The organism is Roseovarius sp. MBR-154, from assembly GCF_053628595.1.
Genome location: NZ_JBRJGR010000026.1, coordinates 1 through 44,724, shown reverse-complemented (window position 1 = coordinate 44,724; position 44,724 = coordinate 1). Strand labels below are relative to the sequence as shown.

Below are 44,724 nucleotides of genomic sequence, written 5' to 3'. Positions count from 1 at the left end.
AAATAATGCGCAGCAAAGGCCGCGCGGACATCCAGAAACCAAGGAAAACAAAGATGAACCTCGGATACCTTCGCATTATCGCGTCCTCGCGATTACGCACGTTATGCGCAGCTGCGCATAACGTCCGAAACGCACCCGCGTATGCGTCGTAGATCTCGATCTGGGCAGGGGTGAGCGCGTGTTCGAGCACGTCATATTCCACGCCATCAAAGCTGAGGGCACGGGCCGTGTAGAGGCCGAGCGTCTTGAGATCACGCGCGACCACCTCCATGGCAGCCACGCCGCCGGCTTCCATCGCAGAAACGAAACTCTCGCGGCTTGGGAAGGGGTATTCGGGGCCCTGCCCCCAGAGCCCCAGCCGCGCGGCATAGGCGAGGTTGTGCACGCTCGTGGCACCCGTGGCCGAGATGTAGAAGACGCGGGCGCGGGGTGCTGCCAGTTGCAGCCGCAGGCCAGCAAGGCCCTGCTGGGAGGGTTTGACCCCCCTGCCCTGCTCGGACCCGGCCGCGTTCTGCATGGCATGGGCTTCATCAAAAGCCAGCACGCCTTCAAAGTCTTCGCCCATCCAGTCGAGGATTTGGCTTAGTCGCGTGGTGCCGCATTTGCCCGCGGACCGCAGCGTGGCGTAGGTCGCGAAGAGGATACCATCGCCCATCGGGATGGGCTGGTCCGGTTTCCACTTGGAGAGCGGCTGGATGTCGGCGGGCGAGCCGCCAAGATCGGTCCAGTCGCGGATCGCGTCCTCGATGAGCGTGGCGGATTTGGAGACCCAGATCGCCTTTCTGCGTCCGGCCAGCCAGTTGACAAGGATGAGCCCCGCGCATTCGCGCCCCTTGCCGCACCCGGTGCCGTCGCCGAGGAAATAGCCGAGGCGATAGGCCCGTGCCTCCGGGTCATCATCGGCGCGCGTCAGCTTGGTCTGGTCGTCATCGATGGTGAATCGTCCTGGCAGGTCGCGCCCATGGGCGTCATGCGCCATGATGATGGTTTCCAGCTGCGCCTCGGAGAGATGTCCCTCCTCGATCAACCGTGCGGGCAGGCGCAAGTCATCACTGCCCGTGTTTGAGGGCATGGGCGGGGCAACCGAGGCCATGGCGATGCTCTCGACGAGCGGCGTGGGATGTTCTTGCGCACCCGCGATCTCGATCCGCTGCGGACGGTAGCGCGCATAGATGTCCGAGATGGGCGTGTTGTCGCGCGGGATATCGAGGCTCTTGAAAGTGAGCGGGACAACGGCATTGGCCCGAGATTTGGAGGCGGCGACAGGCGCAGCAGCGGTCTTGCGCGGGGCAGATGATGGAACGATCGGTCGCGCATGAGGGATCGCTTCAGCCCGTTGGACGGGGCGCATCTCGGGCCGGGTCGCGGCAACTGCGTCGACAAAAGGAAGGGCTTCATCCAAGTCCCGGACACTGGCGCGGATCATTTCGCCGTCCTCCTGCACCTTGTCGAAGACCATCAGCTGGGTTTCGACAGAGGTGCCGAGCTTCCGATAGACCTGTCCCGGCATCGTCAGCGCCAATCGCGGCGTCAGGAGACCGCAGGCGCGGGACCAATGCGCGGCATCGCGTTCGGGCGTGAATCCCGGCGGCATGATCGCCACCAGCCGCCCACCGGGCGCGAGACGCTTGGCAGCCGCGACGAGATGTTTGGCGGCGATGTGCTTGTCTCGGGAGCGGTCGACCGAGGAGGCGAAGGGCGGGTTCATCACCACGACGTCGGGTAGAAGCAGCGACTGCAGCAGATCGTCGATATGCTCGCCGTCATGGCCTGTGACCTCGCCGCCGAAAACCGCGCGCAGGAGGCTCTGGCGAAAGGGGTCGATTTCATTGAGCAGAAGCGTCGCACCGGCCCGGGCGGCGAAAGCAGCCAGGGCACCGGTGCCAGCCGAGGGCTCCAGCACGGTCTCGCCCTTGCGGATCGCTGCGGCCCGCACCGCCATGGTCGCGAATGCCAGCGGCGTGGAAAATTGCTGCAGCCGGATTTGCTGTTCCGACCGGCGGGTTTCCGTCAGGAGCCGCGAGGCAAGCAGCTTTGCAGCGGCGATGTCACCTGCCGCGCCGTCCCCACGCAGCAGCACCTGAACAGCCGCGGCCTGCATCAGGTCATATGCCATGCGCCAGTCCCAGGCACCGCCGGCATCGCTGCCATGGAACGTCTCGCGCATGATACGCGCGAGCGCTGAACTGCGCAGGGGCTGGTTGTCGACCTCCGCGCCGATCTGCGCGAGGGCAGAGGTGAGGTTAGCGTCGGAGATTGGGAAAGCCGGGTTTGCCGGTTTGGGCCTAGACATGGGGATTTTCCTTTGGATCAGGGTCTGAGTTCCAAAGGACAAAAAGCCCGCTTTCGCTTTTCAGGGTGGCGGGGTCAGACCGCGCTGCCCCCAAGGCTTGGTCAGGACTTGGGTTCGACCTGCCGCTTCGCATCAATCAATGCCTGTGCGGCCTGCATCACCTGAACTTGAGATGTTCCCGAGCGTGCATCCTCCAGCGCGGCCTGCACCTGCGCGCAAAACCAGGCGTCATAAGAATTCGCTTCAGCGGCCACGGAGATGCTCCTCGAGACCCATATCCAGCAGCTTGCCGAGGTCATCGGGCATGTCTGCAACGCGCACAACAATTGGGAATCGGTGCCCCGTCAGTTCAGGCGCGCCTTGTTCATCGGTGCCGAGGTGCGGCCCTTCCTTATCTGTTGGGTCCATTGCGATTTCTCCCACTGTAATATGGGTCGATGCTACATCACCCAGCGTGGTGACGTAATCGGCAATGCCATTGTGGTCACACCAAGTAGGGCCACTTAGGGATCGAATGCCGGAGGGGGCAGAATCCTACGTGAAGCTCAAAGCCGCCATTCATTGAAAAAGCCGGCGAAATCTTACTCAGAGCCCAAGCTACCTGTCCGGCTTTTTGCTGATCACGGTTGTCACGGTTCGGGTTGAGCGACTTTGGGTGAGAGCTATGGCCCCCAAAACCAGTGCGCAGGCAAGCGCCTGTGCACCTGTAATAGCTTCGCCGAACGCAAATGCACCGACGGCAAACATCGTGGGCAATTCAATACTTCCGACGACAGCGGTGCGCGTCGCCCCGATGATAGGTGAACAAATGGTGTAGATCAGTTGCGGGATGAGCGCCGTCACAAGGCCGATCCCGACGATTAGAACCCAGTCGTTCCCGCCTTTGGGCAGGATTTCACCGACGTCGGATGAAAGAATGAGTGGGGCAAGGCCGATGACCGACCCAAGCGACACTGACGCTATTCTGGCAAGAGGCGCAATGCGGGACAAGCGGTGCACAAGAACACATATGCCGAAGCCAAAACCAAAAGGTGCCGCTAATGAGATGAGGAGGGTTGGAATTTGGTCCACAGGCACAGATGCCGGAGACCCTGCAATTATCGCAGCGACAACGATCAACCCAGCCGCAACAAGACTGCGTTGCGTTGGTTGATCACCAAAAAGCACCCACGCGATGGCAATCGTAAACACTGGATACGTCATGTAGAGAACGCCAACCGTCGATGCGGGAACTGTCTCAAGAGCAGTGACATAGCCGACCCATCCAAGGCCCATCACCCCGCCTGCGACCATACCCCAGAGTATTTCCCGCCATTCTGAGCGATGCATCAGCAGTGCTGGCAACAGGACAATCGCTGCCAATATGTAACGGTAAAAAGCGACCGCGTAGGGCGCGAGACCTTGATCGGTCAACCCTCGGCTAAAATAGGGCACAAAGCCGAAACAGATGGACGCAAAAAGCACGCCAATGACAGCGATGGCAAAGGGGGTGCCGGTCCGCTTGGCTGATGTCGTTTGATTCATGTCTCACGATTATCACGCTACCCTGTGATTGCCATCATCAATAGAAATGAACGGCAGTTTTGTCCCGCACACCTGCCTCTCGATTGATTGATGATGAAGGTCCGCTCAGACCCGCCGGGGGCGAGATCCGTTTCATTCCCCCCTTCCCCGCCAGGAACTCCGCTAGCACTGGGCTGGCAGCACATTTCGCGCAGCTGAGCAGCTCCGAGCCCGCAAGCGAGGCCTTCGAGAGCTGCACGAGCCCGCCGGTTTCCTCGATGCGGTAGCAGCGGCGTTTTTGCCGCCCCCGCCTGTAGTGGGTCGCGGTGACGATCTGGCAGGTAATGCCATCGGTGAGCGTCACGGGCGCGGTGAGCCTGATCTTGTCGCCTTCCTCGTAATCCGGAATCGCAGCCCAATGCCGGCAGCGCTTGCGCCAGTCCTGGGCGTAGCTGCCTTCGTCTTTCAGGTCGGAGAGAAGCTCGATCAGCCCAAGGGGAGCACGAGACTCGTTCGGGCCAGCGCTTTCCTCCATGTCCTTGTAGCCCCAGCAGCCGTCATCGTATCGGGTGAGGAAGACAGCCCCGAAGGTGATGGAGCCATCCGCATCAGTCACATAGGTCGTGTCCTCGACCGGCGAGCCATCGATACTTGTGACCTTTGCCGCCGCGTACCAGGTGGAGCCGACTTTGCAGGCCTTGACCAGTTCGGTATTGTGCGTGTTGCCCTCGAAGGTGCAGAGCCGAAGCAACCACACCATTCGGTGGGGCAATTGACAACAATAGACATTTATGTCCACTCTTTTTGCATCTAACGTAGCCGCTTGATTGTCAACCGGCCTGCCAACAGGAGGATAGTAAGTGTTTTTCAGAAAAATCATGGTGTTGGGCGCGACAGCCGCAATGCTTGCCATGTCCCCGGCCTTGGCCCAGACCGAACTGAAGCTCGCCACTGATTCCGGCGCCAAGGGGTCTCCGTCTGGTGACGCGATGGATCGTTGGGCGACACTGATCGAGGAAGGCACCGATGGCGACGTGCAGGTCGATGTCTTCTACCAGAATGAACTGGGAAGCCAGGCCGAAGTCTTCGACCTGTTCGTTGCCGGTGACATCGACATGATGATCAACTGGCCGATCACCGCCTATGACGAACGCCTCGGCGTTCTGTTCACCCCCTACATGGTCACCAGCTGGGAAGAGGCCTTCGAGGCCTACAAACCCGGCGGCTGGGTCAACGACATGCTGGTGGGCATCTATGACGATCTCGGGCTCAAGTTCTTCGGCCCCTGGCCCGAAGGCTTCAACGGGGTCGCGTCCGCCAACAAATACGCCATGACCGAAGAAGAGGCCGCCGATCTCAAGATCCGCGTGCCTGCGATGTTCCCGATGGCCGAGTCGGTCCAGGCGCTCGGCTATCAGACGGCAACGATCGACTGGAGCGAAGTGTTCACGGCGATTCAGACTGGCGTGGTCGACGGCGACGGTGCGAATATCATCTACTGGGACTACGAGTATTTCCGCGATGTGCTGGATTACTACAACCATACGAAGATGCAGTTCGTAACCGGCGTGATCGCGATGAACAGCCAATCCTGGGACAGCCTGTCGGAAGAGCACCGCACTGTCGTTCAGGACGCGGCCATGACGGTCATGAGCGAAGCCTTCGATCAGGCGCAGGAGCGCGACCAATACTATATCGACAAGGCTCAGGAAGCGGGTATGGAATATGTCGTGCCCAGTGACGAACAGCTTGCCGAGATGGCCAAGAAGGTTCGTGCCGAGGTCTGGCCGCTGATGGAAGAACGCATCGGCAGCGAAATCATGGATACGATCCGTGAGAATGCTGGCGGGCAATAGAAGCTTGTCTCTCGTCAAGTCCATAGGAGAGGCCACCGCAAACGCCCTGAGCGCGATTGCGGTGGCCTCGTCCATCGTAGTGGCCGGGTTGATGTTTTTCCTGGTCATTGCCCGTTACGTGTTGGGCCTGTCGGTTGTCGGTCTGCACGAACTCATAACACTGGCGGCGGTCGCGCTTTACATGACCGGCGCCGTGATCGCCTCGCGCAAGCGCGAACACCTGACGGTGGACTGGATCGCCGGCAACATGACCGACCCGCAGAAAAAGGCCGCGCATGACCTGCTGATCGCGGTCCTGACGATAGTGGTCACGGGATTTTTCATCGTCTGGTCCTACTACATGTTCACTTGGGGCATGAAGCGACCGCAAAGCACACCGGCCTACCAGATTCCGCTCTGGATTCCCCAGTTTGCCATCGGCGTTGCCGCCGTCGGGTGCTTTTCCTATGCGCTGCGCGATGCGATCGATGCCCTTTTCCGCCTGAAACGGCGCTGAAACTCATGGAATTCCTCAGATGTATGCTCTGATCGCCCTTCCTTTGCTAATCATCCTGATGGGGTTGGGGCTTCCTGTCGCCTGGTCCTTCGCGGGTGTGCTTGCCTATCTGACCTGGGTGTATGACGCGAACCTGAACACGCTGATGCTGCAAGGGTTCCGCTCTCTCAATTCGGTGGTCCTGCTGGCATTGCCACTGTTCATCCTGACCGGCTACCTGATGCAGTCCGGCGGTATCGCTCAAAGGATCATCGCCTTCGTCAGCCGGCTTGCCACCGGGCGGGGCGGCATGGGCACCGCAATGGTGCTGTCCTCCAGCATTTTCGGCGCGATTTCCGGCACGGCAACGGCGGCGATCGCCTCGATCGGCTCCATAATGACCGATCCGCTGGTCGAACGCGGCTACCCTCGCGGGCGGATCGCCGCATTGCTCGGGATTTCGTCGCTGCTGGGCATCCTGATCCCCCCGTCGATCACCATGATCCTCTTCGCCGTGGTGACGCGTCAATCGGTGGCAGCGTGCTTTGCCGCCACGATTGGCCCGGCGATCATCCTCATTATCGGGCTGATCCTGTATAACCGGTTTCTGGTCGGGCGGGCCTTTGACGAGGTCGAGGCCCCGGAACCGGGCAGCGGCGAGAGTTTCGGCCGCGTGACGCTCAAGGCGCTGCCTGCCTTGTCGCTTCCCATCATCATCCTGGGCGGCATCTACGGCGGTATCTTCACCCCGACAGAAGCCGCCGCCGTCGCCGTCGTGGCCGCCCTTGTCGTGGGCGGGGTGATCTATCGCGAGTTCACTTGGCGCAGTCTCGGGCGCAGCGTGGTTCAGGCCGCCGAGACCACGGGTTCGATTATCCTGATCCTTCTGTTTTCCTTCATGATTTCGCGCATCCTGTCGTTCGAGCGGATTCCACAGGAAATGACCGAGGCAATTCAGTCTGTCATCACCAACCCCATCGGCGTGCTTCTCATGGTCAATCTCGTGTTGATCATCGCCGGGGCCTTGATGGACGATGTGTCGGTCACGGTCGTGATCGCCCCCTTGTTCCTGCCGCTGATGGTTGCCAACCAGATTGACCCGGTGCATTTCGCGGCGATCGTGGCCTGTTCGGTCGTGATCGGCGCGAACAGCCCGCCAGTGGCTCCCACGCTGTTCCTGTCATGCAAGATTTGCCGGGTTCCAATCCTGCAAGCTGTCGCTCCGGCATTCGGGCTGATCGGGTTCGTGGCCCTGCCGGTGATGCTGCTGACGACCTTCTGGCCGGATCTGTCGCTGACAATTCCGCGTCTGCTCGACCTTATGTAGAGCTCAGGTTGTCCGGGGTTACGCCCCGGACAACAGGCCGAGCCGCGTCCAGACTTCCGCGGCATCCGGGCCCGGCACCCAGACACGCACCGCGTCCCCGGAGCGCGCCACGAGACAGGCTTTCTCGGCAAACAGAGTCATGGCCGAGGGCGAGCCCGCCTGCGCAGACATGCAACTGCCCAGAAACGTGCCGTCCGCGTCCCCCGCGATGTCGATCATCACATACAGATCGTCCGCCGGGCTGAGGGCGTAACTGCCGTGCCAGCCTGCCTCGGCACCCAGCGGCTCGGGCGTGCAAAGCAGAGCCCGGTCCCGCGCGATGCGCAGGGCAAAACTCCCGGTTGCGGGAAGCTCCGCCAACAGCCCGATCATCGGGGCACCCTTTGCCAGCGCGGATATCGCCGCTTCCAGATCGCCGGAGACAAAGGCCGCGCCGCCGGGCGGCAAGCAGCTCAGGACAAGCCCCCCGGCCTCAATCCTGTTGCCGGGAGCCGGGGAGGGGTTGCTCCAGTCACGTTCACGCATTCAATCTCTCCCATTCCGGATCGAGCGCGCAGCTGCGGCAGACCCTGGCGCGGCCGGTTTCGCCCATGTGGAACGTGCCGACCTCGCCGCCGATCTGTGCGCGCCCGTTTTCCAGCAGCGCCAGCGCCACGGGGCGGTTCAGTGTCGGGCTGAAATAGCTCGATGTGACGAAGCCGAGCGAGCGCCGCTCTTCGCCGAGCGGGACGAGATGCGCCCCTGTCGGCAAGGGCGTATCGCCATCAATCTCAAGACCCACGAGCTGCCGCCGGTTATCGGCCGTCGCCTCGGGCGTGAACAGCGACCGGCGGCCGAGATACTCGTCCGTCCGTTTGTCACGCGGACCGCCCCATCCCAGATCGTGCGGCATGGTCAAACCGTCCGTGTCCTTGCCGACAAGGATGAACCCCTTTTCGGCCCGCAGGATCATCACGGCTTCCATGCCGATCCACCTGCCGTCGACCTCGGTGCGGGCCGCGTCGAGCGCCCGATGCAGCGCCGCGCCATGGCGGGCAGGCACGGTGAGTTCATAGGAGCGGTCACCGGTAAAGCTGACCCTTGCGACGCGCAGTGCATGATCGTTCCAGTCGGTTTCCATGACTGACATATGCGCCATGACATCATCGTCGAATATCTGCTCCGGCAACCCGGCCGCTTTCAGCAGATCGCGGGACCTGGGCCCGGTCACCGACAAGGTGACGAACCCGGCAGTGACATCATGAATAAAGCTGCGCGACGGATCGAAAACGTCCTGTCGCACTTCTTCAAGGATCATCCGCACGCTGGCCGCATGCGAGGATGACGCAGAAACGATGAACCGATCCTCGGCCAGGCGGAATACCACGCCGTCATCATGCACGATGCCGGATTCGCCGAGGATGAACCCGTAGCGCGCGCGCCCCGGTTTCAGGGTCGAAAGACGGACATAGCCGCAGTAATCCAACAGCTCCGCCGCGCCGGGGCCGATCACCTCGATCTTGCCCAGTGGCGAGGCGTCGTAGATCCCTGCGGTTTCGCGGGCGGCCCGCGCCTCGGCCTGCGCAAGGTCGGCCTCGTCTTCTGGCCCATAGGCCGATGGGCGCAGCCAGCCGCCATATTCCCGGAAACCGGCGGAGTGCCCCCGGTGTTCATCTTCCAGCGCCAGCCGCCTGGGCGCATTGAACAGCGCGCCGCGCCGCGGGCCTGCAATCACCCCGAGCGGCACGGGTGCGAAGGGCGGGCGGTATGTCGTGGTGCCGGTTTCGGGAATGCTGCGGCCAGTGAGTTCCGACATGGCCGCCAGCCCGGCAAAGTTGGAATTGCGTCCCTGATCGGTTGCCATGCCAAGCGTTGTGTAGCGCTTTAGGTGCTCGACCGAACGATAACCCTCCTGCTCGGCGAGCTTCACGTCTTTCAGAGTCACGTCATTCTGCGGGTCGATCCATTGCCGCCCGGGCAGGGCCGGATCAGGGCGCATCGCGGCGAGCTGCCAGTTTCCGGCCGGGGCCTGCGGAGCATTGCCCTCGCCGCCACCTGCAAGATGGCCTTGCGCCAGGGCTTCGGCCAGGCCGAACGCGCCATTGGCGGCCCCGGCAACGCGCAGTTTCGACGTGCCCGGGCGCGGCACGAGCGAGTCCGATCCGGCATCCCAATCCAGCTTGCCACCGGCCTGACAATGCAGATGCACAGACGGCGTATACCCGCCCGAAACCAGCACCGTATCAGCCTCGTGGCGCCAACCATTCACGACGACAGAGCGCACGGCGCGCTTGCCCTCGGCCCGCGTCAGCTTTGCGGAGGTCAGATGATGCACGCCGTCCGGCGGGGGCGGCGGTGTTTCGCGCGCATCGGCAAGCGTTACCGCACAGCCCGCACGCGCCAGGGCCTCGGCCACCGGATAGCTGGCGTCACTGCCTGTCGCCAGAACGATTTTCCGGCCCGCAACCGCGCCGTAAAGCGCCAAGTAATGCAGCGCGGCCTCTGCCGACATGACGCCCGGCAGATCGTTATTGGCAAACCATAGTGGGCGCTCGATCGCGCCAGCGGCCAGAACGATATCCCCGGCACGAATGCGCCAGTGCCGATCAGGCGCGCCGGTGCGACGCTCCCAGGCTGCGAAGAGGTTGTGATCGAACGCGCCCCAGAGGGTCGTTTCGGTCAGGATACGCCCCCCGGCGGTCTGAACCGCATCGGATGTTTCACGCAGGAAGTCGCGCCAGTCCTTTCCGTCGATCTCGCCACCCCGCCAGCGCAGGCTGCCGCCCGGTTCGGCGGCCTCATCCACAAGCCAGACCTTTCGTCCCGCCAGCGCAGCGGCCCGCGCCGCCGCCAGCCCCGCAGGCCCCGCGCCTATGACCAGCAGATCACAAGCGGCATTGACCTGTGGGCCATCGGCCGGGGGCCGGTGCCCGCTATCGAGCCGCCCAAGCCCGGCCATCCTGCGGATCATCGGCTCCCACCGCATCCAGCCGAAAGCCATGAAGGTCTTGTAATAGAACCCGCCGGGCAGGAACCGGTTTAGACGGTCGAGGATGGCACCCCGGTCGCGCAGGGCATCCGGCGCCGTATTCACCGAGCCGAGCGCCATGCCGTCGCGCAAGCTTTCCGTGGTTGCGCGGGTGTTCGGGGTGGTTCGGCCGTTCTCGGTGACATCGAAGATGGCGTTCGGCTCTTCGCCTCCCAACCCCCATAGCCCGCGCGGGCGGTGATACTTGAAGCTGCGCCCCAATACCTGCGTCCCCGAAGCCAGCAGGGCCGAGGCAAGGGTATCCCCGGCAAAGCCCGAGAGCGGTTTGCCATCGAAGCTGAAGGAACGCGGGGAATTTCGATCAATCGCATCCCCAGCTTTGTCGTGACGCCATCCGCTCATTCGTTTCGCCCCGGCAATGCTGTGCTGTCCAGAATGTCACGGCTCACCGTGTCCCGGGTCATCAGGAAGAACTCACCGCATGTCATGTGAACCCAGACCTCGGAGGATGGGCCGCGCGGCGCGTCGTTCATGTAAAGGTAATCCGCCCAGTCGGTATCCGAGGTCTCTTCTGCCGGTTCCGGGCGGTGCTTGCCCGCCTCGGCGGCAAAGTGAAACTCGGTCTCCTCTCGCGGACCACAGAAGGGACAGGTGAAAATCTGCATATCGGCTCTCCTGTCAGTGGGCGATGCCCGATCCCGCCGCTTCGTCGATGAGGCGGCCCCGGGCAAAACGATCAAGATCGAAGGGGCGGCTGATCTCGTGATGCTGCCCCTTTGCAAGAAGATGCGCGAGCAGCCACCCGCCTGCCGGGATGGCCTTGAACCCGCCGGTGCCCCAGCCGCAATTCAGGTAGAGCCCCTCGGGGCCGGCTGGGCCGATCACGGGGGAGCTGTCGGGCACCACATCGACGACGCCGGCCCATTGTCTGAGCAGCTTGAGCTGCGCAAAGGCCGGGAACATTTCTAAGAGCCCGGACAGCACGGTTTCCTGAGATGGCAGGTTGCCGCGCTGCCCGTGGGTCGGCACACGGTCGAGCCCGCCGCCGATCACCAGCTCGCCCTTGTCCGATTGCGATACATAGGTCCCCGTGCCCAGATAGAGCAGGACGATATCCAGCATCGGTTTGACCGGCTCGGAGACGAAAGCTTGCAAGGCGTAGTTATGTATCGGCAAACGCACCCCGGCCATGGCCGCGAGGCCGGGCGTTGCCCCCGCTGCCGCGAGGCCGACGCGATCGGCCCGGATCGTTCCCATGTCGGTTTCGACGCCGGTGATCCTGCCGCCCTCGATCAACAGGTCGGTGACGGTGCAGCCCTCGATGATATCCACGCCCATGTCGCTGGCACCACGGGCATACCCCCAGGCCACGGCATCATGGCGTGCCACACCGGCGCGTGACTGCCAGACACCGCCCATGCAGTTGTAGCGCGCATCGGCCGTTTGATTCAGCAGCGGGGCCCGGAGCAGGGCTTCCTCGGCACCCATCAGTTGGCCATCGACACCGTTGATCTGCATCGCATTGGCGATGCGTGTGCAGATTTCCATCTGCATCGGCGTATGCGCCGCAATCAGCATCCCCCGTTGGCTGAGCATGACGTTGAAGTTCAGCTCCTTTGACAGCCCTTCGTAGAGCTTCAGCGCGAGGTCATAGAGGGCCACGCTCTCCGGGTAGAAATAGTTCGAGCGCACCGCGGTCGTGTTCCGGCCCGTATTGCCGCCTCCGATCCAGCCCTTTTCCAGCACGGCGACCCGGCGCATACCGTGGTTCCTGGCCAGGTAATAGGCCGTGGCCAGACCGTGCCCGCCTCCACCGACGATGATCGCATCATAGGCCTCTCGCGGCTTGGCCTTGCGCCATGCCGGGCGCCATCCGCGGTGGGCGCGAAGCCCCTCGGTGGCCAGTGAAAAGGCGGAATAACGCTTCATGATTGCTCCACGGTTCGGGCAAATTCGATAAAGGAGTCGATCTCCTGTTGAGAGGGCTCGACCCCGGTGAAACATTTCAGGTAGCCCTCGACCCGCGATACACGTGTCGCGAGCGTCTCGGACAGTTCCAGTGCGTAATAGCCGATCTGCTGGTAATAGAGGACGCGGGCCCGGATATCGGCATCTTCGGGGCTGTAACCGAACCGTTCGAACATCCGCGTGAGCGCCTGATGGCGTATCTCGTCGCTGCGCGCGATGACCTGGCTCACCCTGGCATCGCGCCGCGCCCATTCCCGCACGGCGAAATCGAGACGGTAATCGAACCCGTCCGGCGCGATGATGCAGCGAAAGAAGTTGCACACGGCTTCGGTGATCGTTGCAGCGGACATCTCGGTGTAGCGCACCACAACATCCGTGTTCTTGCGCTTCCACTCTGCAAGCAACTGGTTCAGCAGGTCCTTGCGGCTCTGGAAATACCAGTAGAAGCTTGATCGAGAGACATTCAGCTTCTTTCCCAGCGTCAGGATTTTGACCTCGGACACACCGTGACGCACCAACAGCTCCATCGCCGCCTCCAGCCAGTCATCTCGCGTGACCTTCACGTTGCCGGCACTGGCCGTCTCTTCATTCGTCGAAAGTGTCTGGATCGGTCTTGTCATGGCATCCTCAGCTAACAGGGGCAGCACCGCCCATTGCGCTACGCTTTGCCACATATGCCCTCAGCCGGTCCAGCTTGCCGGGGTCGGCGGTTTTCGGGGCGCGATGATCCTCGACGATGTGTTTCCAGATGCCGACAGCCCGTTCCGACGCGCTCAGAGCGCCGCGCTCGCTCCATGTGCCATAGTTCGACAAATCCGCGACAAACGGTTGGTAGAACTCGGTCTGATATCGCTGCATGGTGTGCGCGGAACCGAAGAAATGTCCGCCCGGCGGCACTTCGTTTAGCGCATCGCGGGCAATGTCATCCTCTCCCGCAGTGGTCGGTGCGCAGAGTTCGGCCATCATCTGCACCGCTTCCAGATCGGTGATTAGCTTCTCGAACGACACCGTCAGCCCACCCTCCAGCCAGCCCGCCGAATGGACGACCATCGTGGCACCGGCCAACAGGCAGCCCCACAGACCAAACTGCGTTTCATGCGCGCCCTGTGCGTCGTTGACATTTGCCGCCGATCCGCTGGCACAGCGCCACGGCAGGCCAAGATGCCGGGCCAACTGTCCTGCCCCGAGCGAGGCCTTGAAATGTTCGGGCGTTCCAAAAGCGGGTGCGCCCGATTTCATGTCGACATTCGAGGTGAACGTGCCATAGCAAACCGGCGCCCCCGGCCCGGCAAGCTGGGCAAGCGTGATCGCCCCGAGGGCCTCGGCATGGCCGAGGGTCAGCGCACCGGCCACGGTGATCGGTGCCATCGCTCCCATCAGCGTAAAGGGCGTCACGACGGACATCTGCCCGTAGCGGGCGAAATCTATCAGCCCCTGCGCCATCGGTATGTCGATCTGGCGCGGGGAATTGGTGTTGATGATGGTGTAGCAATGTGGCTCCGCCGCCAATCCGTCATCCGACAGACCGCGGAAATCGCGCAGCATTTCAAAGCTTTCCGTCACCTGCGGCGTGCCCCGCGCAAAGACAAAGGGCAGTTTGTCCGTCAGTCCCAGTTGCCCTTGCATCGTGAAGTAGTGGCGCAATTCGGGCGCAACGTCCTGCGGCTCGACAAGGGGCGGGATCATGTGCAGCACATCGAAATGATCCGTCAGCTTGAGCAGATCGAGAAAATCCTGCCCCGTCGCCGTTCGCCGCCCGCGTTCATGATCGGTTGCATAGGGCGCTCCTGCACCCGGAAGAAAGGCCAGATTGCCCAATTCCAGCGTCACATCGCGCGCGGGCGCGCCGGCGCGGCAATGGATCGAGCGCGGGGCCTTCGCCAGTGCCGCCTCGACGATTTCGCGCCCGATATGAACCATTTCGGTCTCATCGTCGATACGCGCCCCGGCCGCGCGAAAAAGCGCACGCGCCTCGGGCAGCAGAACCTTGACCCCCAGCTCTTCCAGCACCGAAAGCGCCTCGGTATGGATCGCTTCGACCTCGTCCTGCGAGAACACGGTTTGCAGCGTGAACGGGTTGCGCAACTGGTTGTAGTTCACCACGCGCGCCGAACGGCCCCCGGCGGCGCTGCTGCGCCGCCGCCGCCCGCGCCGGTCCTTTTCGCCCGCCGTGCGTCTCATCCGCGCATCGCCTTGCCCTGCGGGTCATAAGGCGACGGGGCGATGACCCGCGCCGCGCGCTCCTGGCCAACGATATGGGTGGTCAGTTCGGTCCCCTCGGCGGCGCTGTCGCGGTCCAGCATCGCCATCGCCATCGACTTGCCAACGGTGTGGCCATAGCCTCCAGAGGTGATGAACCCGACGCGCCTGCCGTCTTTCCAGACCGGCTCGAACCCGCTGGCGTCGGCGTCATCGGCATCGACTTCGAGCGTGACGATCAACTCGCTCGGCTCCCCGCCGTCGCGCTCGGCCAAGGCGGCCGCGCGGCCAACGAAATCGCCTTTGTCCCAGTCGATCCAACGGTCCATGCCCGTCTGCGCCGGAGTATAGCCCTGGGTGAACTCCGCCGACCAGATACCGAAGGATTTTTCCAGTCGCAGCGACAGCAGCGCATTGAAGCCGACTTCGCGCAGCCCCAGTTCGGCCCCGGCTTCCAGGAGCATCTTGCGCAGCGTGATATGTTCCAGTGCCGAGCAGTGGATTTCAAAGCCCGCCTCACCGGAAACCGACAACCGCCCGACTTTGGCCCGGATCAACCCGAAATCAAACGTTCCGCAACCCATGAAGGGCAACTGGTCAAGTGGCCCGTCGGTCAATTGTTTCAACACCTCGAGGCTGTTGGGACCCGCAATGCCGAAGCCCACGGTCGCATCCGATATATCGCGGATGGCAACGCCATCCTTCATGTGGTCCTCGAACCAGCGCATGTGCCACTCACGCAGATAATACGACCCCATGATCCAATAGCTGCCGTCGCCCCAGTTCATGATCGTCAGGTCGCCCTTGAGCTTGCCAGTCTCGCTCAGCATCGGGGCAAGCCGTGCGCGCCCTGGATCGGGCAGCGTCGAGGCCATGATCCAGTTCAGCCAGCCTTCCGCCTCGGGGCCTGTCACCTCGAATCGCGAGAAGCCGGAAATATCCAGAAGCCCGGCCGCCTCGCGCACTGCCTTGCATTCCTGTGCAACGATCGGGAACGCGTTCGAGCGTTTCAGCGTGGGCGTTTCCTCGAACTCGGGTGTCGGAGCGAAGTAGAGCGGCAGTTCCAGGCCATAGCTCGCCCCCCAGCGGGCGCCGGCGGCGGACATGTCGGAATAGCTCGGTGAGACCTTCATCGGGCGTCCGGCGGGCAGCTGCTCGTTGGGGTAGGTCATCACGAAACGCCGGGTATAGAACTGGCCCGTGGTTTCCTTGATATACTGCTTGTTCTCGGCAAAATCGCCATAGCGGGCGACATCCATGCCGAACACATCCGCCTCCGGTTCGCCATGGATCATCCATTCCGCCAGGCTCTTTCCGACGCCCCCACCTTGCAGGAACCCTGCCATGACGGCGCAGGCGCACCAATAGCCCGGCTTGCCGCGCACCGGGCCGACAAGCGGATTGCCATCCGGTGAGAAAGTAAAGGCCCCGTTGACCCAGGTTTTCACGCCGACATGCTGCAAGGCAGGATAACGTTCGAACCCAAGGATCAGCTCTTTCTCGATCCGATCCGGGTCTTCCTGCTGCAATTCGAACCCGTATTCCCAGGGCGCGCCGTCCATCATCCAATGTTCGTGATCGACCTCGTAGATCCCCAGCAGGATCCCTTTCTGGTCCTGACGCATGTAGGTGAACCCCTCAAGATCCACGACCAGCGGCAATTCCTTGTCCAGTTCGGCGACCTCGGGGATCGTGTCAGAAATCAGATAATGGTGGTTGAGCGGGGATACCGGCAGTTCGATTCCGGCCATGCGGCCGACCTGCTTGGCCCACAAGCCCGCGGCATTGACCACATGCTCGGCCTGGATCGTTCCCTTCTCGGTGACGACTTCCCAGCCGTCTCTGGTCTGGTTCAACTCCAGCACACGATTGTGCTCGATAACCTCGGCCCCGTATTTCTTGGCTGCACCGGCATAGGCATGGACCGTGCCTGTCGTGTCGATATAACCCTCGCGCTCGGCCCACATGCCTCCCAGGATGCCGTGTGGCGACATGATCGGGCACAGGTCCGCAGCCTCTTCAGGGGTGATCAGATGCACATCTTCAATGCCGATGGACTGGAACGTGCGATAAGCCGATTGCAGCCATTCCCAACGGTCGGGCGTGCCAGCGAGCGTCATGCCGCCCGTCATGTGCATACCGACCGACTGTCCGCTTTCCTCTTCGATCTCGGAAAGCAGGTCTATCGTGTAGGCTTGCAGGGACGCAATGTTTGGGTCCGCATTCAGGGCATGGAAACCGCCAGCCGCATGCCAGCTCGACCCGGCGGTCAGAACCGACCGTTCAACGAGGCAGACATCCGTCCATCCCATTTTTGCAAGATGATAGAGGACGGATGCCCCAACGACACCGCCCCCGATAACCACAACGCGATAATGCGATTTCATAGTGCCCCCCTTACTTCGCTTATGGCACGATGGTAGAGCTATTGGACAGTTATGTCCACTGTCCGTTGTCAGAGTTTTTACGCCAAGTGGTGGCCTGGTCTAAGAAAGGGTAAGGCTCATCTGGTTGGTCCGATTACGCCGCGGATTTGCAGTCAGGCATCCTCGACAACCTTGCCACGCACCGCAACGTTGAGGTTGCAGAGGCGCTGCGGCAGGCCGGGTGCTGGTTCCTCTACCTGCCGCCATACTCCCCGGACCTGAACCCCTGTATGGTTGGCTCCTGCTTGGCAAGGGTTTTGTGAACTTTCGACGACTGGTCGGCTGCGGCCATGTATTCGGCGTCTTTTTGCAGCAGATATGCTGCGCGCCATGATGAATTTTCGCCGGACGTGTGGGTCCCACTCAATCGAACGCGCTTCAACGTCGCTTGGAGTTCATCGGGATGTCCCGTTTCGTCCTCTCCGTCAGTTCGCCATCACCTCACGTTGCGCCTCACCATTCCTTCAGACCGCTCTCAGGCGGGCATGACCCTGACCTGCGGTCTGTAGCTGGTTCCATCGCGCAGAAGCGCATAGATCATCCGCGCCATGCGGTTCGCCAATGCGATCGCGACGACCCTGGTCTCCTTGGTCGCCAGTTTCCGCGCCAGCCAGTCCGTTCCCGGGTGGCGGCTCCTGCGCCGGACCATGATTTGCTCCATGGCACCAAGACATAGCAATCTCCGGATGTAACGGTTGCCCATCTTTGAAATGCCGCCGCTTCGTGGCTTCCCGCCGGTCGAATGCTGCTTCGGCGTGAGGCCGAGCCAGGCGGCATAGTCCCGCGCCGAGGAGAAGTTGCCGACATCCGGTGTCGTCGCGGCACTTGCGGTTGCGGTCAGCACGCCCACTCCGGGGATCGATGCCAGTCGCCGGCTCACCTCACTTTGCCTATGGACCTCTTCGATCTCATCGGTCAGTCGGTCGATCCTGTCTTGCGTCTCGGCGAGTTGATAGAACAATACCTGTATCGGCAAACGGGCGGCCTCCGGCAGGGCATCTCAATTGATGCGGTGGATGCCCCCACCCGACGGCATCGAATGTGCCATAACCGTTTCATAGGAACCAACATGAGGGAGGCATCCATGTCAGAGATTAGCATATTGGCGATCGATCTTGCCAAGGGCAGTTTTCAGGTTTGCGGTGTCAAGGCTGATTGCGCAGCTTCTTTCAAGAGCGCGTCGAAATTGTCAGGTGGATTGCCATCTTCCAACATCCCTTTGAACGTCGCATAGGCATCCGTCTTGCTGCCGTAGGCGCGCAGGGTCTTGTCGTCGTTCACCCAGGCCACCACGATGACCTTCGCATCGCTGTTGAACCGATAGAACAGCCGATACTGCTGGAAGAATTTCGCCCGGAACCAGTGCTTGCGGTGATCGCCGAGTGTGCCGCCTTGCCGGAAAGCGGCGGCACCCGGATCTGCAGGTATGGCCTCGGTGACCAGCTTGAAGATGGCGGCCAGCCGTTTCGTCGGGTTTTTCTTGCGCCAGGTCTTTGGATCGCGTGCCTTACGCGCTTCAACTTCCTCGATCAGCCCTTCGAGCTGGTCCAGAAAGAGCGGATGCGCATAAATCGACCATCCGTTTACGACAAGGGGCGCCCCTGCGGGCACGCTATCGCCGCTCATTCATCCTCGAGCGATAGCGGCGCATCGAGATCGACGTCAACGTCTCCGACCAGTGCTGCAAGACGGTCATGCAAAGCCCCATCGAACGCCCGAATGCGGTCCGGATGCGCCTTGATATCGGCCTCGACAAAATCGAGAAAGGCGCCAAGCGCGGGATCATCCTCGTCGCTGCGCACGGGCTCGATATAGACCCTGCCACTCGGCTCGGTGCAGTAGCGAATCTGGTCGCCCTTGCCCAGCTTGAGCTGCTTGCGCACACCCGCCGGCACGGTCGTCTGATACCGATCCGTGAGTTTCGAGACATCTTGTGCGAGCGCTGTCATGGCAGTCTCCTGAAGAAAAGGGGCTTTGCTGCCCGCGATAGGTAATGCATTTGCATTGCCTTGTCAAGACAAGCCGCAGCATCTGCTGTCGCCGGGCAGGTCGATGAGCTGTCCGGCGCAGCACCTATTCTCGCCCCGCTAGGAACTCCGCCAGCACCGGGCTTGCCGCGCCCTTCGCGGAGCTGAGCAGCTCCGAGCCCGCAAGCGAGGCTTTCGAGAGGCGCACGAGCCCACCGGTTTCCTCGATGCGGTAGCACCGGCGTTTTTGCCGCCCGCGCCTGTAGTGGGTCGCGGTGACGATCTGCCAGGTGCTGCCGTCGGTGAGCGTCACCGGTTTTGCGAGCTTGATCTTGTCACCTTCGTCGTAATCCGGGATCGACGCCCAGTCCCGGCATCGCTGGCGCCAGTCCTGGGCATAGCTCTCTGGGTCCCTCAATTCCGAGAGCAGCGCCAGAAGGCTGAGCGGAGCGCGCGACTCGTTCGGGCCAGCGCTTTCCTCCATGTCCTTGTAGCCCCAGCAGCCCTCATCGTATCGGGTAAGGAATACGGCGGCGAAAGTGATCGAGCCGTCAGGATCGGTGACATAGGTCGTGTCTTCGACAGGGGTGCCGTCGAGATTGGTGACCTTTGCCGCCGCATACCAGGTGGAGCCGACCTTACAGGCCTTGACCAGTTCGGTTTTGCGCCTGTCGCCCTCGAAGGTGCAGAGCCGGGCAATTTCCGCTTTCTCATCCGCGTAGGTCTGGACGCGGCGGTCCGTGTAAAACAGCCATCCCATCTCAGAGTCCTTTCTTTCATAAGGGAAAATTCGTATCGCCAATGTCCCGGGAGCGCGCAGCGCGGCAGGGTATTGGCGACGCAATTGCGAGAAAGGGCGCGTTAAGCCGCCCTCCGATCATCGAGTTCCATCAGCGCATCGAGCGGCACGCGGTAGGGCTGCATGGCGTCGAAATCCTCGCAATTGCCGCAGTTCTGCACGATCGCGAAGGTGTCGCAGGCATCCTTGAGAATGACCCGGAAGGTGCCGCCGAGGCCCGAGGGCACCTCGTAGGTCCCGCCGATGAGATAGTCCGAGGCCCGGCGCACGAAGACGCGGATACTGTGGCCATCGGTGGCGAGCCGGATCGCCCCCCGCCCCCGGTCGATGAGCACCTGCACGTCATCCAGGATGTCGGTGTAGAATTGGCCGGTCAGATCGCGAAACGCCATGCGGCGCTGCGCCATCCAGTCGGTGTCCCGAAACGGGTTCATGCCGTCGGCGAAGGCGAAGGAGGGATCGGCCTGTTCGGTGGTGACGATACGGGTGGTCGTGCCATCGATGCCGTTCGAGCGCAGATGCACACCATTGCCGACGATGAGGATCAGGGCTGGCCTGTCCACGGGCCCGTTCCAGTTGGGCAGGAAGGTTTTGCAGGCGCGCGCATGTGCGATTTGCGCCGCAACAGCGGAGGCAGAGAACTTGAGAATAGCCATGGGGATGTCTTTCCGTTGGGTGTGGGAGGGTCGACCCGCGCAGGCGGAAGGGCTCGCGCGGGTCGCGTGAGAACTCAGGCCGCTTGTGCGACCGCGCTGTCTGGCTCTGGGGTTTCCGCAGTGATCTCAGCCTCATCACAGGCGACGCCGGCGGTCTGCATCATGGGCGGGCACCAGGCGGCCACGGCAGCGCGTTGTGCATCCGTGAGCGTGGCGAAAGGCTCGGTGAAGAGCTTGTCGCAGAAGGCCACAATCTCTTTCTTGCTCGACGAGGCCAGCGTCACCGCCTCCTGGGCCAGACCCAGATCCTCGCCGAGGATTTTCAGGAGCCAGGCCTTCTTGAAGCGGTTGAATAGCGCTGCGCTCGGCGTCCAGTGGGCGCGGATGTCGGGCATGATCTCGATCTCGAAGTCATGCATCAGGCTGTCGCGCCGCGGGTCCCGGGCAAAGCAGGACTGCGTGGTGCTGGCGGTGGCATAGGCCACGAGCTTGGCCTTCTCGCCGGCCTCCAGCGCGCGAAATGCCGCGAACTGATCGGCGGGCGAACGGCTGTCATCGAGCCACGACAGGTCGAGCACATCATGCGCCGCCGCCACCTGCTCAAGCGAGGTCTCGTCGATCTCGTCCATCTTGGCATGGCTGCGGTATTCCTTGCGGGCATCGATCTTGATCGCCTGCGTGACACTCATGCCGCTGGCCAGAACGTCACTGACCAGCTTGAAGAGCGTCAGATCGAGCGTGGCCTCCGGATGCAGCGCCATCGCGGCGCCAAGGGCCATGGCTCGCTCGGTCTTGAGGTCCTCGGCCAGCGAGGCCGGGTAGCTGATCTCGCCGGCGTCCGGGGTTTCTTCCCCGGTCGGGCTAGCCGAGGAGCCGCGCGCGCCCTCCTCTTTGATGGTGTCTTCCGGGCGGACGAGACCAACATGGAGCGTGATCTGCCCACCCTGCCACGACGCGATCACCCCAGACCGCGCGAGGTCCTCGGCGCTGTAGGCCTCCTGCAGGTCGCGGGCTTCCTCTTCCAGAGCGTCCACGCGCTCGTAAAGGGCATTGTAGGCACCGTCCTCGAGCTCCTCATCTTCCATCTCGAGCTGCAATTTCTCAAGCTCGGCGGCGATCTCATCGATGCGCTTCTGCGCAGCCTCATCCGGTTCGATCGGGCCGGGATAGACGCGGCCGTAGTCGGCCATGGTCGCGTAATCATAGCGGACCATCGCATCGGCCCAGGCAAAGCCCAGCCTCATACGCGCCTCTTCGGCAGCGGCACCGAGCTTCTCGAGCAAGATGGTCTCGACCAGAGCGGCATCCTCGAGCACGGAATGCTCTTCCAGAAGGTCAGCGGCGACAGCGCCGCCCCGCGCCTCGTAGTCCGCGCGCACGAAGGCCCCGATATCGTCACTGACCTGCACACCGCGGGATTTGAGCGCCTGACGGACGGTGTAGGCCTGCAGATAGCCGCCGTCTTTCGTGAGCGCCTCGAAGACCTCGCGCTGCGCCTCCTGGCTCGGGTGCTCGGCGAAGGCCTTCATCGTGTCGAGCGTGATCATCTTGCCCCGGGCCGCGGCGCGGATGTCGGGGTGGATCAGGCCATAGCGCAACCGGCCTTTCACGGCCGCCACCGTGGTGCCGAAGGTCTTTGCGATCGTCTCGGGCGTCTGGCCGTCGACCTCCATCATCCGGGCGAAGGCCTCGAATTCGTCGATGGCATTCATCGGTGCCTGGGTGATGTTCTCGGCGAGCGACAGTGCCGTGGTGACGTCGCAGTCTTCCGGCACAAGGCGGCAGTCCACCTTGGTCTTCGCAGTGAACCCCTTGGCGGCCTTGTCGGCAACCAGCTCCTTCAGCGCGGCATGGCGCCGGCCACCGGCGAGGACAGCGTATTTGCCGTCGAGCTTCTGAACCAGGAGAGGCTGGAGCAGGCCCAGAATAGCGATACTGGCCTTCAGATGGGCGATGTTCTCGGGGTCATAGGTTTCCGGCGCGTTGCTGCGCACATTGGCGGGATGCGGGACCAGGTCGCCGATGGCGATGGTGAGAGGGGCAAAGCTTGTGGTCATGGGATATCCTTCCAGGTGGGTGAGGTGTGGCCCGCGCGCGCGCGACCAATCCCCGGCTTCAGGGATCACCACGACAAAAGGCCCACTTTCCCTTTGAGGGGTCAGTGGGCCTTCATCGCGTGGGGTGTCAGGAGGGGAGTCCCCTGCCCTTCTACCAGTCGCGCGCCAGCATGATGGTCAGCACGCGCATGGTGGTGGCGAGATTGTCCGGGGTCTCAGCCCCGTAGCGGAAGTCAGAACCCGCCTCATAGAGATCGATCTTCCAGAACACGGTCTCGTCCCGGATCTCGACCGCCCCGAAATCGTGCCAGCCTTCCGGGTCATTCTCAGGCTCGAATGTGGCAAACTCACCGGTCGCCTTCACCGCCTCGGCCATGAAGCCGTCACCGGCCTCCATAAGCGAGCGGGTGACATGCATGCGGCCCTGGATGGGCTGCGCGGGTGGCACTCCAAGGCACGCGAGCTTGCGAAACGCGTCGTTCTGCGCCGCGATCACACTCGGATCCGGACGGTCTGGCTGGGGGTGTGCGGTGATGGTCATGGGGCATTCCTCTGTGAAGTTGAAACACCCAATCCAAAGCCTGCTTTTTCTTTTCCGCCTGGCGGCAGGACCGAAGCAGAAAGTGCCCTACCCGAACAGCCCCTTGGGTCTGTAATTCGGGTTGGGGATGGTTTCGATCCAGCCGCCTTGGTGCTTGATGGTCTCAAGTGCCGCCGAGAGCGGATAAGCGCCCTCGGACGGGCTCCACCAATAGGCGCCGTGCTTGAAGGTGATGATCTTGCGGCGGCCGTCGTTGAAGCAGGCCACCCGCAGCGTCTTGGGTTCCTTACGTGACATGGGCGTCTCCGTTCTCCCTGTGGTCAGGCGGCCTTGGCTCGGCCCCCTGCCCTGCCCGCCTCCGATCTGGCGATCAGGTAATCACAGGCGCGCTGCGCATCCGCGGCGTGCTTGAAGATCGCACCCTTGTCCGACCGAAGAACGCGCAACCAGTTATGGAGGTAGGCAGCATTCATCTCGAGCGTATGCGCCGTAAAGCCGAGCGTCTGACCCAGGAACACCGAGGTCAATTCCGCGACGATCTCCTCGCGCGCGTAAGAGGTGTTGCCAAACTTCGAGAACCCGAAATCACGGTTCAGTCGATGCCGGGCCTTCGTGGCATGGGCCAGCTCATGGGCCCAGACCCCGTAGAAATTGCGCGGGTCCTGGAACCGCGTGATGGATGGCATGTAGACCTTGTCCACGGGGGGCAAATAGTACGCCTCCGTGCCCGTGAAGACGGTCGTGATGTCGATGGCATCGAAAAACGCCTGCATGTGCGGGATGGGCTCGGACGGCGGATGCTCGGGCGCGGGCTCCGGGTCTGGGAAGAAGCTGTCGGGCAGGCCATCGATCTGGCAGGCATTGAACACGCGGTAGGATTTCTGGAAGCGGAAGATGCGGGCTTCCTCGGAGCGATCATCGCCATCGCTGCGGTCGTCCTCGCCGCCCGCGTCTTTCCGGCTTTGGCCGTAATAGACGACGACAGAGGATTTCTCGCCCTTGCGGACCTTTGCGTCCAACGCATTGGCCTGAGGCAGAGTCATCCAGAAGGGAGAGCTGTGGCCCGCCATCACGGTCCGCATCGTCAGCAGGAAGTTGTTCACCCCCTGGTAGGGTTCGCCGCCCACGCGCAGGGGGCGTGAGCTGCCGCCTGCGGTCCAGGGCTTGCGCCACGGCAGGACGCCGCGCTCGATGATGCGGATGATTTCGTTTGTGATGACCTCGGAGGCATCGAATTTGGTCGTGCGGGATCGGGCCATGGCTGGCCTCCTTTCGAGTTTTGGTGAGAGGGAATGGTGATCAGATTGACTGAAGGGGCCTCGGATCGTTGGCGATCCTGGCACCGAGGGCTTCGACCATGTCGATGTAGACGGTCAGCGAGACGGATCTGCCAGAACCGCAAGGATCAGGGTCGACCGATCCGTCCCGCGCCACCCGCGGCAGTCTCGCGAAGGCAATGACATCGGTGACGGGTCGGATATCGATGAAGGGCGTCCCTCGTGCGACCGCAAGAGTGGCCAAGGGAAAGCGCTCGATCGGCGCGAAGGTCGAAACGGTGGTCCAACCGAGATGGAGGAATGTCCCACCCTCCCCGCAGATCACGTGCGCGTTTGGCAATGACGCCGCCTGCTTCAGATAGCCGAGATCACGCAGGACGGTCTCACGCTCGAGCTGCAGTGCCTGGCCCGTCTGGCCGGTTCGGCGTAGTTCCTTGTGCCGCCACCACGAGGCGGCGGTCGCGCGTAACACGCACAAGACACCTGTTTGCATCGGAATGCCCTTCATCAATAACAGCAGACCGGAATCCGGCCCGGACCCATCTGAGGGACCCCAAAGGCCCTCATCCGTCAGTCACAAAACCCGAAGGACACTTTCTCTTTTTCCGGCCCCTTTGGGCACACAACAAAACCGAAAAGCCCGGCCCTTCTGCCGAAGCCATTGATTTCATGCAGCAATTCTAGGGCGGCAACCAAGATCGGCAACACATATCGGCAAAACCTTGCTTGAAAGTACGAAATGTGTATATTTTTCAATTACTTTGCAAACATAGAAGATCGGCAAAATGCTGGAAACACCCGCCAGGATCGAACCCTGCTTCTTCGAGGAGCATATTCCTACAGAACTGGCAGACCTTTCGGTCGACATCCAGAGGGAAGCTACTGGGCTGGGACAAGGGCTACATCCTGACAGCACAGCCGAGCTTGCCGATCTCGTCCGCGTGATGAACTGCTACTACTCCAACCTGATCGAAGGACACAACACGCGCCCCCGCGACATCGAAAGAGCGCTGGCTGGTGCCGAGCTTGAGGAAGAAACCCGCACTCTCGCCCTTGAAGCCCGGGCGCACGTCATCGTTCAACGGGCCATCGACGAGATGCATCGCAAGGGCACCCTGCCCCGCCCCACATCCGTCGAATTCCTGACTTGGGTCCATAAGAGCTTCTACGACGAGATGCCCGACGAGTTTCGGGTCATCGAACATCCCGACGGCACACAAGAGCCCATCGTTCCGGGGCGTATCCGCCAGGAAGGCGATCGGGAAGTTGCGGTCGGGCGCCACCTACCTCCATCATCGTCGCGCGTTGCGGCGTTCATGGATCACTTCGACAATCGGTTTCAAATTGCGGAGCGGTCTTCGAGCGGACGGATCATCGCGATCGCGTCTGCACATCACCGGGTGAACTACATCCACCCTTTCCCGGATGGTAACGGCCGTGTCAGCAGACTGATGTCTCATGCCATGGCCCTCACAGCGGGGATTGGTGGCCAAGGGCTCTGGTCCGTATCACGTGGGCTGGCCCGCGGGCTGACCGATCGGGGCGAGTACAAACGGATGATGGATCTGGCGGACAGTCCACGCCGCGGAGACCGCGACGGACGGGGGAACCTGTCAGAAGCGGCACTGAAGACGTTCAGTGAATGGTTCCTAAAGGTGACGCTCGATCAGATCATCTTCTCAGCAAGATTGTTCGATCTCGGCGGACTGGACCAACGGTATCGTCGTCTTGTTGCAGATACCATCGATGACAAACGCGCACCCGATTTGATTTCGGCCGTTCTTCGGCATGGAGCACTGGAACGTGGTGACGCGCAGATTGTGCTCAAGACGTCCGAGCGTACGGCACGCAATACGTTGAGCAAACTCACGGCCGCCGGATACCTGACCTCCGCATCTCCGAAGACTCCGGTGCGGTTGGCGTTTCCGTTAGATTATCGAGAGCGGCTCTTTCCAAACCTCTTTGGAGATGGTGACCTGCCGGTGGAGCGCTAGAATTACAACGAGAGAAAACTGATTGTATCCTGCAACGATTGGCGGCTGGAACCACTATGTCCGCTTGGTCTCCAATTTGTCCACCGCGGTGGACATCTTCTGTTCCGAGGTTAGCTGAACGATCGTACATCATCGCTTGGGCCGGTCTCGGGGTGACCTCTTTGTGGTGATCGGAGAGAAGGAGCTGTCATGAGCGTGGTTCCCGGTCAGACGTCCACCGCGGTGGACACTAGGCGAGACTCTTGTTCGTTTTGGACAGGCGCTTAATTAGAGAGACCGGATCAAATTGGGTTTGACGTTGGCCCAGAGTGATACTGTGAAAGTAGGCTCCAAAATCCCTGATGCGTTGTCCTAGCTGTAGCATGATGAAAATCGCGCATGATGCTTTCTGCGTTCCTACAGTCTTTTTTGCTTTCTCGAACGTTTCTGGGTGTATTCCCATCATTGGAGCAAGATTTCGAGCGTGAGCCTCGATGTCCATCCAATCTCGAAGCTTTTCTGTGGCAAATGCGGTCGCCTGGTCACAGACCGAAGTTAGTAATTCTGGTTTAAGTACTTCTTTGCCTACGTTGCTATCTAAATCTTTTTTTTCTTCGTCAGACTTAGATTGATGCCGGGCAGATTGTCCGTCATTGGCGGGCAGTTGCATTGTTTCTGGTGGATCATTCGGGGTGGATAAACTCTGGCATTCTGCGTCCGTGTCGGAGAGCAGTGCGCGGTATTCGGGGAGGCTTAGCTTCCTGCGTAGAGTTTTTCGTGCGTGGTTGATGAATGTGTTGTTGGGATCATGCTCTTCCAAATGGGCGAGCTTTGTGAGGATCTGTTTGCGGACAAATATCCGATCCCGCCGGTTATTCTCCATTTCTTGCGCGATGGTGATAAGCTCGCTCGCACGTTGGAGCAGGGGTGCAAGCGACAATCCATAACTGATGCACTCCCCGCCAGATGAGCGAACGCGGTAGCGCTTTCGGTTCGAGCTGTCATTGCGCTTGATGAATCCGAGTTCGACGAAGCGGTTGATGTGCCTGCGAAGTGTCCGTTCGTCGATGCCGCCAACTCGTTGGCAGATTGAATTGTTCGACGCAAAAACCGTTTCGCCGTGGCCAGGTTTCAAAAAGCTGAGCATTGCTTGAAGGGTCTGGATGTGGCCAGGGCGAAGCCCGAACACGCTGCGCGCGTCTCTCAGGGCCCGGAAGATGGTCCAGATATCGATTTCAGATGCGGGAGTTGAGCCGCATGATGCATCTGCACCAGCAGCCTCGATTGATAGTTTTGTAAATGCCATGATTTGATCACGATGACCGTTTGGCCCACAGCTTCCCTGTCTCCTCCCAAGATTTTATCTGGGAAAAGGCAATAAAAATCGGTTCACCGAATCGGTGACTCTTGACCGGTTTGCTGGAGGTTGCTACATCATGGGTGCAAATCGAATGATGAGGGCTCTCCAGGGGAAACTTTGGGGGGCTCTTTTCTTTCTGGTCTTCGCTTTTCTCCTTTGCTCGGGTTCCTCTATGTGGCTTGGGTTAAGACCCAGAGCCGCTCTCATTCCGCCAAGTATCGAAGAGTTGCAAAAGCGCGGCTTCTGCACGCTCCTCGAGCCACTGGCCGAATTCCGGGTTGTCCTTTTTGGCGATCTTGATGGCGATCGCTTTCTGATCGACAGTCAGCGTTCCGACAGTGTTGCCGCTCTCATTCTTGACGACGGACGTCACGCCGCGACTGGTCGGTTTTTTGTCTGCACGCGCCTTGTGCGAGCAAGCAGAATAGACCGCCTGAAATCTCTCGGGGCTTGGAGTGTCGTCGGGCAGGGCGGCGATCACCTCTTTGGCCGAATTCACCAAGTCTACCTTTCCCGATAGGGCCGCTAAATCACCCCACTGCCGTCTTCCGATGCCATGTGCCGGCCCGATAAGCTGAACAAGCCCATCAGGCAGTTGATCGATAACGACCCGGTGGTTGGACACGCCTTGCCGGGTTAACCCCAAAGCATCCTGAATGACGCCGGGTTTGTACCCAATTTCCTGCATCTCCCTGATAAACAAAGATTTTTCGATGAAAGACGGATCAAGTCGAAGGTTGTTCTCTTGACCCTGTGCGATAAGCGAGGCGTCGTCGTCCAATGTGCGAACGATTGCCTTGACCGTTCCTCCGATCTTGCGGATCGCTGCCAGTCTACGGCGGCCGTAGATGATGCGGTATCTGTCGGGTTGGCCCGATGGGCGGACCATGATCGGCACTTGTTGGCCATGCTTGCGAATGCTCTCGGCAAGCTCGTCGATACTCGTATCTTCCAGCACCAACCGATCGCGAAGGCCATCCATGTCAATCTGATCGGGTTCGATGTCCCGGATCGAATTGGCCGTGATTTCGCGCAAGGAGTCCCGCAAACCGCCAACAGAGCCGGGCAGCTTTGCAGTTTTTTGCAGGGTAGGGGAGGGAGCCGCGCTCTCTTTTTCGTCCTTCGGAGGTTGGTTGAAAATGTTTCTGGCCATCAGCGACGTCCCCATGCCATTTGGATCGTCTGCTCCAGTTCATCGGCAACGCCGTTCACGCTGGTCAGAGCGCGATCAATCGTTTTCCTGATGAACTGGCCGGGATCAACTTCATAGACGGTCTGCTGGGTCATTCCGGCGTCAGAGATTGCGGTAGACTTCAGCATGGGTTCAGTCATGACCTGGCCGGCGAGAATTGATCTCAGGTAGCCAGCCATTTGGGTCTGTGGCCCATCTGACGGCTCATATCTTGTGATCAGGAATTTGACGAAATCCCATGTCACACGGCGTCCAATCGCTTCTTCAACGGCCTTTACCGTTTCTGACGCAAGTTTCAGGAATTGGCTCATGGAAGCGATATCTAGCATGCCTGGCACGACCGTCACCAGGAGCCCTGTAGAGGCCGCCAATGCCGTGAGAGTCAGAAAGCCGAGTTGAGGAGGGCAGTCGATCAGTACGATGTCGTAATTTGCCTCTACCTCCTCGAGTGCCAAGGCGAGGCGCTCCGCAAAAATGGGCTGCATCCGACGGCCGAGCGCGTTTGCTGTCTCGGTTTCGTACTCCGAGAGCATCAAGCCGGCCGGAACCATGTCGAGCTTGTGAAAGTAGGTCTTTTGGATCACGTCAGAGAGCGGAACCTGATCCTCATATCTCAGAGCATCATAGATTGTTCCGCCTTCGGCGAACTCGAGTTCGGGCCGAAAGCCGAAAAATGTGGTCAAACTTGCTTGCGGATCGAGATCCAAGACCAAAACACGGTAGCCGCGCAAGGCGTACCGCTGTGCAAGATGTATCGTCGCTGTTGTTTTTGACGAACCACCTTTGAAATTGACGACAGATAGCACCTGAAGTCGGTCGCCATCGCGTCGACCTGGCCGATAAGATTCGGCATTCTTTCCCGTGCGCTCCAAGATATTGCGCAATTCGTCCACTTCTTGGGCTGTGTAGAACCGGTGCCCGCGGTTATCAGTATGCACTTCCGGGAAGCTACCGTCCTTGTGCCGGTTGCGCAGGTTAGACGTGCTTACGCGCAGGAGACCGGCGACTTCGGTCGAGCTGAAACGCCGCAAGGCTTTACGCTCTTCGGGTTCGAAGGCGATCTTCATCTGCCGATCCAAGGACTCGGCCAGATTGTCGGCAAACGTGCCGATGTCAGAAGAGCCTATGCCTTGCGCATATCCAACGTTACGATCATCCATATCCTGCCGCCCGCTCTTGGCCTCTGTTAAGGCTCTTGATCATTTTGACGACGCACAACGTGTCTGACGCAATTTGCCGTCAGAATGGGAATGCCACGATCCAGCGAGTCCGGCAAGAAGAATCTAGATGTAGTGCAAAAGTTATCCACAGCACCAATTTCAATCAAGCTGTCGGATCTTGGTTAAGATATTGAAATTGATAATGAAAAACTCGATCTAATGGAGTGCCTCTTCGAAAAAAGGGAACGTTACCCGCCGAGAAACAGACTAGGCATTATTGATTGATGGTACCGCTGAATCAGTACGAACCGAATGATTCTTCAATTTTTTTGGACGACAACAGGTTCCGTTGCGATGGCGCATCGGCGCATTTCCGTCGCCGCACCTGCAGGGCGATGGCTTTGCTTGTGGAGCGAGATGGATGTACACTGAACGTTGTTTTATCCATGCCTTGAGAGGACAAGATGCAAGTCGTTAAATGGGGGAGTTATCTAGCTGTCCGTTTGCCCGCCGAACTTGTGCTTGAACTCGGCTTGAAGGAAGGTGATGAGATCGACCTCGTCAAAGACGATGGTCCTGTGCGTGTTCGGCGTAAGCCTCGCGTGGATGAAATCCTCAAAGCACTGAAGCGGTTTCGGGGCAAGCTGCCCAAGGAGACGCGTATGTGTCGCGACGCGGTGCATGAACGCTGAGTTCGCAGATGCGAATGCCGTTTTCTACCTAATTGCAGACGATCCAAAGGCGGATCGGGCCGAGGAGATACAAGGGTAGGGGTCCCGGACCAGTGTCCAGGTGCTGAACGCAGGGGTAGTTAAGTGTCGGAAGAGTGCAGGGTTCAGCCGGGAGGACACCGCATCCTTTCTTCTGGCACGTCATGACATGGCTATTTTCCGAAAGACCAAGCCACTCGACGCTCTCGAGCTGCGATCTACACTTGCCTCAAGCATCTGGTCGGAACGCTGTCAGTTGGGCAATATCCAAGAGTGGCACAAATTGGGTTGCGCTAACCGCGGTTCGTGTGCCATTGACTTATACGTCAGCGAAGCATAAATGGTAACTTAGAATGACACGATTGCAGACGGTGGTGGAACTGCCTGAATTCCAAAGGCGCGCCAAAGCAATCATGTTGGAGCAAGAGCGCGAGGCTGCAATCAACTACATTGCCGGCAATCCTGATGATGGGGTTTCTCTCGGCGGTGGGCTTCGCAAGATTCGCATCCCAAGAGTTGGGGGCGGCAAGAGCGGCGGTTTCAGGACGTTGTATGTATTTGGCGGGAACCATATGCCGATCTTTTTGATCACGGTCTTTGCCAAGAACGAAAAGGCCAACCTGTCCAAGGCTGAACAAGCCGCGGCAGTCGAAATGAGCAAAGCGCTTGTCGCAAGGTATGGAGACGCAACATGACTGCATATGAATCGGTGTCGAAAGGCCTGGAAGAGGCCTTGGCATTCGCAGATGGAAACATGACGGCCGCCAAGGTCCATGAGGTACCCGTTGTCGATGTCGATGTGGCCGAAGTTCGCCAAAAAACTGGTCTCTCACAGGCTGAATTCGCCCGAAGCATAGGAGTAGCAAAGGGCACGCTCTTGAACTGGGAACATGGGCGTCGACACCCGACGGGCCCTGCTCAAGTCCTGCTGGCCTTGATCGCAAAGAAGCCTTCGGTCGTGCAGGATCTGCTGCGAGGCGCTTGATCTGTGGTGCAAGGTGATATCCCTTTGACGCTCCTTTCGAAGATACGGTCAATGAAGCCTGCAGATTGCTGAGCTCGCGAACGGGGTGAGCGATATCTCATTGGCTATGGGATAACGTTGCTCTCTAAACTACTCCAACAATCCTAGCTTTTCCGCACGTTCCAGCAGCATCCTCACGGAAGAAGGCTGCCAGCTGGTCCGTCCACGAGGCGTGCGCTCACGCATGGATTCCAGCCGCTCGCAGATCGCCTGCAGCGTTATGTCAGGATCGGCACCCTTGATCGCAGCTATAATCGCCGGCACGCGGTCGTCAGTATCCCGGCGTCTGGCGCGGGCCAGCACTTCAGCGGGCAGGAACCCGTCGCGGACATAGGCTTTCACAGCACGGAGTAGGCGGCTTTGGGTCCAGTGCCGGTCGTGGGGCAGGGGGCCATTGATAATCCGCAGCACGTCTTCCCAGGCCATATCTGGCCGCAGGCGGCGGACATGCGGCACCCAATCCTGCGCGGTTTCGTTGAGGCGCTCCATGTAGCCGTCCTGTCGTGCCAGCCGCACCTTGCGCAGCGCGGCGGGGTCTTTGGTGCGAAGCCCAGGATTGCCACCAACGCGCCCTTTGGCGCGCGCAGAGGCAAGCCCGGCCTTTGTGCGCTCGCGGATCAGAGCGCGTTCGAACTCGGCCGCGGCGCCCAGAACCTGCAGCGTGAACTTGCCCTGTGGTGAGGATGTGTCGATCGGGTCTTGGAGCGAGCGGAAGAAAGCCCCCTTGGCCTCCAGCCGTTCGATCACCTCCAACAAGTGCGACAGAGACCGCGCAAGCCGGTCGATCCGCACAACGACCAGCGTATCGCCGCTCTGGACGCGTTCGAGCAAACGCGCGAGTACAGGACGCGCGCGATTGCCGCCTGAGGCGTGCTCTTCAAAGATCTCGGCACAGCCCGCAGATTGCAACGCCTCAGACTGGGGCAGGGGGGTCTGATCCTCCGTGGAAACGCGGGCATAGCCTATCAGGGGCATGAAAACGGGGCCGATTGCAATTTCATATGCCGTTACTAAACGACCGGTTGTAAACGAATGCAATGGCGCTCTCCTTGGTGCGGCTCATCAAAAAGCCCTTGGTTTTCATTCGCTGAGCGTGATCCGAGAGTTCTCGCAGACCATCGCGCGCGCGTGCTATATAAGGTGTGCAGGTGCACTCTGACAAAACACTTGGGTAAAATGCAAAAGTGTCGTATTTTGCATATATGAAGCCTCAAGTATCTACGCAGTATGATATATTTGACGATCCTCTAGTGGAAGCGGAGGGACTTGAAGAGACGTCTGAGGGCGACCTGTGGTTCCTGCCCGGTCCAATGGAAGTGGAGCCGGATTATCTGCCGCCTGGACCGAGGGCAGAGCTGCGTGAAACCGCAGTCCTCGACTATTGGCGTAAAGCAGAGTCGGGCAATGCCGCCCGTCTCGCCCGTGTGGCTGGTCGGGTCGGTGCGCTGGACGATCGGCTGAAGCGCGGCCCGGAAGGATGGCAGCACAGACTGGCGCTGATTGAGGCGGCAGACCTCAGCTGGTTTGTGGGCGATCGAATCGGCTCGGATCGGCTAGCACTCTGGATATCCATGCGCTTGTCCGGGGTGCAGGACGACGCCGCCGCGCTCGCACGTATCGGATGGGCAGTGCGGCGTCTTACTGGCGGTCCCGGCCCAGAGGTGGATCTATCCGCTTTCCTCGATCGCCGCGACCCTGAAAACATGGCGGATGAAGCCGAGCCCTTTGCGGATCGCGCGGGCGGTTGGCTTGACCTGATAGCGCAAGCCGCCGACCTGCACCCGATCACACGCGCCTGCATGGGGTTCCACCTTTGGACGCTCGCGGGTCTTGGGCAGCACGGCGACCGGATGGAAGCGGCGGTTACGGCAGCGCGGATCGTAGCCAGCGAGGGGAGAGGAGCTGTCTTCGCGCCTTTGGCAATGGGCGGGGCAGGGGGACTGCGCGCTGCTGGCCCACCGGCGGACCGCCTGGCGCATTGGCTGGAAGGGATGGAGACGGCATGTCTGACCGCCGTGCGGCATCTCGATGATATCGAGACATGGTCGGCACGGGCAAAAACCGTGATGTCGCCGCTCTCGGGCAAGACGCCACCGGCCTTGCGCGCTGTGCTGACCGAATGGCCACTCGTCTCCGCCCCGATGGCCGAGGCTCTGACCGGCGCCAGTCGCGCAGCCGTCCAGCGCAACCTCGGCTGGATGGAAACGCGAGGCCTTATCCGCGAGGTGACCGGGCAGGGGCGGTATCGGATGTGGCGCGCCACCAACTGAAGACCTCAGGGAAACCCGCGGTCGATGAAGCGTATGAGCGCCGAGGTGATAAGGCGCCGATGTTGAGGTTTTTAACTGTGGCGGCGAGATTCTGTCGCGATGGCATAGGTAAGGGTAACATTAACGATGACTTCCGCGAGTTATGCCCGAAAGTTGGTGATGGGCTGAATTAGGCGGCATATCATGGCGGTGTTGAAGACGCCGTCAGTTCTCAGAGAGAAAAGGATATGCCACCATGGCCAAATCTACTGTTTTAGCATTCGAACTGCCATCGGAATTTTCGCACGATCCGCTGACCGAGATGATCCAGAAGGGGGCGCAAGAGCTGTTGCGCACCGCCGTTCTGGCCGAGGTGTCGGCGTTCATCGCCGAGCATGCGCATTTTCTGGACGAAGACGGGCGCCAGCGCCTTGTGCGCCACGGGTTTCTGCCCGAGCGCGAGGTGATGACCGGGATCGGGACGGTTCCTGTGCAAGTGCCGCGCGTGCGCGATCGGGGTGCCAATGCGGATGGCAGCAAGATCAGGTTCCGGTCGGCGCTGGTGCCGCCATATCTGCGCAAGGCGAAATCGGTCGAGGAACTGCTGCCCTGGCTTTACCTGAAGGGGATCTCCACGGGGGATTTCAGCGAGGCGCTGGCCGCCCTTCTGGGACCGGATGCCGAGGGCCTGTCGTCCTCGACGATCACGCGGCTGAAGGCAGCTTGGTGGAGCGAATACGAGGCCTGGCGCAAACGCGATCTGAAGGGCAAGCGCTATGTCTACATCTGGGCCGACGGGGTCTACTTCACGCCGCGCCTGGACGGCGATCGCCAATGCATGCTGGTGATTATCGGTGCTGATGAATATGGCGAGAAGGATGTGCTGGGGATCATGGACGGGTTCCGGGAGAACGCCGACAGCTGGCGCGACCTGCTGCGCGGGCTGAAAAAGCGCGGCCTCACGGTGCCGCCGAAGCTCGCCACCGGCGACGGTGCGCTCGGGTTCTGGACGGCCTTGCGGGATGTCTTCCCCGGGACGCGTGAGCAACGATGCTGGGTTCACAAGACCGCCAACGTGACCGGCGCGATGCCCAAGTCCCTGCGCGAGAAGGCCAAGGCCGATCTGCAGGACATCTGGATGGCCGAGACGAAGAAAGAGGCCAATGCGGCCTTCGATCTCTTCGTCGAAACCTACGGCGTGAAATACGAGCGCGCCGTCGCCAAGCTGGTCAAGGACCGCGACGAGCTGCTGGCTTTCTACGACTTCCCGGCCGAGCATTGGAAGCATATCAGGACCACGAACCCGATCGAGAGCGTCTTTGCCACGGTCCGGAACCGGACCCGGAAAACAAAGGGCTGCCTGAATCGCAAGACCGCGCTGGCTATGGTCTTCAGGCTGATGATGTCAGCCCAGAAAAAGTGGCGGAAGATCTCCGGGCCAAACCGTCTGCCCGAGGTCATTCAGGGGGTTGAGTTCAAGGACGGGATCAAGCAACTTCAAACCGCCGCCTGAAGATGCTCGTCACCAACTTTTGGGCATAGCTCACTTCCGCTTCTGTAAGCCACTCTTCCAGAAGCCGTTGCGGGCGGCCTTTCAACGTGATGGCCGAAACGCATTCTTTGAAGATCTTTGGGTCGTGGTGGTCACAGTATTTCATGCCGTTCGTCTCCTTGCAGTTTGTCGCAGTCACTATCGTGCCTCATCTGCTCAACCAGAAGGTAGTATGGCTTTTCCACAGTAGCAGCGCACCATCCGGACATGTGGCTGACCCTAGCGCTCGGTGCGTGCTGCTAACCGTTCCTTTCGCAGCTTTGCTTTTGCCAATGGGTAAAACAAGGGGCGTGGCGGGATCAGGTTAGGCCTTTTCAACGCCGAAACGTCGTCCAACAATGGCGAGGCGACGCCTAGCGCCAGCTCGCTGACCAGTCGGCCCATTATGGTGCCGCGCGAAACGCCTGACGCATTGTAGCCACCGCACAGAAATAGCCCCGGTGCAAATTCTTCAAACACGGGTTTGGAATTGCGGCTAAGGCAGATTGTGCCAGACCAGGAATACGCGATGTCGCTTTCGCTAAGAAACTGGAATCGTTTGCTCAGTCCATCTGCATGCAACTTGCGCCGTTCTGCAAGACAAGCCGACGAAATACCTGACGGTCGATACTCGCCAGTATTGCGGATCAGAACGCGCCGGTCTTTCGTCAGCCGCATTGTCGCGCCGAGACTGCGAGGTGACAGGGCGCCCCACGATGCTGCGTGGTTGATTTCGGCCTCCTCCCGTTCAGTAAGGGGGCGGGTCAGGCTGGCCGTCAACGCCAGCGGAAAGACTCGCATAGATTTAAAGCCAAGCCGCGGGAAAAACGCATTTACCGCGACAATCACCTGTTCTGCCTGAACCGAGCCGTTCGGTAGCGATAGTGTCCATCCCTTACCCGCCCGCTCAATGCGCAGGACGGGAGAGTTCTCATAGCATTCGACATTGGGCGGCAGGCTTTCCAATAGGCCTTTGACCAGCATGGCTGGTTGCAGCAATGCGCCGCCTCGCGATTCCACACCCAGCTTATAAAAGCATGTTCCAAGACGATCCCACAAAGCGTCCGCATCTAAAAGTTTCGCGTCTACACCCAGCTTTTGGAAACTTGCGAAGTGATGTTTTAGCATATCTAAATTCTTGGGGTCATGGGCCGCATGGATCGAGCCGGTATCCTCCCACTGGCAAGAGATATCGTGCGCGGCAATCAAACGGCGCAGTTCCGCAATGCCCGCGTGGTCCAACCTGTTCATTGTGCTGTAACTGGCAAAGCCCTGCTGCGTGTGCAGTTGCGAATGTCCGGGACTTTCATTGGCAACAGCGAATCCAGAATTGCGCGCGCTTGCCCCTTGCCCTGCTCGCTTTGCGTCGATCAGCAAAATACGCGCATCAGGCCTAAGCTCGCCATAGCGGCGCGCCGCTGCCAAGCCGGTGAGGCCAGCGCCGACAATGACAACATCAGCACCCTGACGGTCGCGTAATTCTGGAAACACTCGGGTTTCACCAGCAAGTGCCGACCAGCCACAACAATCCGCAGTCATGAATTCTTCCCCGTTCCATTTTCTTGCAGCTTTGCCGCCTTAAAAGGCGGTCAGAATAACCCAGATACGTATGCGCAGGGATGATTTCGGGTAAACGACAGCCAGATAGCTGGCAATGGCAAGGTGTCATTGACGGCGCAAGCATGTAGAATCAAGGCCATCAGCCGACGATGACCGCAAATATCTAGGCGCTCACCAGCTGAGCGGGGTAAATGAGTACCATTGAAGGATGCGCAATTCGCATGACCAATATCCTGCGAGGCGGCCGTATCGTGGCTTTTCAGCCAAAGCTCCCTTGCCTCTATGGCGGGCGAAATCTACTGCTGTGGAATAGATCCCCCAAATTGCAAGGTCGATTGCAGCGCAGATGCCTACCCATTCCCCCTCCAACGTCACGGGATACGCTGCTGCTTGGAGCGTTGTTTTCATTTGGTCATTTTGGCTGATAGTCAGCCGTGTTGCCCATGACAGCGGTCTGACGATCTATGATCTGGCCGCATTTCGGTATGGCCTGGCGTCACTGGTAGCCGTGCCGCTCTGCCTCTATTACAAGCCCTGGCGGGGCCTTCGGCTGTTCCAGATTGCTGCGCTTTCGTTCATTTTGGGTCCGGTCTACATTCTTATAGTATTCTCCGGCTTTCTCTATGCGCCTGCCGCCCATGGTGGGATTTTCATGAACGGGATGCTGCCTCTTATAGGCATCTTTCTGGCAATATTGCTGTTGCGCGCGCTGCCAAGTTATAAACAAGTTTTTGGTGCTGTGCTGATCCTCATTTCCGCTGTCGTGCTAGCCTTTGACGCAAGCGGAACCAGTGGCGAGGATGCGTGGATTGGTGACCTGCTGTTTCTGATTGGCGCGCTGTTTTTCTCTTCCTATATTGTCCTCTCAGAGCGATGGCAACTTGGTGCGATGCAGATCATCTTTTGCGGGACTGTCGTCAATGCGTTGCTGTATTTACCAGTCTGGGCACTTTGGCTGCCAACCGGCCTTGGAGATGCACCCTTGGGACCACTCGTGCTGCAGGCAATCTACCAAGGCTTTGTGCCTAACCTAATTGGCCTACTCTTCATCGCCCATGCTTCACGGAGAATCGGGAATGGTGATACGTCTTTCATCCTGGCCGCGGTGCCGGGCGGAGGCGCTATTCTGGGGGCGCTGATTTTGGGGGAAAGCCTGAGCATAATCAGCATACTGGCGCTTGTTATGTTGACGATCGGATTGATGATAAGCGTCCGCCGAAGGAAACTGCTGTAAGAATCCACTATATTCGACGGGTCTCGGCCAGATTGACGCCGGTGTTGCCCGGTTTCTTGCCGACGGAGCCTAAGATGGAGAGCCCACCAGCAACCTGCTCGTGGAGCGTTTTGGCGCGATCGTAGAGATCATCATCCCTCCGCCGAAGAACGCTGTTCCAGGCCCTGACGCAGCTCATGCGCCCAGGTCAGCTGTGCATGGCTGACGCGCGATGAGGCGTAGGCCATCCGCTCAACCCCGAGATTGGTCGCCCCGGCCAGGATGGTGGCTAACACAGCGTCAGCCTTATCGTGATGTTTGCCAGAGTCGATCAGGAGCATGAAGCACGGAGACGCCAGTCGCGATTGTGGTCGGGCGCATTCGTTGCCTCTTGGGATTGGCGCCAGCGAGATCAGCAGACGGAAATCCTAGGCGCGTCACACACAAATTGTTAGCAACGGCGGCTTAAAACACCGCCGTTACAAATTTATGCCGCGATGGTTTCCAGCATCTTCGTCATACACAACGCTGCCTCACCGGCTTCATGTCCTTTCAGAGCAAACGCTCTCGGAAAATTCTCAAATGGTGCTCAGTTTCGTGGAAATTATGCGGACTCAGTGAGATTGAAGTGGTCCGGCAAAACTGGACAGCGTGCTAAGATGTATCCAACAAGGACGACAGGATACGCAAATGACCAAGAGACGCAGTTTTTCAGATAAGTTTAAGGCTACGGTGGCGCTTGAGGCGCTTCGTGGAGACCGGACAGCGCAAGAGATTGCGGCCAAGCACAAAGTCCACCCGACGCAGGTGACGACTTGGAAACGGCAGGCGATAGAGGGTCTGACGGGTGTGTTTTCCGACAAGGTCAGAAAAGCGGAAGACAGCGAGGCCGAGGTCAAAGAACTTCATGCGAAGATCGGAAAGCTGGCGGTCGAAAACGATTTTTTGTCACAAGGGCTGAAGCGATGAGCCCGAGTGAACGCAAGGCTATGATCCATCGGGATCATACGGCCTGAGCCAAGCCACGAATTCGGCGCGCCTACCTGCCGCCCGTTACAGCGAAAACTTACAGGTGGCGTGCCGCCTCTCGTGCGGTCATTCCTTCACCGATCAATCGTGCAAAACGCTTCGACAGTTCACTTGGCAACGGTGCTGGCATGACATGACCATCGCAAACAGGGTGAATCTTAAATCAGCAGGTAAGAGAATCCTCCCTATTCAAACTTTCCTCGAAGCGCTTTAGCGCATTGATCACGGTCGCCTAAATGTGTTCTATCTCAGGCGAATTGCTGTGACCTCATTAAGATTTGCACCAGGAAGCTCCCGATACGACAGTCCTGACCCGAGTTTTTGAGCGTCAATACTTCGCGTCCTCATCAATCCGGGGCAAGAACCAAGTCAGCAATCCCGCAAGCGGCAGGAAAGAGCAGATCCGATACACCGTCTCGACGCCGTAACTGTCCGCCAGCACCCCAAGAAACCCGGCTGAAATGCCTGCAAGGCCAAAGTTCAGACCATAGAACAACCCACCGATCAGCCCGATCCGGTTGGGCAGCAGGTCCATGGCGTAGATCAGGATAGAGGCGAAGGCGCTTGCCATGACAATATTGATCATCACCGTCAGCACCCCGGTCCAGAACAGATCGGCGTAAGGCAGGATGAGCGTCAGCGGCAGTGGCCCCAGCACCGATATCCAGATGATCCGGTAACGACCGATCCGGTCGCCCACAATCCCCCCGATCAGCACACCCGCCGCGGCCGCCAGCAAAAAAACAAACAGCATCATCTGCGATGCGGGGATGGACAGGCCAAAACGATCCATCAGATAAAAGGTATAGAAGGAGCGAAAGCTTTCGCCGTAGGTGTTTTTGGTGAACATCAGAAAGATCAGCACGACAAGACCAACACCGATGGTCAGCGGTGCGTGGCCCGCCGTCTCACCTGCCTTTTTACCTCGCGCCCGCAACGCTGCGAATTCAACACTTAGCTGTCGTTGTTTGCTGCCGATCCATGTCAGCAGCACCATCGCGGCCAGAGCAGTCAGCGCGAACCACGCAAGGCTGGGCTGCCCCCAGGGCACGATAATCAGCGCGGCAAATACCGGGCCCAGCGCCCCGCCTGCCTGCCCGCCGACTTGAAATATTCCCTGCGCAAGCCCTTGTCGGCCCCCAGCGGCATAGCGCGCCATGCGCGTTGCCTCGGGGTGAAATATAGACGAGCCGATGCCGATCAACGCCACCGATAGCAAAATAATCGGATAACTCTGGGCGAAAGCGAGACTGACCAGCCCCGAAAGCGTGAACATCATCCCCACGACCGGCGAATACGGCGCGGGGTGCCGGTCCGTTACCATGCCGATCACCGGTTGGAGCATGGCCCCGGCAACCTGGAATGTCAGGGTGATCATACCGATCTGAACGAAATCCAGCGCATAGGCCTGCTTGAGGATCGGATAAGCTGCGGGGATCAGAGATTGCATCATGTCGTTCAGCAGGTGTGTCAAACCAAGCACCACCAGCACAGTCAAATGAGTCCCTGAGCGGGTTGCAGTCGTCATGTCGTCGTCTTTCACTTTCGGCCCATCAGGTACCAATATAGGCAATTGCCCACAATCTGGCGGTCACCGCAAGGAACCAGATATCGGCGTTGTCGCCACGCGCCAGCATCAACCCTGTCGTGGCGCGACAATCCGGCTGTCCGAGCGTCCATGTTGGCACGCTTAATTGTCCAAGTATCATCAGGCCGCGTCTTGCGATTGTGTCGTGAAGGTGGTGGAAATTTGAAGGTGGCGTACTGTCTGGCTCCACAGGGCCTTGGGCTATCGCCCACCGGCGTCGGAAAGCCTGAGGCAAATAGACCAGAGGCCAACCGTGCATTGATATTCAAACTGTACCACCCGGTGGGGGCATTCCGTGAACACCTAGGGGCTATTCAGGACTACTATTTTCATTGTGAACAAAATGAGTCGCATTATACGGTGTTTGCCGAAGAAAATAAGCGCGGGCGGCGTCTGTAAGGCCAAACCTCTCAACATATTCCATTAAGATTTTCCAGATTTGTGAGTTATCATCCGGCTCATACTGCATCGATCGAGACCTCCTAATCACTAATGATTCATTGTCGCATGCCAAGTATTAAGATTTTACTAACGCAAGATTGCGAGGCTTGTATGGCCTTTAAACATAATAGAAACAAAGCCGGCTTTGGTCGGTAATAGCCGACGCCAAAAAATTCCATTTTCTGACAAATGCTAACGTCCTGTTCTGCGAAGTTGTAAAATTTGCATACCAATTGCCATTGCTGGCCCGATACCCAATGCGAAGAAGACCGTGCCCAAACCTAGCGTGCCGCCCAACGTCCAACCGACCGCGACAACCGTCAACTCAAGAAACATCCGCACAAGCGCGATGGGTTGATGTGTAATAGCCTGAAGCCAAAAGCCGTTCCAGATGGAGCGCGAACAATTCACAGCGCATAGCAACTCTCGGCTTTTCCGCAGCTATTCGCCTCGACGAACTTTCGTGAAATGGCAAAGAGGCTTGCCAACGGTCTTGGATACAAGAGGCGTGGCAAGCCCTACAGCTGTCTTACCAGGAGGTGATGACGGCACCGCTATAGGCGTCCTCGATAAACGCTTTGATTTCATCTGAATGATACGCCTCAACCAGGGTTTTGACCCATGGCAGATTTTCGTCACCGCTGCGCACGACAAGGACGTTCACATAGGGGCTGTCGGCTTTTTCCATTGCAATGGCATCGTCCTTGGGGCTCAGGCCCGAGGCGATCGCATAATTGGTGTTGATGATTGCGACGTCCGCATCCGCCAAGGTGCGCGGCAACTGCGCGGCATCGAGTTCGAGGAAATTCAAGCTCTTGGGATTGTCCGCAATGTCGAGCGGGCTGGGCACGAGGCCGGTGCCCTCGGTCAATGTCAGCAGGCCGAGATCCTGCAGCAGCAACAGCGCGCGGCCTCCATTGGTCGGATCGTTCGGAATGGCCACTTTCGCGCCATCTTCGAGGGCGGAAATATCGGCGATCTTGTCGGAATATATGCCCATGGGCGTGGTGATCGTATTGCCGATAACGGTCAGATCGAACCCGCGATCCTTCATCTGGTTGTCCAGATACGGGACGTGCTGGAACGAATTGGCTTGGATATCGCCATCCGCCAGTGCGGTGTTCGGAATGACATAGTCGGAGAATTCCACAACGTCGATCTCGAGCCCCATAGGTGCGGCGATCTTGGCCACTTCGTCCATGATTTCGGCGTGCTCGCCGGGGGAGACGCCGACCTTGATCTGCTCGGCCACAAGGGCGGATGCGGCAAGCGCAAGAATGGAAGTCAGAGTGGTAAGACGCAGCATGATGTTGCTCCTGATTGATGAAAACGGAATGGGCCAGGTTTATTGGCCCCGGCCCTTGGCGGGACGTTTATCGACCCTGGCGGCAATCCATTCGCCGATGGATTGCACAAGCTGGACCAGGACGACAAGGATGACAACGACCACGGCCATCACATCGGGCATAAACCGTTGATATCCATAACGGATGCCCAAATCGCCAAGCCCCTCGCCACCGACCGCACCGACCATTGCCGAATATCCGATCAGGCTGACAACGGCCAGCGTGAGGCCAAGGGTGATGGAGGGCAGCGCCTCGGGGATCAGCACCTTGCGGATGATCTGCAACGGCGTGGCCCCCATGGCGCGCGCCGCCTCGATCAGCCCGCTGTCGACCTCGCGGATGGCGTTTTCGATCAGGCGCGCGATGAAGGGAATGGCGGCGATGGTCAGCGGCACGATCGCCGCCGTGGTGCCGATGGAAGTGCCCGCAATCATGCGCGTGAACGGAATGATCGCCACCACGAGGATGATGAAGGGAACCGAGCGCGTCGCATTGACGACAAGCCCCAGTACCTTGTTGACCAAAGGGGCCGACAGCAGCTCTCCGCGTTGCGATGTTGCCAGAAACACGCCCAGCGGCAGGCCGAAGACGCATCCCAAGACAGCCGAGGCCGCGACCATGTAAAGCGTTTGCCACGTTGCATCGACCAGCAGGGCGATCAGATTAGCCGACATATCCCAGCACCTCCGTCAAAAGCCCGTGCCGCTCCATATAGGCGCGCGCCTCCTGCCCCTTATCCGCGTCGAAAGAGATCAGTAAATTGCCGAAAGGCTGCGTGCCGATCTCCTCGACCGCCCCGGCAAGAATATTGACGGCGATGCCCAGATCGCGGGTCAGACGCGCAAGCATCGGGTCGGTTGCATGTTTACCGGCAAAGGTCACGCGGACAACCTCTTCGCACGGCCCCGCCGGGCGGGTATCGTGCAACCGACCCTTGATAAAGGCCGGAAGGGTGACACCCGTCACACCAGACAGAAACGAACGCGTGGTCGGATGCTTCGGCGCGGTAAACACATCATAGGTTTTGCCCGCCTCGACGATCTTGCCGTCTTCGATCACGGCCACGTGGCTCGCGATATCGCGCACCACGGCCATTTCGTGGGTAATCAGCAGGATCGTCAGTCCCAACTCTCGATTGATGTCCTTCAACAGCTCAAGCACGGTCTGTGTCGTTTCGGGGTCAAGGGCCGACGTCGCCTCATCCGACAGCAACACCTTTGGTTCGGTCGCCAAAGCACGCGCAATACCGACACGCTGTTTCTGACCGCCCGACAGCTCTGCCGGATAACGGTCGCGCTGCGCATCAAGTCCGACGCGGTGGATCAAATCCGCCACACGTGTTTTGATCGTTGCGCGAGGCACGCCTGCGACCTCCAGCGGCAGGGCGATATTGCCCGCCACCGTCCGGGAGGCCAGAAGGTTGAAATGCTGGAAGATCATACCGACATCCCGCCGGATCTCCCGCAACGCGGCCCCCTGCGCCGCGCCGACATCCTGCCCGCTAACCAGAACCTGGCCCGCCGTCGGCCGCTCCAGACCGTTTACCATGCGCAGCATGGTGGATTTGCCTGCCCCAGAACGGCCGATGATGCCGGTAATCGCGCCCGCCTCAACGGTCAGCGAGGCGTCCTCAACGGCCGACACCACGCCCCCGCCCGGTTTGGCAAATGCCTTCGTCACCGCCTGAAAAACGATAGAGGCACCTTGGATTTTTCTATCTGGCATCAGATCAGCGTCCGGCTTGCAAGGGTATTCACGGCGGATAAACAAGGTCCGGCTGGAATGTTCAAGGGCCGTTTGCGGCGATGGCACCGCTGGTAAGTCCAACGATTATGTGACCTTGACATCTTTTGGAACGGGCTTGCGGATCGACCCCTTCCGGGGGGGCCACAGTTTGTCTGACGCTCGCTGCGCCAGAGAAATATTCTTTTGAGATAAAAGCGGGGGCAGTGTCCCAACGGTTGGTGTAAGAGGCCGCGCGCGGAGCCCCCGGCGTAGCGCAGCGCGCGGCCGGTGGTGACTGTGGCGGCCACCGT

At 60.0% G+C, this 44,724-nt stretch carries 42 protein-coding genes and 3 pseudogenes; 12 read left to right on the top strand and 33 right to left on the bottom strand.

From position 1 onward, the window contains the following. The 5 genes from ACSSV4_RS20275 to ACSSV4_RS20255 form a co-directional block, all read right to left on the bottom strand. A partial coding sequence (locus ACSSV4_RS20275; RefSeq protein WP_454276900.1) for a strawberry notch-like NTP hydrolase domain-containing protein occupies positions 1–2,293 on the bottom strand: 2,293 nt, incomplete at its 3' end. A gap of 101 nt (positions 2,294–2,394) precedes the next feature. Beyond that, on the bottom strand, positions 2,395–2,547 hold the full coding sequence (locus ACSSV4_RS20270) for an antitoxin PaaA2 family protein (RefSeq protein ID WP_009819682.1): 153 nt from the start codon (positions 2,545–2,547) through the stop codon (positions 2,395–2,397). After that, positions 2,537–2,701 carry a hypothetical protein gene (locus ACSSV4_RS20265; RefSeq protein WP_454276899.1) on the bottom strand — a complete coding sequence of 55 codons (165 nt, stop codon included), beginning with the start codon at positions 2,699–2,701 and terminating at the stop codon, positions 2,537–2,539. The genes ACSSV4_RS20270 and ACSSV4_RS20265 overlap by 11 nt, the downstream gene beginning before the upstream one ends. Before the next feature lie 189 nt (positions 2,702–2,890). After that, positions 2,891–3,817: a DMT family transporter gene (locus ACSSV4_RS20260; protein ID WP_454276898.1), complete on the bottom strand. Its 927-nt coding sequence runs from the start codon at positions 3,815–3,817 to the stop codon at positions 2,891–2,893. A gap of 37 nt (positions 3,818–3,854) precedes the next feature. Further along, on the bottom strand, positions 3,855–4,556 hold the full coding sequence (locus ACSSV4_RS20255; RefSeq protein ID WP_454276901.1) for a DUF6927 domain-containing protein: 702 nt from the start codon (positions 4,554–4,556) through the stop codon (positions 3,855–3,857). A gap of 100 nt (positions 4,557–4,656) precedes the next feature. Between ACSSV4_RS20255 and dctP the strand changes: the two genes are divergently transcribed. The 3 genes from dctP to ACSSV4_RS20240 are packed head-to-tail and all read left to right on the top strand — an operon-like array spanning position 4,657 to position 7,454. Beyond that, a complete protein-coding gene (gene dctP / locus ACSSV4_RS20250) occupies positions 4,657–5,652 on the top strand; it encodes a TRAP transporter substrate-binding protein DctP (protein WP_454276897.1) in 996 nt (331 codons plus the stop codon). A gap of 4 nt (positions 5,653–5,656) precedes the next feature. Next, positions 5,657–6,148: a TRAP transporter small permease gene (locus ACSSV4_RS20245; RefSeq protein WP_454276896.1), complete on the top strand. Its 492-nt coding sequence runs from the start codon at positions 5,657–5,659 to the stop codon at positions 6,146–6,148. A 19-nt stretch (positions 6,149–6,167) separates the two neighbouring features. Next, complete coding sequence (locus tag ACSSV4_RS20240; RefSeq protein ID WP_454276895.1) at positions 6,168–7,454, top strand: TRAP transporter large permease; 1,287 nt, start codon at positions 6,168–6,170, stop codon at positions 7,452–7,454. Positions 7,455–7,472: 18 nt separating this feature from the next. Here the strand turns inward: ACSSV4_RS20240 and ACSSV4_RS20235 are convergent, their stop codons facing one another. Genes ACSSV4_RS20235 through ACSSV4_RS20205 form a run of 7 tightly spaced genes read right to left on the bottom strand, consistent with a single transcriptional unit; the run spans position 7,473 to position 16,976 of the window. Next, positions 7,473–7,979, bottom strand: a complete 507-nt coding sequence (locus tag ACSSV4_RS20235; RefSeq protein WP_454276894.1) for a hypothetical protein — start codon at positions 7,977–7,979, stop codon at positions 7,473–7,475. After that, complete coding sequence (locus tag ACSSV4_RS20230) at positions 7,972–10,824, bottom strand: 2Fe-2S iron-sulfur cluster-binding protein (RefSeq protein ID WP_454276893.1); 2,853 nt, start codon at positions 10,822–10,824, stop codon at positions 7,972–7,974. Before ACSSV4_RS20230 ends, ACSSV4_RS20235 begins: the two co-directional genes overlap by 8 nt. Beyond that, positions 10,821–11,087 (bottom strand): sarcosine oxidase subunit delta, encoded by a 267-nt coding sequence (locus ACSSV4_RS20225; RefSeq protein ID WP_454276892.1) that lies wholly within the window; start codon positions 11,085–11,087, stop codon positions 10,821–10,823. Before ACSSV4_RS20225 ends, ACSSV4_RS20230 begins: the two co-directional genes overlap by 4 nt. A gap of 13 nt (positions 11,088–11,100) precedes the next feature. Continuing rightward, complete coding sequence (locus ACSSV4_RS20220) at positions 11,101–12,351, bottom strand: sarcosine oxidase subunit beta family protein (RefSeq protein WP_454276891.1); 1,251 nt, start codon at positions 12,349–12,351, stop codon at positions 11,101–11,103. Further along, the gene (locus ACSSV4_RS20215; protein WP_454276890.1) at positions 12,348–13,010 is read right to left on the bottom strand and encodes a TetR/AcrR family transcriptional regulator; all 663 of its coding nucleotides are present in this window, start codon (positions 13,008–13,010) and stop codon (positions 12,348–12,350) included. Before ACSSV4_RS20215 ends, ACSSV4_RS20220 begins: the two co-directional genes overlap by 4 nt. A 7-nt stretch (positions 13,011–13,017) precedes the next feature. After that, positions 13,018–14,571, bottom strand: coding sequence for a trimethylamine methyltransferase family protein (locus ACSSV4_RS20210; RefSeq protein WP_454276889.1), 1,554 nt, complete (start codon positions 14,569–14,571; stop codon positions 13,018–13,020). Then, complete coding sequence (locus tag ACSSV4_RS20205) at positions 14,568–16,976, bottom strand: GcvT family protein (protein WP_454276888.1); 2,409 nt, start codon at positions 16,974–16,976, stop codon at positions 14,568–14,570. Before ACSSV4_RS20205 ends, ACSSV4_RS20210 begins: the two co-directional genes overlap by 4 nt. 137 nt (positions 16,977–17,113) lie before the next feature. On the opposite strand from ACSSV4_RS20205, the pseudogene ACSSV4_RS20200 reads away from it, so the two are divergent. Further along, positions 17,114–17,242, top strand: a pseudogene (locus ACSSV4_RS20200) (transposase); the annotation flags it as partial. Between the two features lie 248 nt (positions 17,243–17,490). On the opposite strand, the pseudogene ACSSV4_RS20195 reads toward ACSSV4_RS20200, so the two are convergent. The 10 genes and pseudogenes from ACSSV4_RS20195 to ACSSV4_RS20150 all read right to left on the bottom strand — a co-directional run. Continuing rightward, positions 17,491–18,009: pseudogene (locus tag ACSSV4_RS20195) on the bottom strand (IS110 family transposase); the annotation flags it as partial. Positions 18,010–18,146: 137 nt separating this feature from the next. Continuing rightward, positions 18,147–18,641 (bottom strand): type II toxin-antitoxin system YhaV family toxin, encoded by a 495-nt coding sequence (locus ACSSV4_RS20190; protein WP_454276887.1) that lies wholly within the window; start codon positions 18,639–18,641, stop codon positions 18,147–18,149. After that, positions 18,638–18,964, bottom strand: a complete 327-nt coding sequence (locus tag ACSSV4_RS20185; RefSeq protein ID WP_036562940.1) for a type II toxin-antitoxin system PrlF family antitoxin — start codon at positions 18,962–18,964, stop codon at positions 18,638–18,640. The genes ACSSV4_RS20190 and ACSSV4_RS20185 overlap by 4 nt, the downstream gene beginning before the upstream one ends. A 124-nt stretch (positions 18,965–19,088) precedes the next feature. Beyond that, a complete protein-coding gene (locus ACSSV4_RS20180; protein WP_454276886.1) occupies positions 19,089–19,742 on the bottom strand; it encodes a DUF6927 domain-containing protein in 654 nt (217 codons plus the stop codon). A 101-nt stretch (positions 19,743–19,843) separates the two neighbouring features. Then, positions 19,844–20,437 carry a regulator gene (locus tag ACSSV4_RS20175; RefSeq protein WP_092765105.1) on the bottom strand — a complete coding sequence of 198 codons (594 nt, stop codon included), beginning with the start codon at positions 20,435–20,437 and terminating at the stop codon, positions 19,844–19,846. A gap of 74 nt (positions 20,438–20,511) precedes the next feature. Then, the gene (locus ACSSV4_RS20170) at positions 20,512–22,494 is read right to left on the bottom strand and encodes a ParB/RepB/Spo0J family partition protein (protein WP_454276885.1); all 1,983 of its coding nucleotides are present in this window, start codon (positions 22,492–22,494) and stop codon (positions 20,512–20,514) included. Between the two features lie 151 nt (positions 22,495–22,645). Continuing rightward, the gene (locus tag ACSSV4_RS20165; RefSeq protein ID WP_454276884.1) at positions 22,646–23,035 is read right to left on the bottom strand and encodes a DUF3768 domain-containing protein; all 390 of its coding nucleotides are present in this window, start codon (positions 23,033–23,035) and stop codon (positions 22,646–22,648) included. Between the two features lie 87 nt (positions 23,036–23,122). Next, on the bottom strand, positions 23,123–23,332 hold the full coding sequence (locus tag ACSSV4_RS20160) for a DUF6330 family protein (RefSeq protein WP_107817801.1): 210 nt from the start codon (positions 23,330–23,332) through the stop codon (positions 23,123–23,125). Positions 23,333–23,355: 23 nt separating this feature from the next. Continuing rightward, positions 23,356–24,294, bottom strand: coding sequence for an ArdC family protein (locus ACSSV4_RS20155; RefSeq protein WP_107817800.1), 939 nt, complete (start codon positions 24,292–24,294; stop codon positions 23,356–23,358). A 40-nt stretch (positions 24,295–24,334) separates the two neighbouring features. Further along, the gene (locus ACSSV4_RS20150) at positions 24,335–24,820 is read right to left on the bottom strand and encodes a hypothetical protein (protein WP_454276883.1); all 486 of its coding nucleotides are present in this window, start codon (positions 24,818–24,820) and stop codon (positions 24,335–24,337) included. Positions 24,821–25,097: 277 nt separating this feature from the next. On the opposite strand from ACSSV4_RS20150, the gene ACSSV4_RS20145 reads away from it, so the two are divergent. Further along, positions 25,098–26,306, top strand: a complete 1,209-nt coding sequence (locus tag ACSSV4_RS20145) for a Fic family protein (protein WP_454276882.1) — start codon at positions 25,098–25,100, stop codon at positions 26,304–26,306. Between the two features lie 229 nt (positions 26,307–26,535). On the opposite strand, the gene repC is transcribed toward ACSSV4_RS20145, so the two are convergent. The 3 genes from repC to repA form a co-directional block, all read right to left on the bottom strand. Beyond that, positions 26,536–27,591, bottom strand: coding sequence for a plasmid replication protein RepC (gene repC / locus ACSSV4_RS20140; protein WP_111368832.1), 1,056 nt, complete (start codon positions 27,589–27,591; stop codon positions 26,536–26,538). 238 nt (positions 27,592–27,829) lie between these two features. Beyond that, on the bottom strand, positions 27,830–28,813 hold the full coding sequence (repB, locus tag ACSSV4_RS20135; RefSeq protein ID WP_111368829.1) for a plasmid partitioning protein RepB: 984 nt from the start codon (positions 28,811–28,813) through the stop codon (positions 27,830–27,832). Next, positions 28,798–29,997, bottom strand: coding sequence for a plasmid partitioning protein RepA (gene repA / locus ACSSV4_RS20130; RefSeq protein WP_111368827.1), 1,200 nt, complete (start codon positions 29,995–29,997; stop codon positions 28,798–28,800). The genes repB and repA overlap by 16 nt, the downstream gene beginning before the upstream one ends. Before the next feature lie 464 nt (positions 29,998–30,461). On the opposite strand from repA, the gene ACSSV4_RS20125 reads away from it, so the two are divergent. The 3 genes from ACSSV4_RS20125 (at position 30,462) to ACSSV4_RS20115 (ending at position 31,692) form a co-directional block, all read left to right on the top strand. Continuing rightward, positions 30,462–30,689, top strand: a complete 228-nt coding sequence (locus tag ACSSV4_RS20125; protein ID WP_111368824.1) for an AbrB/MazE/SpoVT family DNA-binding domain-containing protein — start codon at positions 30,462–30,464, stop codon at positions 30,687–30,689. A gap of 371 nt (positions 30,690–31,060) precedes the next feature. Beyond that, entirely contained in the window at positions 31,061–31,402 is a 342-nt protein-coding gene (locus ACSSV4_RS20120) for a type II toxin-antitoxin system RelE/ParE family toxin (RefSeq protein ID WP_454276881.1), read from the top strand. Beyond that, on the top strand, positions 31,399–31,692 hold the full coding sequence (locus ACSSV4_RS20115) for a helix-turn-helix domain-containing protein (protein WP_111368821.1): 294 nt from the start codon (positions 31,399–31,401) through the stop codon (positions 31,690–31,692). The genes ACSSV4_RS20120 and ACSSV4_RS20115 overlap by 4 nt, the downstream gene beginning before the upstream one ends. A 129-nt stretch (positions 31,693–31,821) precedes the next feature. On the opposite strand, the gene ACSSV4_RS20110 is transcribed toward ACSSV4_RS20115, so the two are convergent. Further along, on the bottom strand, positions 31,822–32,706 hold the full coding sequence (locus tag ACSSV4_RS20110) for a recombinase family protein (protein WP_111368819.1): 885 nt from the start codon (positions 32,704–32,706) through the stop codon (positions 31,822–31,824). A gap of 227 nt (positions 32,707–32,933) precedes the next feature. On the opposite strand from ACSSV4_RS20110, the gene ACSSV4_RS20105 reads away from it, so the two are divergent. Both ACSSV4_RS20105 and ACSSV4_RS20100 read left to right on the top strand, forming a co-directional pair. After that, positions 32,934–34,001, top strand: coding sequence for a hypothetical protein (locus ACSSV4_RS20105; RefSeq protein WP_297777421.1), 1,068 nt, complete (start codon positions 32,934–32,936; stop codon positions 33,999–34,001). 235 nt (positions 34,002–34,236) lie between these two features. Next, positions 34,237–35,493, top strand: coding sequence for an IS256 family transposase (locus tag ACSSV4_RS20100; protein ID WP_454276880.1), 1,257 nt, complete (start codon positions 34,237–34,239; stop codon positions 35,491–35,493). Here ACSSV4_RS20100 and ACSSV4_RS20095 read toward each other — a convergent pair. Together ACSSV4_RS20095 and ACSSV4_RS20090 are read right to left on the bottom strand one after the other, a co-directional pair. Beyond that, the gene (locus tag ACSSV4_RS20095) at positions 35,468–35,638 is read right to left on the bottom strand and encodes a hypothetical protein (RefSeq protein ID WP_454276879.1); all 171 of its coding nucleotides are present in this window, start codon (positions 35,636–35,638) and stop codon (positions 35,468–35,470) included. The two genes, ACSSV4_RS20100 and ACSSV4_RS20095, sit on opposite strands and share 26 nt — an antisense overlap. 113 nt (positions 35,639–35,751) lie before the next feature. Beyond that, the gene (locus tag ACSSV4_RS20090) at positions 35,752–37,050 is read right to left on the bottom strand and encodes an NAD(P)/FAD-dependent oxidoreductase (protein WP_297777413.1); all 1,299 of its coding nucleotides are present in this window, start codon (positions 37,048–37,050) and stop codon (positions 35,752–35,754) included. Positions 37,051–37,417: 367 nt separating this feature from the next. Between ACSSV4_RS20090 and ACSSV4_RS20085 the strand changes: the two genes are divergently transcribed. Continuing rightward, the gene (locus tag ACSSV4_RS20085) at positions 37,418–38,305 is read left to right on the top strand and encodes a DMT family transporter (RefSeq protein ID WP_297777415.1); all 888 of its coding nucleotides are present in this window, start codon (positions 37,418–37,420) and stop codon (positions 38,303–38,305) included. A 179-nt stretch (positions 38,306–38,484) separates the two neighbouring features. Here the strand turns inward: ACSSV4_RS20085 and ACSSV4_RS20080 are convergent. Continuing rightward, positions 38,485–38,610 (bottom strand): annotated as a pseudogene (locus ACSSV4_RS20080) (Tn3 family transposase); the annotation flags it as partial. A gap of 364 nt (positions 38,611–38,974) precedes the next feature. Here ACSSV4_RS20080 and ACSSV4_RS20075 point away from each other — a divergent pair. After that, positions 38,975–39,253 (top strand): transposase, encoded by a 279-nt coding sequence (locus ACSSV4_RS20075; RefSeq protein ID WP_454271642.1) that lies wholly within the window; start codon positions 38,975–38,977, stop codon positions 39,251–39,253. Between the two features lie 388 nt (positions 39,254–39,641). On the opposite strand, the gene ACSSV4_RS20070 is transcribed toward ACSSV4_RS20075, so the two are convergent. From ACSSV4_RS20070 to ACSSV4_RS20055, 4 genes are all read right to left on the bottom strand, one after another. Continuing rightward, positions 39,642–40,841: an MFS transporter gene (locus tag ACSSV4_RS20070; RefSeq protein ID WP_454271640.1), complete on the bottom strand. Its 1,200-nt coding sequence runs from the start codon at positions 40,839–40,841 to the stop codon at positions 39,642–39,644. A gap of 1,030 nt (positions 40,842–41,871) precedes the next feature. Next, positions 41,872–42,648, bottom strand: coding sequence for a MetQ/NlpA family ABC transporter substrate-binding protein (locus ACSSV4_RS20065; protein WP_454271636.1), 777 nt, complete (start codon positions 42,646–42,648; stop codon positions 41,872–41,874). Between the two features lie 39 nt (positions 42,649–42,687). After that, complete coding sequence (locus tag ACSSV4_RS20060; RefSeq protein WP_454276878.1) at positions 42,688–43,362, bottom strand: methionine ABC transporter permease; 675 nt, start codon at positions 43,360–43,362, stop codon at positions 42,688–42,690. Continuing rightward, positions 43,352–44,413: a methionine ABC transporter ATP-binding protein gene (locus ACSSV4_RS20055; protein WP_454276877.1), complete on the bottom strand. Its 1,062-nt coding sequence runs from the start codon at positions 44,411–44,413 to the stop codon at positions 43,352–43,354. The genes ACSSV4_RS20060 and ACSSV4_RS20055 overlap by 11 nt, the downstream gene beginning before the upstream one ends. Positions 44,414–44,724: the final 311 nt, after the last annotated feature.

Coding starts and splice junctions, on each gene's coding strand:
- ACSSV4_RS20265 (WP_454276899.1), bottom strand. CDS start 2,701: ATGGACCCAACAGATAAGGAAGGGCCGCACCTCGGCACCGATGAACAA.
- ACSSV4_RS20260 (WP_454276898.1), bottom strand. CDS start 3,817: ATGAATCAAACGACATCAGCCAAGCGGACCGGCACCCCCTTTGCCATC.
- ACSSV4_RS20255 (WP_454276901.1), bottom strand. CDS start 4,556: ATGGTGTGGTTGCTTCGGCTCTGCACCTTCGAGGGCAACACGCACAAT.
- ACSSV4_RS20240 (WP_454276895.1), top strand. CDS start 6,168: ATGTATGCTCTGATCGCCCTTCCTTTGCTAATCATCCTGATGGGGTTG.
- ACSSV4_RS20235 (WP_454276894.1), bottom strand. CDS start 7,979: ATGCGTGAACGTGACTGGAGCAACCCCTCCCCGGCTCCCGGCAACAGG.
- ACSSV4_RS20230 (WP_454276893.1), bottom strand. CDS start 10,824: ATGAGCGGATGGCGTCACGACAAAGCTGGGGATGCGATTGATCGAAAT.
- ACSSV4_RS20225 (WP_454276892.1), bottom strand. CDS start 11,087: ATGCAGATTTTCACCTGTCCCTTCTGTGGTCCGCGAGAGGAGACCGAG.
- ACSSV4_RS20220 (WP_454276891.1), bottom strand. CDS start 12,351: ATGAAGCGTTATTCCGCCTTTTCACTGGCCACCGAGGGGCTTCGCGCC.
- ACSSV4_RS20215 (WP_454276890.1), bottom strand. CDS start 13,010: ATGACAAGACCGATCCAGACACTTTCGACGAATGAAGAGACGGCCAGT.
- ACSSV4_RS20210 (WP_454276889.1), bottom strand. CDS start 14,571: ATGAGACGCACGGCGGGCGAAAAGGACCGGCGCGGGCGGCGGCGGCGC.
- ACSSV4_RS20205 (WP_454276888.1), bottom strand. CDS start 16,976: ATGAAATCGCATTATCGCGTTGTGGTTATCGGGGGCGGTGTCGTTGGG.
- ACSSV4_RS20190 (WP_454276887.1), bottom strand. CDS start 18,641: ATGAGCGGCGATAGCGTGCCCGCAGGGGCGCCCCTTGTCGTAAACGGA.
- ACSSV4_RS20185 (WP_036562940.1), bottom strand. CDS start 18,964: ATGACAGCGCTCGCACAAGATGTCTCGAAACTCACGGATCGGTATCAG.
- ACSSV4_RS20180 (WP_454276886.1), bottom strand. CDS start 19,742: ATGGGATGGCTGTTTTACACGGACCGCCGCGTCCAGACCTACGCGGAT.
- ACSSV4_RS20175 (WP_092765105.1), bottom strand. CDS start 20,437: ATGGCTATTCTCAAGTTCTCTGCCTCCGCTGTTGCGGCGCAAATCGCA.
- ACSSV4_RS20170 (WP_454276885.1), bottom strand. CDS start 22,494: ATGACCACAAGCTTTGCCCCTCTCACCATCGCCATCGGCGACCTGGTC.
- ACSSV4_RS20165 (WP_454276884.1), bottom strand. CDS start 23,035: ATGACCATCACCGCACACCCCCAGCCAGACCGTCCGGATCCGAGTGTG.
- ACSSV4_RS20160 (WP_107817801.1), bottom strand. CDS start 23,332: ATGTCACGTAAGGAACCCAAGACGCTGCGGGTGGCCTGCTTCAACGAC.
- ACSSV4_RS20155 (WP_107817800.1), bottom strand. CDS start 24,294: ATGGCCCGATCCCGCACGACCAAATTCGATGCCTCCGAGGTCATCACA.
- ACSSV4_RS20150 (WP_454276883.1), bottom strand. CDS start 24,820: ATGAAGGGCATTCCGATGCAAACAGGTGTCTTGTGCGTGTTACGCGCG.
- ACSSV4_RS20145 (WP_454276882.1), top strand. CDS start 25,098: ATGCTGGAAACACCCGCCAGGATCGAACCCTGCTTCTTCGAGGAGCAT.
- repC (WP_111368832.1), bottom strand. CDS start 27,591: ATGGCATTTACAAAACTATCAATCGAGGCTGCTGGTGCAGATGCATCA.
- repB (WP_111368829.1), bottom strand. CDS start 28,813: ATGGGGACGTCGCTGATGGCCAGAAACATTTTCAACCAACCTCCGAAG.
- repA (WP_111368827.1), bottom strand. CDS start 29,997: ATGGATGATCGTAACGTTGGATATGCGCAAGGCATAGGCTCTTCTGAC.
- ACSSV4_RS20125 (WP_111368824.1), top strand. CDS start 30,462: ATGCAAGTCGTTAAATGGGGGAGTTATCTAGCTGTCCGTTTGCCCGCC.
- ACSSV4_RS20120 (WP_454276881.1), top strand. CDS start 31,061: ATGACACGATTGCAGACGGTGGTGGAACTGCCTGAATTCCAAAGGCGC.
- ACSSV4_RS20115 (WP_111368821.1), top strand. CDS start 31,399: ATGACTGCATATGAATCGGTGTCGAAAGGCCTGGAAGAGGCCTTGGCA.
- ACSSV4_RS20110 (WP_111368819.1), bottom strand. CDS start 32,706: ATGCCCCTGATAGGCTATGCCCGCGTTTCCACGGAGGATCAGACCCCC.
- ACSSV4_RS20105 (WP_297777421.1), top strand. CDS start 32,934: ATGAAGCCTCAAGTATCTACGCAGTATGATATATTTGACGATCCTCTA.
- ACSSV4_RS20100 (WP_454276880.1), top strand. CDS start 34,237: ATGGCCAAATCTACTGTTTTAGCATTCGAACTGCCATCGGAATTTTCG.
- ACSSV4_RS20095 (WP_454276879.1), bottom strand. CDS start 35,638: ATGAAATACTGTGACCACCACGACCCAAAGATCTTCAAAGAATGCGTT.
- ACSSV4_RS20090 (WP_297777413.1), bottom strand. CDS start 37,050: ATGACTGCGGATTGTTGTGGCTGGTCGGCACTTGCTGGTGAAACCCGA.
- ACSSV4_RS20085 (WP_297777415.1), top strand. CDS start 37,418: ATGCCTACCCATTCCCCCTCCAACGTCACGGGATACGCTGCTGCTTGG.
- ACSSV4_RS20075 (WP_454271642.1), top strand. CDS start 38,975: ATGACCAAGAGACGCAGTTTTTCAGATAAGTTTAAGGCTACGGTGGCG.
- ACSSV4_RS20070 (WP_454271640.1), bottom strand. CDS start 40,841: ATGACGACTGCAACCCGCTCAGGGACTCATTTGACTGTGCTGGTGGTG.
- ACSSV4_RS20065 (WP_454271636.1), bottom strand. CDS start 42,648: ATGCTGCGTCTTACCACTCTGACTTCCATTCTTGCGCTTGCCGCATCC.
- ACSSV4_RS20060 (WP_454276878.1), bottom strand. CDS start 43,362: ATGTCGGCTAATCTGATCGCCCTGCTGGTCGATGCAACGTGGCAAACG.
- ACSSV4_RS20055 (WP_454276877.1), bottom strand. CDS start 44,413: ATGCCAGATAGAAAAATCCAAGGTGCCTCTATCGTTTTTCAGGCGGTG.